Annotated in this window: 49 protein-coding genes, 1 tRNA gene and 1 pseudogene (2 of these 51 cut by a window edge); 22 read left to right on the top strand and 29 right to left on the bottom strand. The window is 60.0% G+C overall.

Annotation, left to right across the window (positions count from 1 at the left end):
• From ACZ9IU_RS16730 to ACZ9IU_RS16770, 9 genes are all read left to right on the top strand, one after another.
• Positions 1 to 1684, top strand: the 3' portion of a protein-coding gene (locus ACZ9IU_RS16730; protein ID WP_038544756.1) for a type I secretion system permease/ATPase. 77 nt of this gene lie to the left of the window's left edge; only the last 1684 of its 1761 coding nucleotides appear in the window; its start codon lies off the left edge, out of view; it ends in the stop codon at positions 1682 to 1684.
• A 17-nt stretch (positions 1685 to 1701) separates the two neighbouring features.
• On the top strand, positions 1702 to 3102 hold the full coding sequence (locus ACZ9IU_RS16735; RefSeq protein WP_038549559.1) for an HlyD family type I secretion periplasmic adaptor subunit: 1401 nt from the start codon (positions 1702 to 1704) through the stop codon (positions 3100 to 3102).
• Between the two features lie 271 nt (positions 3103 to 3373).
• Positions 3374 to 4033 (top strand): calcium-binding protein, encoded by a 660-nt coding sequence (locus ACZ9IU_RS16740; protein WP_038544758.1) that lies wholly within the window; start codon positions 3374 to 3376, stop codon positions 4031 to 4033.
• Positions 4034 to 4098: 65 nt separating this feature from the next.
• Entirely contained in the window at positions 4099 to 6357 is a 2259-nt protein-coding gene (locus ACZ9IU_RS16745) for a glycosyltransferase family 2 protein (RefSeq protein WP_038549561.1), read from the top strand.
• The gene (locus tag ACZ9IU_RS16750; protein ID WP_038544761.1) at positions 6354 to 7193 is read left to right on the top strand and encodes a class I SAM-dependent methyltransferase; all 840 of its coding nucleotides are present in this window, start codon (positions 6354 to 6356) and stop codon (positions 7191 to 7193) included. Before ACZ9IU_RS16745 ends, ACZ9IU_RS16750 begins: the two co-directional genes overlap by 4 nt.
• The gene (locus ACZ9IU_RS16755) at positions 7190 to 8452 is read left to right on the top strand and encodes a glycosyltransferase family 4 protein (RefSeq protein WP_038544763.1); all 1263 of its coding nucleotides are present in this window, start codon (positions 7190 to 7192) and stop codon (positions 8450 to 8452) included. The genes ACZ9IU_RS16750 and ACZ9IU_RS16755 overlap by 4 nt, the downstream gene beginning before the upstream one ends.
• A complete protein-coding gene (locus tag ACZ9IU_RS16760; protein WP_038544765.1) occupies positions 8449 to 9180 on the top strand; it encodes a hypothetical protein in 732 nt (243 codons plus the stop codon). The genes ACZ9IU_RS16755 and ACZ9IU_RS16760 overlap by 4 nt, the downstream gene beginning before the upstream one ends.
• A gap of 17 nt (positions 9181 to 9197) precedes the next feature.
• A complete protein-coding gene (locus tag ACZ9IU_RS16765; protein ID WP_080719196.1) occupies positions 9198 to 11474 on the top strand; it encodes a hypothetical protein in 2277 nt (758 codons plus the stop codon).
• Positions 11471 to 12790 carry a glycosyltransferase family 4 protein gene (locus tag ACZ9IU_RS16770; protein WP_038544767.1) on the top strand — a complete coding sequence of 440 codons (1320 nt, stop codon included), beginning with the start codon at positions 11471 to 11473 and terminating at the stop codon, positions 12788 to 12790. The genes ACZ9IU_RS16765 and ACZ9IU_RS16770 overlap by 4 nt, the downstream gene beginning before the upstream one ends.
• 81 nt (positions 12791 to 12871) lie before the next feature.
• Here the strand turns inward: ACZ9IU_RS16770 and ACZ9IU_RS16775 are convergent, their stop codons facing one another.
• The gene (locus ACZ9IU_RS16775) at positions 12872 to 13825 is read right to left on the bottom strand and encodes a hypothetical protein (protein ID WP_038544769.1); all 954 of its coding nucleotides are present in this window, start codon (positions 13823 to 13825) and stop codon (positions 12872 to 12874) included.
• A 373-nt stretch (positions 13826 to 14198) separates the two neighbouring features.
• On the opposite strand from ACZ9IU_RS16775, the gene rfbC reads away from it, so the two are divergent.
• The 4 genes from rfbC to rfbA are packed head-to-tail and all read left to right on the top strand — an operon-like array spanning position 14199 to position 17647.
• The gene (gene rfbC / locus ACZ9IU_RS16780) at positions 14199 to 14771 is read left to right on the top strand and encodes a dTDP-4-dehydrorhamnose 3,5-epimerase (RefSeq protein ID WP_038544771.1); all 573 of its coding nucleotides are present in this window, start codon (positions 14199 to 14201) and stop codon (positions 14769 to 14771) included.
• Between the two features lie 10 nt (positions 14772 to 14781).
• Positions 14782 to 15843, top strand: a complete 1062-nt coding sequence (gene rfbB, locus ACZ9IU_RS16785) for a dTDP-glucose 4,6-dehydratase (protein WP_038544773.1) — start codon at positions 14782 to 14784, stop codon at positions 15841 to 15843.
• Positions 15843 to 16787, top strand: a complete 945-nt coding sequence (rfbD, locus tag ACZ9IU_RS16790) for a dTDP-4-dehydrorhamnose reductase (RefSeq protein ID WP_437179058.1) — start codon at positions 15843 to 15845, stop codon at positions 16785 to 16787. Before rfbB ends, rfbD begins: the two co-directional genes overlap by 1 nt.
• Positions 16784 to 17647, top strand: a complete 864-nt coding sequence (rfbA, locus tag ACZ9IU_RS16795) for a glucose-1-phosphate thymidylyltransferase RfbA (protein ID WP_038544776.1) — start codon at positions 16784 to 16786, stop codon at positions 17645 to 17647. The genes rfbD and rfbA overlap by 4 nt, the downstream gene beginning before the upstream one ends.
• Before the next feature lie 55 nt (positions 17648 to 17702).
• Here the strand turns inward: rfbA and ACZ9IU_RS16800 are convergent, their stop codons facing one another.
• The 17 genes and pseudogenes from ACZ9IU_RS16800 to ACZ9IU_RS16880 form a co-directional block, all read right to left on the bottom strand.
• Complete coding sequence (locus tag ACZ9IU_RS16800) at positions 17703 to 18704, bottom strand: GlxA family transcriptional regulator (RefSeq protein WP_038544778.1); 1002 nt, start codon at positions 18702 to 18704, stop codon at positions 17703 to 17705.
• Entirely contained in the window at positions 18701 to 19264 is a 564-nt protein-coding gene (locus ACZ9IU_RS16805; protein ID WP_038544779.1) for an isochorismatase family protein, read from the bottom strand. Before ACZ9IU_RS16805 ends, ACZ9IU_RS16800 begins: the two co-directional genes overlap by 4 nt.
• A 130-nt stretch (positions 19265 to 19394) precedes the next feature.
• A pseudogene (locus ACZ9IU_RS16810) lies at positions 19395 to 19499 on the bottom strand (LysR family transcriptional regulator); the annotation flags it as partial.
• A 132-nt stretch (positions 19500 to 19631) separates the two neighbouring features.
• A complete protein-coding gene (locus tag ACZ9IU_RS16815) occupies positions 19632 to 21734 on the bottom strand; it encodes an SUMF1/EgtB/PvdO family nonheme iron enzyme (protein WP_038544780.1) in 2103 nt (700 codons plus the stop codon).
• A gap of 13 nt (positions 21735 to 21747) precedes the next feature.
• Positions 21748 to 22128, bottom strand: coding sequence for a VOC family protein (locus ACZ9IU_RS16820; RefSeq protein WP_038544783.1), 381 nt, complete (start codon positions 22126 to 22128; stop codon positions 21748 to 21750).
• A gap of 32 nt (positions 22129 to 22160) precedes the next feature.
• The gene (locus tag ACZ9IU_RS16825; RefSeq protein WP_051899794.1) at positions 22161 to 23546 is read right to left on the bottom strand and encodes an ABC transporter substrate-binding protein; all 1386 of its coding nucleotides are present in this window, start codon (positions 23544 to 23546) and stop codon (positions 22161 to 22163) included.
• An 8-nt stretch (positions 23547 to 23554) separates the two neighbouring features.
• Positions 23555 to 24394, bottom strand: a complete 840-nt coding sequence (locus ACZ9IU_RS16830; protein WP_038544785.1) for an ABC transporter permease — start codon at positions 24392 to 24394, stop codon at positions 23555 to 23557.
• A gap of 2 nt (positions 24395 to 24396) precedes the next feature.
• On the bottom strand, positions 24397 to 25407 hold the full coding sequence (locus tag ACZ9IU_RS16835; RefSeq protein ID WP_038544787.1) for an ABC transporter permease: 1011 nt from the start codon (positions 25405 to 25407) through the stop codon (positions 24397 to 24399).
• 124 nt (positions 25408 to 25531) lie between these two features.
• Positions 25532 to 27094, bottom strand: a complete 1563-nt coding sequence (locus tag ACZ9IU_RS16840; protein WP_038544789.1) for an ABC transporter substrate-binding protein — start codon at positions 27092 to 27094, stop codon at positions 25532 to 25534.
• A gap of 251 nt (positions 27095 to 27345) precedes the next feature.
• Positions 27346 to 28203, bottom strand: a complete 858-nt coding sequence (locus ACZ9IU_RS16845; RefSeq protein WP_038544791.1) for a sulfurtransferase — start codon at positions 28201 to 28203, stop codon at positions 27346 to 27348.
• Positions 28204 to 28505: 302 nt separating this feature from the next.
• The gene (locus tag ACZ9IU_RS16850; RefSeq protein ID WP_051899795.1) at positions 28506 to 29219 is read right to left on the bottom strand and encodes a GntR family transcriptional regulator; all 714 of its coding nucleotides are present in this window, start codon (positions 29217 to 29219) and stop codon (positions 28506 to 28508) included.
• Positions 29220 to 29432: 213 nt separating this feature from the next.
• Positions 29433 to 30551, bottom strand: a complete 1119-nt coding sequence (locus tag ACZ9IU_RS16855; protein ID WP_038544794.1) for a Gfo/Idh/MocA family protein — start codon at positions 30549 to 30551, stop codon at positions 29433 to 29435.
• Between the two features lie 13 nt (positions 30552 to 30564).
• A complete protein-coding gene (iolG, locus tag ACZ9IU_RS16860) occupies positions 30565 to 31563 on the bottom strand; it encodes an inositol 2-dehydrogenase (protein ID WP_038544796.1) in 999 nt (332 codons plus the stop codon).
• A 64-nt stretch (positions 31564 to 31627) separates the two neighbouring features.
• Entirely contained in the window at positions 31628 to 32431 is an 804-nt protein-coding gene (locus ACZ9IU_RS16865) for a TIM barrel protein (RefSeq protein WP_173426755.1), read from the bottom strand.
• 19 nt (positions 32432 to 32450) lie between these two features.
• Positions 32451 to 33251, bottom strand: a complete 801-nt coding sequence (locus tag ACZ9IU_RS16870) for an ATP-binding cassette domain-containing protein (protein ID WP_038544798.1) — start codon at positions 33249 to 33251, stop codon at positions 32451 to 32453.
• 2 nt (positions 33252 to 33253) lie between these two features.
• Positions 33254 to 34375 (bottom strand): ABC transporter permease, encoded by a 1122-nt coding sequence (locus tag ACZ9IU_RS16875; RefSeq protein WP_038544799.1) that lies wholly within the window; start codon positions 34373 to 34375, stop codon positions 33254 to 33256.
• A gap of 111 nt (positions 34376 to 34486) precedes the next feature.
• The gene (locus ACZ9IU_RS16880; RefSeq protein ID WP_038544801.1) at positions 34487 to 35434 is read right to left on the bottom strand and encodes a sugar ABC transporter substrate-binding protein; all 948 of its coding nucleotides are present in this window, start codon (positions 35432 to 35434) and stop codon (positions 34487 to 34489) included.
• Positions 35435 to 35647: 213 nt separating this feature from the next.
• Here ACZ9IU_RS16880 and ACZ9IU_RS16885 point away from each other — a divergent pair, with 213 nt between their 5' ends.
• The gene (locus ACZ9IU_RS16885) at positions 35648 to 36640 is read left to right on the top strand and encodes a LacI family DNA-binding transcriptional regulator (RefSeq protein WP_038544804.1); all 993 of its coding nucleotides are present in this window, start codon (positions 35648 to 35650) and stop codon (positions 36638 to 36640) included.
• 113 nt (positions 36641 to 36753) lie between these two features.
• Here ACZ9IU_RS16885 and ACZ9IU_RS16890 read toward each other — a convergent pair whose 3' ends face one another.
• From ACZ9IU_RS16890 to ACZ9IU_RS16905, 4 genes are all read right to left on the bottom strand, one after another.
• The gene (locus ACZ9IU_RS16890) at positions 36754 to 37953 is read right to left on the bottom strand and encodes a mandelate racemase/muconate lactonizing enzyme family protein (protein ID WP_038544806.1); all 1200 of its coding nucleotides are present in this window, start codon (positions 37951 to 37953) and stop codon (positions 36754 to 36756) included.
• Positions 37954 to 37970: 17 nt separating this feature from the next.
• Positions 37971 to 39332 (bottom strand): mandelate racemase/muconate lactonizing enzyme family protein, encoded by a 1362-nt coding sequence (locus ACZ9IU_RS16895; protein WP_038544808.1) that lies wholly within the window; start codon positions 39330 to 39332, stop codon positions 37971 to 37973.
• A gap of 68 nt (positions 39333 to 39400) precedes the next feature.
• A complete protein-coding gene (locus tag ACZ9IU_RS16900; protein WP_038544810.1) occupies positions 39401 to 40567 on the bottom strand; it encodes a mandelate racemase/muconate lactonizing enzyme family protein in 1167 nt (388 codons plus the stop codon).
• Positions 40568 to 40621: 54 nt separating this feature from the next.
• A complete protein-coding gene (locus ACZ9IU_RS16905) occupies positions 40622 to 41332 on the bottom strand; it encodes a GntR family transcriptional regulator (RefSeq protein ID WP_038549570.1) in 711 nt (236 codons plus the stop codon).
• Positions 41333 to 41539: 207 nt separating this feature from the next.
• On the opposite strand from ACZ9IU_RS16905, the gene ACZ9IU_RS16910 reads away from it, so the two are divergent.
• From ACZ9IU_RS16910 to ACZ9IU_RS16940, 7 genes are all read left to right on the top strand, one after another.
• Entirely contained in the window at positions 41540 to 43018 is a 1479-nt protein-coding gene (locus ACZ9IU_RS16910) for an ABC transporter substrate-binding protein (protein WP_038544812.1), read from the top strand.
• Positions 43019 to 43091: 73 nt separating this feature from the next.
• Positions 43092 to 44051, top strand: coding sequence for a carbohydrate ABC transporter permease (locus tag ACZ9IU_RS16915; RefSeq protein ID WP_038544813.1), 960 nt, complete (start codon positions 43092 to 43094; stop codon positions 44049 to 44051).
• Positions 44048 to 44938, top strand: coding sequence for a carbohydrate ABC transporter permease (locus ACZ9IU_RS16920; RefSeq protein WP_038544815.1), 891 nt, complete (start codon positions 44048 to 44050; stop codon positions 44936 to 44938). Before ACZ9IU_RS16915 ends, ACZ9IU_RS16920 begins: the two co-directional genes overlap by 4 nt.
• A gap of 10 nt (positions 44939 to 44948) precedes the next feature.
• Positions 44949 to 46046, top strand: coding sequence for an ABC transporter ATP-binding protein (locus ACZ9IU_RS16925; protein WP_038549571.1), 1098 nt, complete (start codon positions 44949 to 44951; stop codon positions 46044 to 46046).
• Positions 46047 to 46078: 32 nt separating this feature from the next.
• A complete protein-coding gene (locus tag ACZ9IU_RS16930) occupies positions 46079 to 47242 on the top strand; it encodes a mandelate racemase/muconate lactonizing enzyme family protein (RefSeq protein ID WP_038544818.1) in 1164 nt (387 codons plus the stop codon).
• Between the two features lie 22 nt (positions 47243 to 47264).
• On the top strand, positions 47265 to 48011 hold the full coding sequence (locus ACZ9IU_RS16935) for a ribonuclease activity regulator RraA (RefSeq protein ID WP_038544820.1): 747 nt from the start codon (positions 47265 to 47267) through the stop codon (positions 48009 to 48011).
• A gap of 293 nt (positions 48012 to 48304) precedes the next feature.
• Positions 48305 to 48517 carry a hypothetical protein gene (locus ACZ9IU_RS16940; protein ID WP_038544821.1) on the top strand — a complete coding sequence of 71 codons (213 nt, stop codon included), beginning with the start codon at positions 48305 to 48307 and terminating at the stop codon, positions 48515 to 48517.
• Positions 48518 to 48700: 183 nt separating this feature from the next.
• On the opposite strand, the gene ACZ9IU_RS16945 is transcribed toward ACZ9IU_RS16940, so the two are convergent.
• The 6 genes from ACZ9IU_RS16945 to ACZ9IU_RS16970 form a co-directional block, all read right to left on the bottom strand.
• Complete coding sequence (locus ACZ9IU_RS16945) at positions 48701 to 49336, bottom strand: 4'-phosphopantetheinyl transferase superfamily protein (protein WP_038544823.1); 636 nt, start codon at positions 49334 to 49336, stop codon at positions 48701 to 48703.
• On the bottom strand, positions 49333 to 53373 hold the full coding sequence (locus tag ACZ9IU_RS16950; RefSeq protein WP_080719200.1) for a Pls/PosA family non-ribosomal peptide synthetase: 4041 nt from the start codon (positions 53371 to 53373) through the stop codon (positions 49333 to 49335). Before ACZ9IU_RS16950 ends, ACZ9IU_RS16945 begins: the two co-directional genes overlap by 4 nt.
• Positions 53374 to 53884: 511 nt before the next feature.
• Positions 53885 to 53961, bottom strand: a tRNA-Met gene (locus tag ACZ9IU_RS16955).
• A 135-nt stretch (positions 53962 to 54096) separates the two neighbouring features.
• Complete coding sequence (mnmA, locus tag ACZ9IU_RS16960) at positions 54097 to 55293, bottom strand: tRNA 2-thiouridine(34) synthase MnmA (RefSeq protein WP_038544825.1); 1197 nt, start codon at positions 55291 to 55293, stop codon at positions 54097 to 54099.
• 144 nt (positions 55294 to 55437) lie between these two features.
• Positions 55438 to 55716, bottom strand: a complete 279-nt coding sequence (locus ACZ9IU_RS16965; RefSeq protein WP_038544828.1) for a hypothetical protein — start codon at positions 55714 to 55716, stop codon at positions 55438 to 55440.
• Between the two features lie 68 nt (positions 55717 to 55784).
• Positions 55785 to 56906, bottom strand: a complete 1122-nt coding sequence (locus ACZ9IU_RS16970; RefSeq protein WP_051899796.1) for a mechanosensitive ion channel family protein — start codon at positions 56904 to 56906, stop codon at positions 55785 to 55787.
• A 119-nt stretch (positions 56907 to 57025) separates the two neighbouring features.
• Here ACZ9IU_RS16970 and ACZ9IU_RS16975 point away from each other — a divergent pair, with 119 nt between their 5' ends.
• Entirely contained in the window at positions 57026 to 57445 is a 420-nt protein-coding gene (locus tag ACZ9IU_RS16975; RefSeq protein ID WP_038544830.1) for a DUF1810 domain-containing protein, read from the top strand.
• On the opposite strand, the gene ACZ9IU_RS16980 is transcribed toward ACZ9IU_RS16975, so the two are convergent.
• Positions 57442 to 57671: the 3' portion of a Tim44 domain-containing protein gene (locus ACZ9IU_RS16980; protein WP_038544832.1), read on the bottom strand. It continues 808 nt past the right edge of the window; 230 of the gene's 1038 nt are visible here — the last part of the coding sequence; the start codon falls outside the window, past its right edge; its stop codon occupies positions 57442 to 57444. The genes ACZ9IU_RS16975 and ACZ9IU_RS16980 overlap by 4 nt on opposite strands.

The raw sequence follows: 57671 nt of genomic DNA on the forward strand, positions 1-57671 counted from the left end.
GCTGGTATCGCAAGCAAAACGTGTATTTCTGTCGGGATTGTTTTATGCCGCGGCACTCAGCGTGTGCCTGAATTTATTACAACTGACGATGCCTCTGTTCATGCTGCAGGTCCATGACCGGGTGCTCAACAGTCAGAGCATGGACACGCTTGGAATGCTCATCATTCTGGCCGTCGGCGCCCTTGTCGTGCTCGGTGTTCTGGAATTCATCCGCGCCCTCTCGTTCCAGGCCATGGGAGGTGCGCTTGTGCGCCGACTGAACATGCCCGTCCTGGCCGCCGCCGTTCAGGCCTCGGTCGACCAGGGCCTGTCGCGCGCCACCCAGTCGCTTCGGGACATCTCGGAATTGCGAAGTTTCCTGACCTCGTCAGCAGTCACTGCGCCCCTCGATGCGGCGTGGTCGCCGATTTTCCTTGGCGCCCTTTTCCTTTTGCATCCGCTTTTTGGTCTTATCGGAGCCGTTTCCGCCGCTCTGCTCCTCTGCGGCGGGCTGATTACGGACATTTTGACCCGCCAACTCACCAAGGAGGCGAATCAAACAAATATCGAGGCGGTGTCCAAGATCGGTGCTTCGCTGCGACATGCCGAGGCAATCGAGGCAATGGGCATGCTGCCGGCCCTGGCGGCCCGTTGGCGCGCCCTGCAACTGGAAGCCCTCAGCGCCTTTGAAACAAGCGGGCGCAGGAGCAAGGCGATGTCGTCCATTACCCGCAGCCTGCGCTATTCCATCCAGATCATTACCCTGTCGGCCGGTGCATTTCTGGTGCTGCAGCAGGAAATCACGCCCGGCGCGATGATGGCATCGAGCATCCTGGTTGGGCGCCTCCTGATTCCCTTCGATTCGCTCATCGACAATTGGCGGCAGTGGGTGCTGGCGGCCGGGGCCTGGCATCGTCTGGAGGCCATCCTCACGGCGGACGTTGCGATCCGCCAGACGATGCCGACGCCGCATTCGTCGGGCGACATCGTGGTCGACAAGCTCATTTACGCAGCCCCCGGCCTGGATGTGCCGATCATCAAGGGCATTTCTTTCTCCCTCTCTCCGGGCGAGGTTCTGGGCGTGATCGGCCCTTCCGCCGCGGGCAAATCGACACTTGCGCGCCTGCTGGTCGGCGTTCTGCGCCCCACATCCGGCGGTGTCTTCCTCGACGGCAACAATACCTATCTCTGGGAGCGCAGCTCGTTCGGCCAGATAGTCGGATACCTGCCGCAATCCGTCTCGCTTCTGGAAGGCACTATTCGGGAAAACATCGGGCGAATGGCGGATAGCGATCCATACAAGGTACTGGAGGCGGCGCGGCTGGCCGACATTCATGAAATGGTCGGGCGCCTGCCGCTCGGCTACGATACGCCGGTCGGCGACGGACATCTGACCCTTTCCGGAGGGCAGCGGCAGCGTATCGCGTTGGCGCGCTGCCTCTACAACCAACCTCGCCTCATCGTGCTCGACGAACCGAACGCGAATCTGGATGCGATCGGCGAGCGAGCCCTTATCCGCGCGATCCAGCGCGCCCGCGAGAGTGGCGCCATCGTCATCATTATCGCTCACAGGCCGGCCATCATGCAGGTCGCCGACAAGCTGCTCGTGCTTGAAAACGGCCGCATCACCCAGTTCGGACCGCGTACGTCCGTGGTTCCGGCCACGATGCCGGGCGAAACAGCCCGGGAGGTAGCCGCAATATGACCGGGCACAAACCCCTCATGATTGAGAAAAAGCCACTCGCGATCCGCGCCGATCTCTCCGAGCGCCAAATCCAGCGATATCAACCGGCCTTGCCGGATGCCGGCCCATCGAACCTGGAGTTCGACCAGTTTGACAGCCGTTCACCGCTACGCGGTCTCGTCATTGCGGGGCTCGCCACGATCCTCGTGTCCTTCGGCGGATTTTTTGCCTGGGGGTTTTCGGTCGAGCTCAGCAGCGCGACGGTCGCCAACGGCACGGTCATCGTCGATTCGAAACGGAAAACCATCAGCCATTTCGAAGGCGGCGTGATGAATCGATTGCTGGTCCAGGAGGGCGACAAGGTTACCGTCGGTCAGCCCCTGATCGAACTGGAGGATACGCGCGCCCGTTCCAGCCTCCGGTCGCTTCAGGCCCGGCGCATTGGCCTGATCGCCAAACTGGCTCGACTGAAAGCTGAACAGAATGACGCGCCGCAAGTCAGTTTTCCAAGCGATTTCGGCGACGCCTGGGGTGTTACGATCGACGACTCCGTCAGGGCGGAGACGATATTTTTTGAAAAGCGGCGCGAGACCAAGCTCGGACGCGTCGAGGTCCAGAGAAAGACGATCGAGGAACACCTCGAACTGACAGCGTCATACGACATCCAGATCGAGGCGACCGACCGGCAAATCGGCTTCATCAAGGAGCACCGCGCGGCGATGGACTCATTGGTGAAGATAGGCGCCGCACCGCGTACCCAGATCATCGAGATCGACTCCAGGCTCAGTGAGCTTGCGAGGCAACGGGGCGAACTCGTCGGCAACAAGGCCCAGTCCGAAAAGGCCGCAGCCGGCGCGCAGCTTGCGCTGACTGGGATCGAAAGCGACTTTCAGTCGACGATTGCCGGCGAAATCGCCACCGCACGGGTCGATCTCGCCGACGTCGAACAACAGATCACCGCTTCGAAGGACGTGCTGCGGCGCCTCGAGATTCGCTCTCCGCAGGATGGCATCATCAGCAACATCTTGGTGCGCACCCCCGGCAGCGCGGTCACGCCCGGCCAACCGTTGCTTGAGATCGTTCCGGAGAATGAGCCGCTGCTGGTCGAGATGCGCGTCAATCCTCGCGACATCGACAGCATCGCCGTCGGCTCGCATACCCAGGTCCGGCTGACGGCCTATAATCAACGGTCCCGCCTGCCGATGGAAGGTACGGTCATTTATGTCGCCGCGGACCAGTCGGTCGACGAGAAATCAAACAGTGCGTTTTTCGTCGCGCGCGCCAAACTCGACCCGGCATCGCTCAAGGCGAACCCTGATGTGCGCCTCTATCCCGGCATGCCGGCAGAAGTGCTGATCATCCACCAGCCACGCCGCGCGATCGACTACATCACCTCCCCCGTCCTCGAAAGTTTCAATCGCGCTTTCAGGGAAGATTAGTATCTGAATGGAAAGAAATGCTGCAAAGCAGAAATTGTTTCAAATATTGAATTTGTTTCAAAGTAAAATACGGAAATTTTAATTTATATAACTGGAGATTATCGGGGTAATGTGCCAGTAATATTCAATTCAGGAAATATATTTCCCAACATATGGCATTTTTGTCTCAAGACATGCTTGCGCTTCGGTTTTTTGCAGTGCACATTTCAAGCGCGAAATCGTCGCACCCGCGCCGACAACGCACTCGTACAAACCTGAAGAGGAGAGGCAGATGGCCACATTGGAAGGCGGAGCATACGACGATGCCCTGTTCGGTTCCCGCTTCAACGACTTCATCCGCGCCCATGGGGGCGATGATTTCGTAAACGGCGGTAACGGGCACGACATCGTGTTCGGCGGTGAAGGTGACGACATCCTGTTCGGCGGAAAGGGACATGACACCCTGTTCGGCGACGAGGGCGACGACTTGCTGAACGGTGGAGATGGCAACGACAATCTTGTCGGCGGCTGGGGTGATGATCTTCTTTACGGCGACAAGGGCAACGACACCCTGCTCGGCGGACATGGCAATGATCTTCTGTCCGGCGGCAAGGGTGCTGACATCCTCTACGGCGGCGACGGCAACGACATCATCGATGGCGGCGCTGGCAACGATATCCTGGTCGGCGGTGCTGGCCATGACGTCTTCGTCTTCGGCGGCGGCGGCGGCAATGACGTCATTCTCGACTTCACCGCTGGCGAGGATATCCTGCAGATCTCGAAGGGCATCAATGGCCTCGACGTGACCTCGCCGGACGATCTGGCCTCGCGCGTCACCCAGGTCGGCGGCAATGTCGTCGTCGATCTCGGCCATGGCGATACGCTGACATTGGTCAATGTCGACGCTGACGACATTCATGCCAATCCCGAGAACTACTTCACCGTTCACTGAGCATGATTTCTGCGCGCCCTGCCTCCTCCCGCGGGGCGCGCAACTCCGATTCAGAGGGGCCGCGTGTGACGTTCGACGAAGCGATAGACGACGCCACGGGCGTTTTTAGAAACGCAAAAATCTTTCGGCTCGGCGCGGATTTGGCAATCCTTGTCTGGGATCTCCCCTCGCCCCTTCCCGCAACCACCAAGTGCCTGTTGTCGATGGATCGGTCACCGGTACCGCTGGTCAGCATGATGCTTCCACTCGGCCACGGAAGACAGCGCATGTTCTGGGCGATGCGACCGGAACAACAGCCGGTAAACGCGGACATCTGCACGGAACACGGCGACATCGTCGAAACCGTCGTGATGCAGCCGGCACACATGCTCACACCCCTCGATGTGGAAGCGCTGTTTACGGATCTTGCACCGGGTTCCCGCATCAAGTTCGTCAACAACCTGCTGACCGTCTGGCGAAGCGCCTTCCGCATCGCCGGCGACCATCTTTTCCATATGATCGTTGAAGACGCCCTTCATGCGCTCGTGCCCGAACCGCAGGCCGCCAGCATCGTCTGCCAGGTTGCTCAGGGACGCCATCTGATCGAGACGGCGATCAATCCGGACCTCGGCGACATTATAGCGATCTATGCGATCGGCGCGACTTCGATCGCACGCATGGCCGTAAAGCCTGTCCTCGGACGCCGAGCGAAAAGCGGTCTTCAACCGTGCCATTTCATCGCGGAGGCGCCTTTTCCCTCTCCTCCGTTTCTCATCGTCCTCCTGAGCAAGAATGGTGCCGCAATTCGCCAGCTTGCTGACGACAAGCCTCGCCATCCCAGCCTTCAGAACTGGTGGAGCAAAAACCGTGAGGCGGTGGAGCTGCGCGAATTGATCGTCCGTTGCCTCGCCGCCTTGCCGGAAGGCAGCGCCGCGACGGCGATCGACCTTCAGGTCAACGCCCCGCTGCCTGCAACCCGGGTTGCCAAGTCGTCGATGCACCCGTCCGGGGAGGTCGATCTCGCCCTGGCGCTCGACGACGGCCTTCTGGCAGGCGGCTGGTTCCATGCGCCGTCATCCGCCTTCGCCGGCATCGACTACGTGAGGGAGGACGGCACGGCCGTACCGCTTGACGCAAACAGCTACAAATTCCCGGCATGGGCGGAAGGCAAGGACGAGAAGAGCAAGACCGATGTGACCGGCTTCGTTGCCTGGATCCCGCTGCCGGAATCCACCGGTCCGCTCCTGCAGCCGCGATTTCAGTTGCGCCTTGCTTCGGGAGCGGTCAGGCCGCTAATACCGAAGCCGCAGCCTTTCGAGCCCGCAACGCAGCGAAACCACGTCCTGCGCGCTGTGCCGCCGCAGCATGCGGTCGACAGTGCCTTCCGCACGATCCTCGCGCCCGCCCTGCAGGACATAGAACGGCGATTGGGAAAGACCATAGAGGTCGACACCACGAAGGACTACAGCCTGTCCGAAACCACACCCCTCGTTTCGATTGTCATACCTCTCTACAAGGTCCTCGATTTCCTGCGCTTCCAACTGTCGGGCATGGCCACCGATCCGTGGCTCGTCGCTAATGCCGAGATCATCTTCGTCCTCGATTCACCGGAAATCCAGGATGAGACGGAGCACATGTTGGGCGGCCTGCACCTCCTGCACGGGCTGCCGATGAAGCTGGTCGTCATGAACCGCAACAGCGGCTATGCGCGGGCCTGCAATGCCGGCGCACGTTTTGCCCGCGGCGCCATTCTGGTCATGCTCAATTCGGATGTCGTGCCAAAGGGACCAGGTTGGCTTCAGGTGCTGTCGCGGCCGCTGCTGGAAAACAGCAGGGTGGGCGCCATCGGCCCCAAACTACTCTTCGAAGACGGATCGCTGCAGCATGCCGGCCTGTATTTTGGCCGCGACCAGCGCGGGATCTGGTTGAACCACCATTTCAACAAGGGCATGCCCGGCGACTATGCTCCCGCCCAACAAGCCCGCGAGGTTCCCGGCGTCACCGGCGCCTGCCTCGTGACCCGCAGGGCCACCTACGAGCGTGTCGGCGGCTTCACCGAGGACTACGTGATCGGCGACTACGAGGACAGTGACCTCTGCCTCAAGATCCGCCGTCTCGGGCTCCAGATCGCCTATGAGCCGGCCGCCTGCCTGTATCATTTCGAGCGCCGCTCGATCCGTCGTAGCGAGGACTATATGCGCGGCGTTGCCAGCCAATACAATTCATGGCTGCACACGCAACGCTGGGAAGACGACATCACCGACTTGATGGCCAACCCGTTCGGCAGAGATCAAGATCACCCCGCCACCACGAATGGGAGAGACCGGGAAAGGAACGCAGCGTGACACAGATAGCACTCGTGCGCCCTCCCAAGCCGGCTCGGCTGGTCGATGAGGACCGCGTTCGCTGGCTGCTTGAAGCCGTTCGGGGCAACCGTTTTCTGCCGCAGCCGGAACCCACCAACGTCTTCGTGGGCGACGGTGATTTTCGTGCGATAGGCGCGGAATTTCTCGGGCACTTCATCCGTATCGGCGGCCTGCGCGAAGAGGCCCGCGTGCTCGACATCGGCTGCGGTATCGGCCGGATGGCCGTGCCGCTTACCCAGTATCTCGATCCGCAAACGAGCCGCTACGACGGCATCGATCCGGTCGAGGGCGGCATCGACTGGTGCCAGCGAGCGATCACGCCCGCATACTCCAATTTCGCCTTCCAGCGACTGGATATCGCGCACGAACTCTACAATCCGAACGGCAAGGTCAGCGGTAGGGCCCTGAGACTACCCTTTCCGGATCAACATTTCGACTTCGTCATCATGACGTCGGTGGTCACTCACCTGCCTCCTGCGGAAGTCCTCGTTTACCTCGCTGAGGTTCGCAGGGTCCTGTCAGTCGGCGGCCGATTGTTCATGACAGCCTTCGTGGTCGACCGGATCGCGGCGGCAAACGAGCACGGGCGGCGCGATCCGCGCCTTGCGTTCCGCCGCTATGGCGAAAGCCCGTGCTGGTTCGTACCCAACCAGGCGCCGCTTGCGGCGGTCGGCTTCGAAGACGGCTTTCTGGACAAGGCGCTCGAACGGGCCGGCCTCTCCGTCGCCTTGAAATCGCTTGGCCATTGGCGCGGCACCAAAGCGGCTCACCATCAGGATTTCATTGTGGCGAAGCGCCGGGGAAATGGCCGATGAGCAAGCGCATTCTGGTCGCTGCCCACAACCATCCGTCCCTTCACCCGGGCGGAACCGAGATATTCGCTCATGACCTGTTTCGCGCCTATCAGCGCGAGGGCCACGAAGCTCTGTTTCTCGGTGCCACGAACCACATTCATCGCGAAGCAAGACCTGGCACGAGCTTCCAGAGCATCGGCTCGGCGGGAGACGAAATCCTGTTGTGGTCCGGGCATTTCGACCGCTTCTTCATGAGCCAGATCGACCTTTATGGTGTCGTGCCTGACATCGCGGAGCTGCTGCGCGATTTCCGGCCGGATGTGGTTCATCTCCATCACATGCTGCTGCTTGGCGCCGAGTTCCCCCACATCGTCCGCCGCACCCTGCCCGACTGCCAGATCGTCATGACACTTCACGACTACTACCCCATCTGCCACCATGACGGCCTGATGGTGCGCACTGGCAGCAAGGAGCTTTGTCACCAGTCCAGCCCGGACCGCTGCCATGCCTGCTTCAAGGATATTCCGCTCGATCGCTTTGCCTTGCGCGAACGCCACCTGAAGGCCCTGTTGAGCACGGTCGACCACTTCGTCTCGCCAAGCGCCTTTTTGCGGGATCGCTATGTGCAATGGGGACTGGACGAAGATACGATCAGCGTCATCCCCAATGGCATTCCCGCCCGCAAAGCCGGCCTGCGAAGAGATCTGCTTCAGGGTGGGAAGCCGGTCTTCGGATATTTCGGCAATCTCAACCCCTGGAAAGGGGTGACCGTATTGCTCGAGGCGGCGCGTCAGCTTCTGGCCGACGGCATGGATTTCGAACTTCGCGTCCATGGCGGCGCGCCTTTCCAGAGCGAGACGTTCGTCGAGGAAATCAATCGGCGCTTTGCCGAAACATCAGGATCCGTGCAGGCCCGCGGACCCTATCGACGCGAAGATATCGGCGATCTGGTGGCTGCGGTCGATTGCACCATCGTTCCGTCCGTCTGGTGGGAGAACGCACCGTTGGTCATTCAGGAAGCCCAGGCGCAAGGCCGTCCGGTCATCGCCAGCAATATCGGCGGAATGGCTGAAATGGTCGAGCATGGCGTCAACGGCCTGACCGTCCCACCCAATGATGCCCGGGCGCTCGCCGCGGCGATGCGCGACATCCTGGAAGACCCGAAACTGCTGCACCTGTTTGCGCAAAACGCCCGCAAGCCCGACGACATCGACACGACTGCCCGCCGCTATCTCAAGTGGATGGAGACGGCACAGGTTCAGGCATTGGAGAGCGCATGACCAGTCCCGCCGAACGACCGGATGCCGCATCCGAACAGGACAACGTCAAGCCGATGAACGGCCGCGTGGACGCCGTCGACATGGGTACGATCTTCGGTTGGGCATTCGACCCGATGGCGCCGGACCAGCGTCTGACCATCCGTGTCCTACTCGATGGCAAGGTGATCGCAGAGACTGTTGCCGATCGCAACCGTCCAGACCTGCGACGCAACGGTATCGGCGACGGCAAGCACGCATTCGAAATCGCGCTGCCCGATCCCCTCCATTCGCGGGCCAACGATATCGTCGTCATGGCGCGCAATGGAAGCGGTTCCGAACAGGCGCTTCGCGTTCCGCAGCCGAACGAACAGGCAGCCGAAGCCCTGATCGCCGCGCCGCTCGCAAAAGTGCTCGACAAGCTTGATGTGCTGATGGCGTCGCAGCGGCAGTTGCAGGTCTCGCAGCGCTCCCTGCAGCGCACACCGGAAATCGATGCGGACAAGCCCGAAACCACCGACCTGACTGAAATCGGCAACGCCGTCGAAAACCTCAAGGTGGAGGTCAGCCAACGGCTGAATGACCTCGATGTCCACCTGATGCGGCTGGACGGGGTCGTGGCTGGGATGGAGAAGAACCTGAACGCATTGAAGAAGCGGGCGAACGCCGAATTCAAACCCATGCTGTTGCTGCTGTTCGTTCTCGTCGGATTTGCCGCGGGCGCCGGCCTTGCGCTGATTTTCAGGATTTGACCGAGGGAGGGCAAGGCATGCTGGTTACGGAACAGTCCCCCACGGTTACCAACCCTCCGGTCACCGGCCCCCTGGTCACCAAACCAACGCCCGCTAAGCAGGGGGCGAGCAGGGCGATGCGCTCCGGAAGGGTTATCGGCTGCCGCGTCGACGAGGCAACCCTGCTCATTATAGGCCTCGGCCAAGTCCCGGCCGGCGACGTGACGGTTGGCGTCGGCGAAAATCAGGCCGATACGCGAAATGCATTTGTCTCGGAATGGCGACTGACCGCATCCTCACCGCGGGCCAAGCACGGCTTTGCGGCGCTCCTTCCGGCAGGGGACACGGACCTTGCCATGACCACGATACGCTTCGGAGAGACGGAGAAGGAGACGGGCACGCCCTACATCTTTGCGCCCCGTCTTGCCTCAACGGAGGAAGCGGCCGCGCTCATGCTCGAGTCCGCCGGATCTCAGTCGGCCGCCGTCATAAACCGGCTCGTAGACGCTCTGATGACCGGCAATCTCAGCCGCCGCAGGCTTCTCACCATAACCACGCTTTTACAGGCGACCCACGCCACTGATGGCTTCGTCGAGGTGATCGGCGAGAGCCATGATGGCGTGACATTCCTGCAGGGCTGGAGCCGCGGCATGGCACCGGGGCCTTGCCGGATGTCCCTGATCGGAAGGGCAACGCCGGTGGTCGCGGAATGCGGTATTGCCACGTTTACACGTCCCGACGCTCCCGATGGCGCCGCTGGTTTTGTCGGCCTTCTCGTTACGGACGAGGCCGCCCGCGTTGCCGACATTGAAGGTCTGATCTTTCGAGGGCGCGCCGGTTGGAGGCATGTTGCGGTCCACCCTCGAAAGCGCATCGCCGATCGGCAGGAAACCCCCGAACATATCCGGTCGGTCCTGATGCGCACCCACAGCACGCCGGACGTGCTCCTGTCCCTGCGGGCCGCCGCCAACAGTTTCGAGGGCAAGGAAACCGTCTCCGGCCTGTCCTATCCCGTCCGGATGGGGATAGACAGCATATTCGAGGCCGATGCGGGAAATCTCCTCATCTCCGGCTGGCTGTATGACCCCGATGGCCACGTCGCGACAGTTAAGCTGCGCCGACGCGATGCTGCAACCCGCCTCGACGAACACTGGACGCGCTTCGATCGCCCTGACGTCGCGGACAGTTTCAACGACCAGACGCACCTTGTGCCGGGTCTGCGGGGAGATCAGCGCGCCCACGGCTTCGTTGCCCACGCCCAGTTACCGGGCGAAGATCCAGGCGCGTCCCTTTATTTCGAGCTGACGCTGCAGGATTCGCGCCGTGCGTTTCTGCCGGTCAAACCGACGCGCCTTTCGGCACGTTCGGCGGCATTGCGCCAGATCGGCTCGATCGATCCCGTCAACAGCGCGCTGCCGGCGATCGTCGATACACACGTTGTTCCGTTCCTGACACGATCATCAGGAAGATCAGCGCCGGCCATCGAAACGATCATCGACGCTGGATTCTTCGATGAGAAAAACGGTCTGCCGATCATCATCGGCGTAGGCGAGAGCGAGGAGGACATCTCCCCGCTGCTTGCCCTGCTCGCACTCGATCCGGAAACCCGGGGCGCGCCAATCGTGATTGCCATGCCTGCCGAGCGGTTTCGCAGGCAGGCCGCCCGCCTCAAGGAACTCGCGCGTTTCTATCGCCTTTCGGTCAGGTTGGTATCGACGAAGGGAACGGGCGACGTCTACGACATGCTGGAAGCGGGCACGCAGGCGCTTTCCTGTGAAACGGTCGTGTCGCTCTCCGCCTCACTGATCCCGCATGGGAGAGGCTGGTATGGCAAGCTCGTCGCCGCTGCTTCCACGATGAAAGGAAGCATCATCTCGCCCGTCCTGGCTTACGAAGACCATTCGGTTCGCTGGGCGGGAAGCTGGATCGACGATGGCAACGACGACCAACCGGTCGTGGGCCGCTACGCCGGATATCCGCTCAAAGCGGTTACCGACATGAACGTGACCCACATCGCAGCGGCCTCGCTCGAATGCTGCATCATGCCCCGCGACGCTCTCTCGGGCGCGGGCAGCTTCTGCGGTGGCTATCTCGGTGCGCAGGAGAAGGGTGTGGATCTAGGCCTCCGCCTCAGCCGGTCCGGGTTCGACTCCTATTTGCTGCCGTCCGTGCAGATGTGGGGCTGCGACGACGCACGCGCCGGCGATAGTCCTGCGATGGCGGCTTTAGTGGAAGAGATCGACCGGAAGATCTTCAAGAGCCAATGGCTGCCTATCCTCACCGTTGAAAAGCACCTGGAAAAGAGGCCCGCATGAACGAGCAGCTTCGCGTCCTTGTCGTCTCGCATGCGCATCCGTCGGTCTCGCTCGGCGGGGCGGAAATCGCGTCCCACAACCTGCATCTCGGCCTGAAAGCATTGCCGAACGTGGAATCGGTTTATCTGGCCCGGATCGGTCACCCGGTGCCGCGACACGCCGCATCCGCGCTGATGAGCCTGCGCCTTGTCGAGGACGAATTGCTGTTCCACACGGACGATTACGACCATTTCTTCCTGTCCAACGGCGATACCCGGGCGATCAGCCAGGACCTCTTGCGTTTTGCGCGCGATCTGAGGCCCCATGTCATCCATTTCCATCATGTTCTCGGTATCGGCCTCGAAGCGCTCTATGCTTTGCGAGAAGCGTTTCCGCACGCCGCCATCATCGTCACATTCCACGAATATCTGTCGATCTGCCACAATCACGGGCAGATGGTGAAACGGCCTTCCGGCCAGCTCTGCGAAACCGCATCCCCCGTCGCCTGCCACGGCTGCTTTCCCGAGATCCCCGTCTCGCGTTTCCTGAAGCGCGAACTGTTCGCCCGCGGCATGCTCGACCTTGCCGACGCTTTCATCTCCCCCAGCCGGTTCCTGGCGGATCGCTACGCCGCATGGGGCATCGAAAGAGACAAGATCAGCGTGATCGAAAACGGCATCGCCATGGAAACAGCAGCGCCCGCGCGCGAGGTTCAAGGTCTCAAGCCGCGCCGCAATCGCTTTGCCTATTTCGGACAAATGACTCCATTCAAGGGCGCCGATATCCTGATCGACGCCGTCTCGCGTATCCCGAAGGAGATATGGGGCGAAGACTCCTGCCTGATGATCTTCGGCGGCAATCTTGAGCGACAGCCGGTCGAATTCCAGGAACGGATCAAGAAGCTCATCGCCGACGCCGGCAACCGCGTTCGCTTCTACGGCGCCTACCAGAACGCGGACGTGCCACGTCTCATGCGTTCCGTCGACTGGGTGGTTCTGCCGTCCGTCTGGTGGGAAAACTCGCCCGTTGTCATCCAGGAAGCTCTGCTCCACCGCAGGCCGATGATCTGCTCCGATATCGGCGGAATGGCCGAAAAGGTGCGTGACGGAAAGGATGGCCTGCACTTTCGCGCCGGCAGCAGCCAGGATCTCGCGGATCGCATCGTCGAGGTGCTGGGCGATGGCAAAATCTGGGAGCGGCTGCGCGTTTCCATGCGCCAACCCGCCGACCGCGCCGCCTGCGCGCGGGAACACGTCAAGCTCTATCGCACATTGCTGCGGCGGAAACTCGATGCCGCGATCGCCGAGAGCCCCAAGCTTCTGTCGCCCGCGCTTTAAGACGCTCGCCTCGATAAACGCCAAGAGGACCGTCCTTCTTCAGGAAGGTCGCCTTGTCGGGCGGGCCCGGCAACATTGGGATCACGAATGCAAGGCACCGGCCGCTCTGAGCCGGGCGATACGGCCGTCCAGTTCCTCCAGCCGACGGCCGAAGCCGAGATTGTCCGGCTGATACGCCATGGCGTCCGCAAGCATGGCCCGCGCCGTCACAAGCTCACCGTCGCGAATATGGCGATTGGCCCGGTGGTAGAGGAAGTTTGCCTGCTCGACAGGAGAGAAATTTGGGCCGAAGCGCGCGTGAAACCGGTCGGCCCAGGCCCGATGCCGAGCAATCGCCGTCATGGCGATCTGATAGGGCCGCATTGGCGCGGTCACGCGCGCTGCACGGGCGAGACCGCGCAGACCCGGCAGATCGTCTCCGCGGCAGGCCTCGATCACCGAGAGCGCGCGCGCCGTCCCGGTAAAGGCGCGAACGGTGCCATGGCCGGTCATATGGACAGGCACCAGATGGGTCCTCTCCTGCAGCGTCGCGATCCGAACCGCGTGCTGGTGATCGACGGCGTGAAACGGATCGAAGAACAGATAGGCCCGGCCGGCCGCGTGATCAGGCGCGATCCCCATATTGGCGTGGAGATCGGGCGAGAAATGGCGCGTAAACCTACCGTCGAAAGGAACGGCTTTCGGATCGATCGAGACTTGCGGGCAAAAGGCGACAGCCACTGTGGCGTTGAAGCGCCTCCGATAGCGCAATGCCGCATAGCCGCCCTGCGAATGCCCGTAGAGGATCCGCTCCGATGCCGCGTGAAGGATAGGCGCGGCTGCCTCGACAGCCTTGACGACGCTCGCCGCCGGAAACCAGTTCGGTCGCCTGCTGATGAAGCCAAGCGCCGAAATGTCGGCCTTCTCGCACAATCGCTGCCCCCAGAAACGACTGCCGTTCGCCCTCATTTCCATTTCGTTAAATGTGACGAGAAGATAGGGAGACGACCCGGAACGATGTATCACCTCCAAATTTTCATCTGAAAATATGATCATACGGCCACCATTAAGCGGTTTTGCAATAAAAGTAATTCAAGTTTTGAACTATAATTGCTCCATACGCAATCATGCGCAAAATGTTGTTTAACATCAATAACAGATTTACACGAATGACTGGAATATATATTCATTGATCTCCATATTTCTGGCTATAGGGTTTATCGGGGCTTGGATAAACCAAATCACGCCCCAACGCTCGCACAAGATGTTCTCGCCTGCATTCGTTACCCTGGAGACAACGAGACCGGCTTCGTTGCAACGGCACAAAACGAAAAAGCCCTTTGGAGATGTCACGAATGATCCAGTGAACGCGGCCGGATATGTCCATCACGTGGTTGAGATGACCTAGCGGTCTGAGTGCGAGGAAGACATGCAATTTGAACGAACGAAAATCCCCGACGTCGTGCTGGTGACGCCCAAAAAAAATGGAGACCATCGCGGATACTTTTCAGAGACTTTTCGGTCTGACCTCTTTGGTCAAAACATCGGTGCCTTCAACTTCGTCCAGGATAACCAGTCGCTTTCGGTAGACGCTGGAACGGTGAGAGGACTGCACTTTCAGGCTGAACCTCACGCCCAAGGAAAGCTGGTCCGATGCATCGCCGGATCCATCCTCGACATCGCAGTCGATATCCGGAAAGGCTCACCAACTTTTGGGCAATATGTCCAGGCGGAACTGACCGCCGAGAACGGTTGCCAGGTCTGGCTTCCCGCCGGGTTTGCGCATGGGTTCTGCACTCTCCAGCCCAACAGCATCATCTCCTACAAGGTAACGGACTACTACAGCCGCGACCATGACCGTGGAATATTGTGGAACGATCCCGAGCTCAACATCAGGTGGCCGGTGACAACCGAAGGCGCCGTGCTTTCGCAGAGAGATCGGATGCAACCGCGTCTCGCGGAGCTTGAGACGACGTCATTCACAATAGCTGATGGCAGCTAGGGGACATACAATGCGCGTCCTTGTTACCGGCGGAGCCGGGTTCATCGGATCGGCTGTCGTGCGTCATCTGGTTCTCGTCAGAAACTACGACGTCTTGACCGTAGACAAGCTGACTTATGCCGGCAACGTGGCGTCGCTCGCCACCGTCGAGAACAATCCGCGGCATCGTTTCCTTCAGGCAGACATTTGCAATCGAGCGGCGATGCAGGAGGCGTTCGACAGTTTCAAACCCGACCGAGTCATGCATCTGGCGGCGGAGAGCCATGTGGACCGCTCTATAACTGGCGCCCGCGACTTCGTCGAAACCAACGTCGTCGGCTCATTTACCTTGCTGGAGGCAGCCCGGCACTACTGGCAGGATCTCTTCGGCAAAGCGAAAACAGACTTTCGCTTTCTCCACGTCTCAACCGACGAGGTTTATGGCTCTCTCGGCGAAGACGGATTGTTCACCGAAGAAACCCCCTACGATCCCTCTTCTCCCTATTCAGCGTCCAAAGCAGCCTCTGATCACCTGGCCAAAGCGTGGGGCCGCACCTATGGCATGCCGGTTATTGTCTCCAACTGCTCGAACAATTACGGCCCTTATCACTTCCCTGAAAAACTGATCCCGCTGATTGTGCTGAATGCTCTAGAGAGCAAATCGCTGCCAGTTTACGGCAACGGCGCCAATATCCGCGACTGGCTATTTGTCGAGGACCACGCAAGGGCGCTGGACCTCATCGCCGAACGCGGCAGGATTGGCGAAACATACAATATCGGCGGCCGCAATGAGCGGAGCAACATAGAGGTGGTCAAGCGCATCTGCTCGATCATGGATACCCTCCGGCCGCAGAAAGCCCCACACGAGCGACTGATCACATATGTCAGGGACCGGCCAGGGCATGACGCACGTTACGCAATCGACGCCACGAAGCTCGAGGTGGAACTGGGTTGGGAGGCGGAAGAAAACTTCGATACCGGGATCGAAAAGACGGTCAAGTGGTACCTGGAAAACGAATGGTGGTGGGCGCCGCTTCGTCAGGGATACGGCGGTGGCCGGCTCGGCCTCCTTAACGGATCCGGAGGCAAATGATGGCACGGCGGTATGTGGTCACCGGGCGTTTCGGGCAGGTCGCGCAGTCTCTGATCGAGCGAGCCGAGCGCCACGGCGAGATAGAGATTATTCCGCTCGCAAGACCCAATCTCGACCTTGCCGATATCGGAACGATCGAAAAAGCTCTTGTGGACGCGAGACCTGAACTGATCATCTCCGCTGCCGCCTATACTGCCGTCGACCAAGCAGAAAGCGACGCCGCCAAAGCTTTTCTCGTCAATAGTGCGGCCATAGATGAGATCGGTCGCGTCGCGACCAAGCTCAACGTGCCGATTATCCACTTGTCGACGGACTATGTCTTCGACGGCAGCAAGACTTCGCCTTATCATGAGAGTGACCCCGTCGCGCCCCTCAATGTTTATGGTCAATCGAAGCTTGAGGGCGAACGTCGTCTGGTCGCGTCGGGAGCAGATTACGTCATCCTCAGGACCGCGTGGGTCTACAGCCCCTTTAACAAGAACTTTTTGCGCACGATGTTGCAGCTTGCTGGAAGTCGCGACGAACTCGATGTCGTCGCCGATCAATACGGCAATCCAACATCTGCACTCGATATCGCCGATGCCATCTTAGCGGTTGCCGACAATTTGCTGTCGTCACGGGACCAGCGCCTGCGCGGTATATTCCACATGGCGGGAAGCGGTGAGGCCAGCTGGGCAGACTTTGCGTCCGAGATCTTCCGCATATCTGTCGAGATGGGTGACCCGTCAGCGATCGTCCATCCGATCCCGACTGCGCAATATCCGACACCGGCTCGCAGGCCAAACAATTCGAGGCTGGATTGCAGCAAACTCGAAAGGGTTCACGGTGTCCGTCTGCCCAACTGGAAAATCGCGACTGCGACTACATTGCAAAGGCTCTTGGCCTGCGATGCGCCGGAAAAACAGGCCGGCATGGAAAAGGCATCCGAGGAGAACTGTCGATGAAGGGTATCATTCTGGCTGGCGGCAACGGGACGCGTCTGCATCCGATGACGCTTGTCACGTCGAAACAGCTGATGCCCGTCTACGACAAGCCGATGATCTATTATCCGCTCTCAACGTTGATGCTGGCCGGAATACGCGACATCCTCATCATATCCACACCGCATGATCTGCCCGATTTTCGCAACCTGTTAGGTGACGGTTCGGCTTGGGGAATCTCGCTCTCCTATGCAGAACAGCCTTCGCCTGCAGGTCTTGCTCAAGCTTATATCATCGGTGCCGATTTTGTCGGATCGGATCAGTCCTGCCTCATCCTCGGTGACAACATTTTCTACGGCCATGGCATCACCGAGCTTTTTGAAAGTGCGGCGGCGCGCAACGATGGTGCGACGGTGTTCGCCTATCATGTCCACGATCCGGAACGTTATGGCGTCGTGGAGTTCGACAAGGCAATGAAAGCGATCTCGATCGTCGAAAAGCCGACGGTACCGAAATCCAACTGGGCGGTGACCGGGCTCTATTTTTACGACAAGGACGTGGTCGACATTGCCGCAAACCTCAAGCCGTCGCTGCGGGGTGAACTGGAGATCACCGATGTCAACCGGGTCTATCTCGAACGTGGCAAGTTGAACGTCGAACAGATGGGCCGCGGTTTTGCTTGGCTCGATACCGGGACGCCCGAGAGTTTGTTGGAAGCAGGCAACTTTGTCGGCACTCTGCAGAAGCGGCAGGGCATCAAGATCAACAGCCCTGAAGAGGTCGCCTGGCGCAGGGGCTTTATAGATGACAACCAGCTGGAAGCCGTTGGCAAGAAGCTGGGCAAAAGCGAATATGGCAGATATCTACAAACGCTTTGTAGGTAAGTTTGGTATTCGTAACATCAATTTACCAGATGCATCGAGATCACGCTGGATCCAGTCAGACCTTGCCGACCCGCACACGCGCAGGCGAGGCATCATGCAGCCTGCGCCAAGCGCGGCGAAATTGCCTTGCCGATGAAAATCCGGCCCGTTCGGCAACGCTTTCCATATCCAGCCTCGAGCCGACAACGAGCTCCCTGGCGAGGGCTATGCGCATGCGGTTGACATAGTCGATCACGCTCATGCCGGCATGCTCGTTGAAAAGCCTCGACAGGTTGCGGGGACTGGTCGCTGCGACCTGCGCCAGCGTTTCCAACGACCAGTCGCGCGACGGGTCCGAACCGACCGCATCCTGGGCGCGATGAATGGCAGGATGAATATGATTGCGCCCTTCGAGCCAAGGCGAGAGCTGCGGGTCGGCGCCTGCCCGGCGCAGATAGATGACGAGGTTGCGTGCAACGGCCAATGCTGTCGCATGACTTACGTCGCGCGCAATAACGGCCAGCATCAGGTCGATGCCCGCTGTGACGCCGGCACTCGTCAGCCGTTCTCCGTCTTCAACATAAAGCCGGTTCTCCCGGACACGCGCCGTTGGCGCAAAACGGGTCAGGTCGGCGAGCAGGCTATAATGCGTGGTGCATTCATGGCCTTCTAGCAAACCGGCGCGCGCGGCAAGCAGCGCACCGGAGCAGATCGTTGCGAGACGAATGCCAGGCCGTACGGTTCGCCTCAACCATTCGACGATTTCGGTTTCCAGCGGGGCATCAGTGTTTCTTGTGTCAATGATCGCACCCAGCGGCTCGTCAACCGCGCCCGACACGACGACGAGAGTTCCATCTGGAAGATCCGCAGGCAAAGGATTGATTCCGGTCAGGCCGAGTCCGGTCGAACTGAGAATGTCGGCGGACGGTCCGATATAGGTGATGGAGAATCGAACCGCTGCCTGCTCCAGGTTGGCTCTTCGCAACACCTCCATTGGTCCGGCGATGTCCAGCAACAGAGTGCGCGGCGGCACAACTACATAGACAGGGACGATCCGCCGCCGCTCTTCTTCTGTCATGCTGCGGCGCGCTTCGGAGCTTGAGCCAGCGCCTCCTCGACGGTCGCAATCCGGGCGAAGCGATCGGCCAGCACCAATTCGGTGCGGGCACGGATTTCCGCGGCGCTCCATTCGCGGCCCGTAACATCCGTCATCGGAAAGGTTAGCGTCGCCTCGCCGACATAGTCGACCGCATAGCCGAGATCGGAAGCATGCCGGGTCGTGGTTTCGCAGCATTGCTCGGTGCGGATACCGGAAACAATGAGGCTACGGATGCCATGCCCCGTGAGCCAGACATCAAGTCCGCTGCCGACAAGCGCGCTATGCCGGCGCTTGCGGAAGACGGCGTCCGCGTCGATGCGGAGCGGCGCAAACGGGCGAACGAGGCCGGAGGCTTCGGAAAATGCTCCGGAATCCTCGACGTGAAAAATCTGGATGACGGGAAAGCCGGACGCTTTTGCACCATCGATCAGGGCCTGTTGGCGTTCGACATAAAGCGCGACGCCCTCCTCACGGAAGTAGGGGCGATGACGGAAGGATTCCTGAGCGTCGATGACAAGAAGTGCGGTGCTGGCGGACATTTTTGTTATCTCCAATGATGAGTATGAAGATAGTTCTAGCGCCTCATTCATAAATGATAATGTCCGTTGTGGACAGATAGCGGACATATCACGCCAACGCGTTGTTTGGCCTGTGAGCTTTCTCCGGCGACTATGGGTTTCCACTCGGTGCACCCTCGGCCCAGGTTCCAATTAACATCGTCATGAACCGCTCGGCCGCCGGAGAGAGGGTGCCTCCACGACGGCGAACGATCCCTCCTGATCATCGACAGGATTCTCGACGTGATCGAGAGCAAGCTCATCAAATGGCGGCCAAACGCGGCGGAAGAGCGGCCGGCGTGATGCTTTGGAGGCCGGCTCATGCCGGCCTATCTCCAATATGCAACTGCTACCCCAAGAGGCGTTCGGAAAAGCCAGGATCGACCGTTGCATCATGACGCGTCACCTTGGCGACCACGATCCGGAAACCGTTCCCGCGCCAGAAACCGTCGGGCTCAAGGCTACCGCGATAGGTGCAGCAGGCCTTTAGCTTGCCGCTGGAGAAACAGCCGCCGCGCAACACTCTGCGGACGGACGGTGCAGCGTCCGTCGTCTCGCGACCGTCGTCCGCATAGGGATATTTGAAACTCGGCGTCCCCATATCCTCACCCCAGAGCGTTGTGCCCCATTCCCAGACCTGACCGGCCATTTCGTAGCACCCGTAGGGGGAACGCCCCTTGGGAAAGAGGCCGACCGTGCAGGTATTGTTGAAACCCGCTTCCTCGGAATTTGCGGCATCGTCGACCCAGGTATTGCCCCAGGGATAAACGATGATTTCGTCGCCCACATCCGGCTGATCGCCCCGCGCAGCGCGCTCCCATTCCGGTTCCGTCGGCAGACGAATGGTCTCGTCTGCCCCGATCCGGCCTCCGGCACGCCAGCGCGCCGTCAGCCAGTCGCAGTAGGCTCGCGCATCCCGCCAGGTCAGGTCAGCGGCCGGCGCATTGCGGCGATCCTCGGCAAAGCCGTCCGGGCTGCGCCATAACCGTCCGGTTTCCACGACAAAAGCGCTGTAGGCGGCGTTCGTGACAGGATAGAGACCTATACGGAAGGCATCGACAGACACCTGATGCGGCGGCGCAGAGTTGGGATGAGTGTTGGAGCCGAAGGTGAAGGTGCCGCCCGGCACATCCGCCAGCGCATCGAGATCGCGCGGATCACCCCAGACCGACAGTTTGCGGCCCGCCTTTTCGCGCTCCGGCGCGGACAATGCGCCATCCCGGACAATTGCCAGAAGGTGATTTGCGACGAGATCCCGCAGCGAGCCAGGTTCCGTCAGCAGATCGGCCGCAAGGAGCGCACCGTGCCGCACCTCGTCGCCGTTACCCTCGATGAGAGCTTCGATCAATGCGCTTGCCTTTTCCGAGCCGGATAGTCGCAGAGCAAGACTCCTGAGCACCGGTGTCCAGAGATCGGGGCGTTGACGGAAAGGCTGGACGGCTTCTTCTGCAGACCGCGAGGCGAGATGGCGTGCGGCAAGCAGCTGGCGCACACGCGTGACCGGCAGAACCGTGGGATCGTCAAGCTTCCCAGTCAGCGCGTCGAACGCCAGCCCGGAGAGGAACGCCGCCGTCCCGGCATCGCCGCATACTTTTATAAGCCAATCATCAGTAATCGCTTCGGCAGTCTCGCCGACATTTTCCCCATTGATCGCCATGGCGAACAGTGCCGGATTGGCGGCGGCATCTCCCAGCGCTATGCCCGTTACATCGAGATCGAGCCCGGCGAGCCGCCTGGCCGCATCACGGCGCTGGACCTTCAGCAGCGGCAGGAGGTCGTAACGTACGAAGCCCGATGGAAGCGCCCACCCCTTGACGACGGAAATCTCGCCGAGCGCCAGCAGGCGAATGCGTGGATGGAGCGCCTGAAAGAGCAGAGCTTCGCTCAGAAGTGCAAGACCGTCGGCACCCGCGGCGTCGATATCGTCGAGCATAACCAGCAAGGTCGCGTCCGAATTCGTCCATGCCTCGGCAGACAGGAGAGCCTCATTCCCCGGCAACGCCACTTCCAACAATTCGGCGAACGTCTTGCCGGCTGTCACCGACACATAAAGCGGCAGGACGTCTTCCAGCCCCCAGATTTCATCATGCACGGCACCGAGATCGTTACGCGACAGAGGTGCCGCCACAGGCCCCTCGCCCGCGAGCCTGAAGGCGAGATGGCGCGCGAAGCTCGTCTTGCCGCTGCCCGTTTCGCCCGCCAGCAGCAGCGCGGGATGGTCGCGGGCCATTTCCAATGCCGAAAAATAAACGACCGGTTCCGGCTCCGCCTGCTCCTTCAGCTTGCGCAGGCCCTTGGCGGCCTTGTCCTCGAAGCTGAAATTGACGAGCAGCGGGATATAGCCGGCCTGCAGATCGGCCACCGAACCGTCCGGCAGCGACAGCAACGGTGCCTGTCCGAATTCATGAGCCTTCGAGAACAGCGTGTCACGCATCACCGTCGGTACGGTCATTGATCGGCCCCCATCAGAACAATTTTGCGACATCCGGGTTATGGAAACGCTGGATTTCGATTGCGTAGCCGGCCGGGTCCTCGAAGAAGAAGTGTTCGCAATAGGTGCCGCGCAGCATATCCGACAAGCCTTTCACCCCGGCCTCCTTCATGCGCTTGTGCCAGCCTTCGACATCCTGCGCGACGATGGTCAAGAGGACCGCGCTCTTTTCCTGATGTTTCAGGTGGCCGCGGTTGCCGTCGACAATGCCGAAATAGCACTTGCCGGCGATGCGATAGATGCGCGCCAGGCCCTGGTCCAGCACCAGTTCGAAGCCGAGCACCTTCTCGTAGAAGGAAGCGATGGCGTGGATGTCTTCGTAGTAGAAGAAGGTGATCGAATAGTCTTTTTCCATCGTCTTATCCTTGGATCGGCGAATGTTGGGGCTCAGCGAATGTTGAGCGTGCCCTTGTGATCGATCGATAGTCCGCCGATGCCTTTACGCGCCGCAAAGACATCGATGGGATGAACGAGATAAAGCCAGGGCGGGTTCTGATGAAGTCGGGTCAGGCAGCGCGCATAGGCCAGTTCCCGGTCGGCGTCATCGACTGCGTGGTTGGCCGCTGCGATCAGCGCCTCGGTCTCCGGGTCGTCGTAACCCTGCCACCACACGGCTTTCGTCCTGGCTGAAATCTTGTCGTTCAGGATACGGTAGGTGCTGTGCGGCGAGGAATCGAAGATCGCCATGTCGCCCATTTCCTTGCGGCCGATCTGGCGCGCATATTCCGGCCGGTCGAGCTCCGTCTCGACGTTAACCTCGAGCCCCACCGCCTCCAGCGAAGCCGCCACGAAGCGGCTCACTTCCGGCGAACGTTCGGGCATGAAGGTCGGCGTGCGCAGCCGGATCGGTCCGCCCGCATCGACGCCGTCGAGCAGCCGTTTCGCCTTTTCCGGGTCATGGCCGATGGGAGCAAGGTTCGCCTTGCCGGCTCCGAGATGGAAGGGGCTGACGATGGTCGAGGACGGCACGGCAAGACCGTGGAAAATCTCTTCGGCAATCGCTGCGGTATTCACTGCATGGTTGACAGCAAGTCGCGCTTGAGCCGAGCGGAAGACGCCCTGGCTGCAATTCAGATAATACATGACCGACAGCGTATTGATCGCCCTGCCCCAGTCAAAGGCAGTGTCGAACACGAGGCGGCCTTCCACCCGTTCCAGATTGAGTGCTGCATCGATGCTGCCGTCCCTGAGCTGAGCATAACGCGCTTCCGCATGTTTTTCCGCCAGCGCCACGATGCGCTGCGGTCCAGCTTCGCCGTTCACCCGCTCCAGCATGACGCGCTTCGACTGTTCGAATTCCACCACCCGATAACGCCCCGTACCGAGGATAGGCCGACCGTCGGCATCGAAACGGCAGATGTAGAATTCGGAAAAGATGTCGAGGATATCGGCGATAGGATCGGGATTTTCGACACGTACGACATCCGGGCCTTCCGCCGTGATGCGCGCATCCTTGAGGTAGCGCGCATAGGACCATTTCATGCCGAACGTATCGACGGCTTCCAGGATGCCATCGAGGAAGCCGATGATGTCTTCCGCCACGCAGGGCTTGCCGTCATGGAAGATCGCGCCTTCGCGGATATGGAAACGCCATTCGCGGCCGTCAGCCGAGTGGGTCCAGCGGTCGAACAGCGCCGGCCGCACGAAACCGTCGTCCCATTTCAGCAGCGGTTCGAAAACGAGGTTCTTCAGCGTCAGCACGCTGGTATCGTCGGTGACCCGCGTCGGCGGCAGGAAATCCACTTTTTCCAGACTGATGGTAAGCGTGCTCACGGGCAACCTCAATCGAGTTCGTTGCGGCGACGCGGATTGAACCAATCCGCCAGGCTATCGCCGATCAGGTTGAACGACAGAACGGCCAACAGGATCGCCATGCCGGGAGCGAGCGCCACCCAAGCGGCGCTGCGGACAAATTGCAGGTTGGCGGAAACGTCAGCACCCCATTCGGCCAGCGGAGGCTGGGCACCGAGACCCAGAAAGCCGAGGCTGGCGGTTTGCAGGATGGCACTGCCGAGCGCCAGCGTCGATTGCACCAGCAAAGGCCCTAGCCCGTTGACGAAGATGTAGCGCAGCAGGATTCGATGGGTCGGCAGACCAAGTGAAACTGCGGCCTCCACATAGGGTTTGACGGAAATGCTCAGCGCCTGGCTGCGCGCGACCCGCGCGAACTGAGGCGCCAGCGTGATGGCAACAGCAAGCATGGCATTCTGGAGGCTCGGTCCGAAAGCCGCAGCAAGCGCAATCGCCAGGACCAGCGCCGGGAAGGCCAGAATGGCGTCGACGATACGCATGATGATGCTGTCGGGCCAACCTCCCACGAAGCCTGCCAGCATCCCGAAGAAAACGCCGATCACGAAGGCGATGGCGACCACGCCGACGCCGATGGCCAGCGTCGCTCGGCCACCATACATGATGCGGGTCATTACATCGCGGCCGAAAGCGTCGGTACCAAGCCAGTGAGCAAGTGTCGGCGCGTCCAGCTTGTGGAGGATATCGAGCTTGGTCGGCGTATAGGGCGAGACCAGTGGACCGATGGTGATCAGGCCTACGAGGGCGACTAAGATGACGAGGCCGACCACCGCCAGCTTATTGCGTCGCAAGAAGATCAGCAGTTCACGCATGATCACCCCATCTTCCGGCGGATGCGCGGATCGAGGACTCCATAGAGCAGGTCCACGATGATCGATGTGAGGACGAACATCAGGGCGAAGACCAGCGTCGTGCCTTGAATGACCGGATAGTCACGGTTCTTGATCGCTTCGAACATGTAGCGGCCGATGCCCGGCCAGGCGAAGATCGTCTCGGTCAGGATCGCACCGCCGAGCATTTCCGCGAATTTCAACCCGATAACGGTGATCGCCGGCAGCAGCGAATTGCGCAGGCCGTGGTTCAGCACGACACTCGAACGCCGCACCCCCTTGGCCCTGGCGGTGCGGATGAAGTCCTCACCCATCACGTCGAGCATGGTATTGCGCACGAAGCGGCCGAGCGTGGCGGCGAGAAACGAGGCGAGCACCGCAGTCGGCAGAATGAGATGTTGGACCGCACTCCATGCCGCCGCGAAATTACCGGTAATGATGCCGTCGAGAACGGCAAAACCGGTCACGGTTTCTACCGTCAAAAAAGAACTCATCCGTCCCGATACCGGCAGCCAGCCGAGATAGGTCGCAAAGATCAGCTGCAGGATAAGCGCCAGCAGGAAGGCAGGCATCGACACCCCGACCAGCGAGACGACCCGGGTAACGTGGTCGAAGATGGAGTTGGGCCGGACGGCCGACAGCACCCCGATCGGGATGCCAAGGATGATGGCGACGATGACGGCCAGAACCGAAAGCTCGATCGTCGCCGGCAGGCGCGTCAGAATTTCGCCTGTCACGGGCAGGCCTGACTTCAGGGAGAAACCGAGATCACCCTTCAACAGACCAAATACGTAGTTGGCAAATTGCAGGACCACAGGCTGATCGAGATCGAGTTGGGCACGCAGCGCGTCGATCTGCTCCTTCGTCGCACCCGGACCGAGCAGCGTCACGGCCGGATCGCCGGGTATCAACCGGACCAGTGAAAAGACAATCACCAGCACGATGCACATGACGGGTATCAGCGCGATCAGGCGGCGTATGATGAAACTCGCCATGCTCTCCAACTCATTGCAAAGCCGCCCGCACCGGCGGATAGACACCTTCCCGTCGTGCCAGAACAGGGAAAGCAAGGAGGCGGGCAGCCCGAAGACTGCCCGCCTTAGTCTTGGGAGAAGACTATCACTTCTTGGAGACGGACCAATATTCGTTGAGTGGGGGCGCGCTGTTGACCACAAGGCCCTCCACATTGGCACGCTGGAAAACGATCAGCTTGGGGCTGAACAGATAGGCGCCCGGGACTTTCTTGGCGATCTCTTCCTGCACCTGGAAGTAAAGCTGCTTGCGGGCTTCCAGGTCGGAGGTCTGCTGAGCCTTCAGGATGAGATCGTCGAGCACCTTATCCTCCGGCATGCGGAAGGTCATGGCCGTGATGGCGAGCGACGAGAGGTAACCGATGGTGATGTGGGCATCCGGGTCGTTGTACCACGGCTGGCGTCCGTCGAGCGCAACGTCGAACTGGCCGGAAGTCTGCAGCGCCCGCAGCGCCGGGAACTCGGTCTGCTGGATTGTGGCGTTAATGCCGATATCGGCAAGGTTCGCCTGCACGAAGGTGGCAACGGCACCCCAGAGCGGCCCCTGGAAGCTGTAGAGCTTCAGGTCAAGGCTCGACGGATCGACCTTGGCCTCCGCCAGCAGCTTCTTGGCGAGCGCCGGATCGTATTTCGGAGCCAGCTCCTTCATCTTCGGGTTAAAGGCCCAACTGTTCGTGGTCAGCGGACCATAGACGCGTTCGGCCGTGCCGCCGAAAACGCCCTTCAGCAGGCCGTCGTAGTCGATCGCATGCGTAATCGCCTGGCGTACCTTGACGTTGGCGAACGGGCCGTCCTTTTTGTTGTTGTTGAATTCGAGCTGACGAATGATCTGGCTCGACGTCTCGAGGATCTTGATATCCTTGTTCTTCTTCAGCGCCTCGATGTCCTCGGCGGCGATTGCAGACAGCTGACCCTGCTGCTGGACGATATCGACACCGCCGCTCTCAAGCTCCAGACGGCGGGTGGAGGCGTCCGGAATAACGCGATAGATGATCTTCGAAAGCTTTGGGGCACCACGGAAATAGCCCGGATTGGCTTCCAGAACGACATTCGTATCGGCCTGCGCCCCTTTGAAGACGAACGGACCGGTACCCACCGGATTGGCGGCGAACTTGTCGCCGAATTTCTGCACGGCCGCGGGGCTGACGATGGCCGATTGCGGCTGGGCGAGAATGGACAGGAAGGCCGGGTAAGCGGCGGAAAGCGTGATCTTCACCTCAGCCGGGGATACGACGGCGATATCCTTGATCAGGTCGAACGTCGCCTTGACGTAGGAATTGGTAGCCTTGGTGCGCTCCAGCGAAAACTTCACCGCCGCCGCATCGAAAGGTGTGCCGTCCTGGAACTTGACACCATCCCGCAACTTGAAGGTAAATTCCTTGCCGTCGGCGGAAATGGTCCAGTTCGTCGCCAGGCGACCTTCGAGCTGCTTGAATTCCGGCGACGTCCAGGCGACCAGCGTATCGAAGACGTTGAGGATGATTTCGCTGCCGACAGGCTCCGCCTTGTTGCCGCCGGGCTCGAGGCCGACCGGATCGGAAGGAACCGCAACAACAAGCGTCTTCGACCGATCTTGAGCCTGCGCGTATGTGCCTGCCGATATCAGCGGCACGGCGACCACCGCTGCCGCAAAACCCTTCCAGATATTCATGCTACGACCCTTCTCTGGCCATGGGCTCTTTGGAACCCGTTCCCGTATATCGCATCAATCAGCGCCTGCGCCCAACTGATATACTACGAGATATATCAATCGAATTTAAGCCTGTAAAGTCGAAGTGGCGCTGCTTTAGACAAAGAATATCTGCGCATATTTTTTGTGCCGAATGAGCGGTCCCCTCTCTACAACCGGCCACAATAGGAGAATTTCACGCCAAAAACGCTCGCCGTTTGAGCATCCTTCAATCAGAAAGGATCGGCACCCGTAATCACGGGACGCGTCGTATCTGAAACCCATGCGGACCACGATCCGGGATACATCGCCGCCGGTAATCCGATGGCGGCAAGCGCAAGCACGGTGTGTGCGGCCGACATGCCGGCACCGCAATAAACGCCGACGTCGCAAAAGCCGTCGACGCCGAGAGCGCGATACATCTCCCTCAGCGTAGCGCTGTCGGCGAAGTTGCCGTAGTCGGTAACGTTATCTGGGGCAGGCGCGCTGATCGCATGCGGAATATGGCCCCGCGCAGGCTGACCCTCCCCAACGGGACCACCGATGTAATTAGGCCGAATGCGCGCATCGAGAAGGATGCCCTCTTTCCCGAAGCGAAGAGCATCGCTGGCGTCAAACTCAGGCATGTGCCCCGGCGACAATACAATCGTGCTCGGCTGGACAGCGGTAACGGCGTCCGTCGTCGGAAGTCCGGCAGATACCCAGGCCGGAAACCCACCGTCTAATACGCGGACATCCGGCAGGCCCGCCCATTTCAGCACCCACCAGGCGCGGGCAGCCGTCATGCTGCGGTCCCCGTCATAGATGACGATCGTGCTTTCCGGCCGCAACCCCCATCGGCGCGCCTTTTCCTGCAGGATATCGATCTCGGGAAGCGGGCGCTGCCCACCCTCCGCGGAGGGTGGCGATTGAAAATCGGAATAGGCTTCCGTATCGACCGCGCCTTCGATCCGCTGTCCCTTGAAGGACGGTTGGCCGGTATAGGGGTTGATCGAATGGACTGCCAGAACTGTCAGATCCGCGCCGGATTTGCGCAACCCATTCAGGTCGAGCGGCGTAAGAAGAACTGATTTGCGAATGTCATCGGCCATGACACCATCTCCCGGAAATGGTCACTCCTTGAAATTATCCTCCTTCATTCGAACCTCCTTGGCAAGATGAAATATCTTACGTAATATCTTACAGCGTCGATATGCTCGGAGCCGCTCGCTTCTACTCCACGAAGCCCCCGGGAGTTGGTTACTTGACAGATATGGCCGTAGCGGAACGTGCCAGCCATCGCGTGGCGGTCGTGTATCTGGGAGAGATCGTCGAAGTAGGTTCGCGCGTGCAGATCTTCAGCAGCCCGCAGTCGTGAAGCAGAACTGACATCTCAAACGCCAGAAACAGCCCGTTAAAGCGAGATGCCTGGCTGCGGATTGGCGACCATCGCCGCAAACAGCCCCTTGCGGGTATTCTCGTTGTGCTCGATCATCGCAAGCCGGGCCTTCTCGCCGTCACGCTGCCTGAGAACCGCCACGATACGATGGTGGTCGTTAATCGTCTCCGGATTAATGTCGCGGATTCGTGTTCCCATGTAGAAAAGCCGGGCGCATTCCTCCAGGTGACTCATCACCAGCGAATGCAGACGCGGATTGCGCGACCCCTGAGCAATCGCGGAATGAAACATCTCGTTCGATGTCACGAACGTTTTGGTGCTGACATCTTCACCGACGACGTAACTGGCATCCGCCAACCGATCGAGCGCATCGAGTTCGTCTTCAGTCAGGCTTTGCGCGGCCAGAGCCGCTGCGGTCCCTTCGAGAACGCCCCGAACTGCAAAAAGGTCGTCCATATCCTTCAGTGTCACCGGAGTAACCCGATAGCCGCGACGGGGAAAAGCCTCCATCAACCCTTCGACGCAAAGCCGCGCGAGCGCTTCCCGCACCGGCGTCTTGCTCATCTGCAGTTGATCGGCCAGTTCCGGCTCGGAAACGTCCACACCAGGCGGAAGTACACCCGTTATTACGCGCTCACGCAATATCGCATAGGCCTGCTCCGTCAGCGATTTCCCACGCTTTTCAGATGAAACCGCCGACCTGCCAGTCCTGTTCACATCTCTCTCCATACCCCCGCGGGCCCCAACGCCTCTGCCTGGCCATGGATTTGTCTCCAGTGCCGAAAAGACGGGCGATGATTTCTAACATGGAATTCGATTGCGCCAATCCCGACCAGCATGTTTCGATACATGCCACGCCAGTAGTATACTACGTGGCATATCTATTTTGCGCAACACGCCCCTCTGGCGCCGAAATCGCTGCACGCTTTCGGGCGATCTGCATTAGCCGAATGTGCTGGTCCACTTACCGCTGGCATGTGATTGGGCCATGGCGTGGACCACTCTCTCGATCTGGATGCCGTCCGAGAAATCCACGAGCCTCGCGGGTTTGCCACTCAGCGCGTTCAGGATCTCGTAGGCCTCGATAACCTTGAGTTCGTTAAAGCCAAGGCCATGGCCGGGTGCGGGTACGAAATGATTGTACGGAGCGTGGATGGGCGCGATCAGGACGGTCCGGAAACCCTGTATTTCTGCTTCGTCCGAGCGTTGGTACAGTTGGAATTCGTTGGCCCGCTCCTGATCGAAAAGAATGGACCCCTCTGTTCCGAGAATCTGAAGTGCAATCCGTCCCTTGCGCCCCCAGGCAGACCGATTGACGATCAACGTTCCTGTTAGCCCGTCCCGAAAACGCATCAGCGCAGAAGCGATATCAAAGGTCTCCACCTTCTTATCAACGCCGTGAGCGTCCTTCAGCGTCTCGTAGGGACGCGCCGCATCGGCCATGACCTCCACAGGAAGACCGCACAGGCGCTGCAGCAGAGACAAGGGGTGCACGGCAAAATCGTCGAGTGCCCCATGACCGGACTCCGCCCGATGCTTGAGCGAATGCAGCATGTCCGGCGCCGCCATGAAGTCCTCGTCCATCTCGACGCGGATATTGGTGACACGCCCGATCCGCCCATTCTTCACCAGCGTTTCGATCTGCCTGAATGCCGGGCTCTGAATGTAGTTGTAACCAAGGACGCAAAGACGATCGGTGCGCTCTGCAGCCATCAGCATGGCCTCGGCGTCTTGCAGCCCAGTGGACATGGGCTTTTCGCACCAGACATGCTTTCCCGCATCGAGCGCCGCAGTCGCCATATCTTTGTGGAACTGGTTCGGCGAGGTGATTGAAACGATCTGAACGTCGGGATCATCGATCACGGCACGCCAGTCACCCGAGGATTTCTCAAAACCGAATTCGGCGGCGCGCTGTTTCGCAAGGGTCTCATTGACCTCGCCGAGATGAACGAGGCGCGGTCGGATGTCCGTGCCGAAAGTGGCCGCAACGGAGTTCCATGCCAATGCATGGCACTTCCCCATATACCCCGTGCCAATCAGTCCAATGCCAAGTGTGTTCACGTTAAATCCTCGCCTAGAGTATTTCGGCGAGGCTGACGGATTGCCCCGACGCGAGTGACCGTGTCGCTGCTTCCGCCACCGCAAGCGCATTGACGCCGTCATCCAGCGAAACCGGCAGTGCCGATCCGGACGTGATGGCATCGACAAACGCATTCCACTCAATGGAATAGGCGCGCATATAGCGCTCGAGGAAGAAGAATTCCGGCTTGGCGCCCGTCACGCCGTCCCGGGTGGACTTGGTGATGGTGTTCTCCAGGATGTTGCCGGCGGACAGCAGTCCGTCGGAGCCAAGCAGCTCGATGCGCTGATCGTAGCCGTATACCGCGCGACGGCTGTTCTTGATCACGGCGATCCGGCCATCGGCGAACTTGAGTGTGACGGCGGCGGTATCGACATCGCCCGCCGCACCGATCGCGGGATCGACGATCGAGCTTCCGATGGCCGTCACCGTCTCGGGCGCGCCGCCGAAGATCCAGCAGGCCATGTCGAAGTCGTGGATCATCATATCCCGGAACAGGCCGCCGGAAACCTTGATGTAGGACACCGGAGGCGGCGCCGGATCGAAGGAGGTGATCGACAGCAGTTCCGTCTTGCCGATATCGCCCCGGTCCGCGGCAGCCTTGAGCGCCGCGAAGTTCGGATCGAAGCGGCGGTTGAAACCGATCATGACCGGTCTGCCCGTAGCCGCCGCCGCGATCTGGCAAGCGCGGGCCCGTTCGAGGCTGAGATCGACGGGCTTCTCGCACAGCACCGCCTTGCCGGCCTTCGTCGCCGCCTCTATCAAGTCCGAATGGGTGTCCGTCGATGTGGCGATGAGCACAGCGTCGATGGCGGGATCGTTGATGATGTCGAGGCTGGAAGCGGCCTCGGCTCCATACTGGGAGGCGAGCTTTGTGGCGGCGTCCGTGTTGACATCCGAAACCGCGACCAGCGCGCTTCCGGGATTGGACGTGATCGCTTTGGCGTGGACGTTTCCAATCCGCCCTGCACCGAGAAGACCAACTTTGAGCATTTTCGTTCCTTCTGACATGTGATCGCACGTGCCTGACTCAAACGGCCGCGCAGAGAGGAGAGTGTTAAAGGGTAAAGGCTTGGCGGAAGCGGCTCAGCGCCAGCTCATCGTCCTCGGCCGGCCAGGCCTCAAGCCCGATGACGCCCGTATAGCCCATGGCGTTCAGCGCACGGGCGATGGCCGGGTAGTTGATCTCTCCGGTGCCGGGCTCCATGCGGCCGGGCACATCCGCCACCTGGATTTCGCCGATGAATGGCAGCGCCCGACGGCAGAGCTCGATGAGATTCCCTTCGCCGATCTGGGCGTGGTAAAGATCGAGATTGAGCTTCAGCGACGGACGATTGATCGCAGAGACCAGGGCGATCGTGTCGGCGGCCTTGGCGAACGGCGTTTTCGGGTGATCGACCGCTTCGTTGAGGTTCTCAAGAACGAACGTCACGCCTTCTTCCTCACCGAGATCCGCGATGCGATTGAGGGTGTCGCGTGCCTTCAGCCACATCGCGCCAGTGACGCCCTCCGACTTGAGCACCGGCAGCCCCTGCCCGTCGAGACCCGTCCCGTGCAAATTGAGCCGGGGGCAACCGAGTTCCTTGGCAACGGTGATAGACAGACGCGCCGTCCTGATGAGTTCATCGGCGCCCTCATCGTCCGCGAGCGTGCCGGTGATGTACCCCGTCATCGACGAGAACGTCGCGCCGGACCGGGCAAGAGCAGGAATATCATGCTTGGTCCAGTCCCAGATCTCGGCGACGAAGCCAAGCTCGGTGATCCGCTTCAGCCGCTCCGTGAACGGCAAAGAGCGGAAAACCATTTCTGCACAGACGGCCAGCGTGAAGGGCCCCGGATGTGCATGCTCTTCTGTCATCATTACAATCCCGTTTCGTGAATTAGATGGTGCCGCCGAGCTCGTTGGAGAGCGCCTGCAATTCTTTGCCGCCGGCCATCATGTTTTGAAGCTCATCGATGGAAATCTCGCTCTTGGCATAGGTGCCCAGCGTCTTGCCGCGATTGAGGATGGTGAAGCGGTTGCCGACCGCGAAAGCGTGGCGCACATTGTGCGTGATGAAGATGACTCCAAGGCCCTTCTGCTGCACATGGTTGATGTATTTGAGAACCATGGACGTCTGTGCCACGCCCAGCGCAGATGTCGGCTCGTCGAGGATGAGAACCTTCGCCCCGAAATAGACCGCACGCGCGATCGCCACGCATTGCCGTTCGCCGCCGGATAGGGTTCCGACCGCCTGGTTCGGATCCCGAACATCGATCCCGATCTTGTGCATCTCCTCCCGGGTCACGGCATCACAATGTTTGAAGTCGATGTAGCGGAAGGGCGGGATACCCTTGCGTGGCTCGCGCCCCATGAAGAAGTTGCGCGTTACGGACATGAGCGGAATCATGGCCAGATCCTGGTAGACGGTGGCGATGCCGGCATCGAGCGCATCACGCGGGCTGGAGAACGTGACAGGCTTTCCATCGACGAGCAGCTCGCCACCGGAAGGCTTGACCACGCCGGACAGCGTCTTGATCAGCGTCGACTTGCCGGCGCCATTGTCTCCGAGCAGGCAGAGAACTTCGCCTTCCAGCACCTTCATCGAGATCCCCGAGAGCGCAATGACGGAGCCATAGTGCTTCACGATGTCCCTGGCTTCGATGATCGGGGCCGGCGAATTGGATTGGATGTCGGCCATGCTCAGCGCTCCCCTGTAACTTTGCGGCGAATGAAGTTGTTGAAGAGGACGGCAAGCAGCAGCATGGTGCCGAGAAAGACCTGAAACCAGTCGGAGTCGAACTTCGTATAGGTGAGGCCGATGGAGACGAGGCCGAAGATGATTGCTCCGAAAAAGGCACCTATGGCCGAGCCGTAACCGCCTGTCAGAAGGCTTCCTCCGATGACGGCTGCGATGATGGCTTCGAACTCCTTCTGGAAACCGCGTCGCGCGTCCGTCGATCCGGCATCCAGCACCGTGATGATGGCGACGAGAGCAGCCGCGCATGCGGTCAAGGCAAAAAGCCCGGTCTTGACGCGATCGACGGGTACACCGGAGTTTCGAGCGGCATTGGCATCACCTCCGACGGCAAAGATCCAGTTTCCGACCCGGGTGCGCAGCAGGACCCACGTCGCAACGCCGGCAAGACCGACGAACCAGACCACGGAGACAGGAACGCCCGCGACCTTTGGCATGCCATTGTCGAATTTCTCGATCAGGTTGTTTTCGGCAAGCCAGGCAAAGAAACCCTGGAAGGCGAGGCCTGAAAACAGGCCGGCAATGGAGGTGTCTCCAACGGCTTCGCTGATACCGCGAAGCTGTGTAGATCCGCCGGTCGCCCATTTGAGGCCGACAAGTGTCAGTCCGCGCAGGATGAACAGGAAAGCCAGGGTGACAATGAACGAGGGAAGCCGGGTGCGGATGACGATCTGACCGTTCACGGCGCCCAGCAGAGCTGCGAAGAGCAAGGTAAATAGGATCGCGATCCAAAGTGGCTGACCAAAATTGACCAGCAGGCCACCGAAAATCAGGCCGGCGAAGGCCACCATCGAGCCGATGGAAAGATCGAACTCTCCGCCGATCATCAGCATGGACGCCGCAATGGCAAGAATCCCCAGCTGGGATGCCGGCGCCAGGATGGTCATCATTCCCGACAACGAGAACATCGAGGCATCGGCGGTAAAGAAGAAAAAGATCACCACCATGACGAGGCCCGCGACTGCGCCAAGTTCGGGGCGCCGCATCAGGCTTGTCAGGACACTGACCTTCTTGAGGCGCTCGTCAGATTTTATCGATGCGGCTGGAGTTTTGCTAATTTCAGTCATGGTTCCTCCCGTGGGCGTCGCACGCCACAGCCATGCAGACAACGCGTAGGGTTGGTCGGCAGCCCCTCCTGCTGAAGGAGCGGCCGACACGCTAACGCGACAGGGGGTGGATCAGCGGATGCCCTTCGCCGACAGTTCGACGACCTGAGCCGCCTTATCCTTGGTGATCAGATTCGGACCCGATGGAACGTTGCCGCCGGGGATGAGGCCATATTTCGCGTTATTGGCCAGGAAGACGGTCGACAAATAGCCCTGCAGGAACTGTTGCTGGTCGATCGCGAAGGCAGCTTCGCCGGCGGCAACCGCTTTCAGGAAATTGGCCGAAAGATCGAAGGTCGCCACATTGACCTTGCCGGTCTTGCCAGCGTCCTTGACGGCTGCGAGCGAAGGTTCGCCGGCGGTGCTTGCACCGAGAGCCATGATGGTATCGATAGCATTGTTGGCGCTCAGTGACGCTTTGACCTTGGCGCGAACTTCGGCCGGATCATTGGACACCGGCAACACGGTAACAGTACCGCCGAAGCCATCCGAGAAGCCCTTGCAACGCAGGTCGAGCGAGACGTTGCCGACCTCCTGGTTGACGCAGATGCCGGTCTTGCCACCCATCTGTTTCAGCTTTTCACCGGCAGCCTTACCTGCACCGTACTCGTCTTGACCGACATGCAGCAAGGCACCGAGTTTCTTGGAAACATCGGACCCGGAGTTGATGGAAATCACCGGAATACCGGAAGCCACCGCCTTTTCGATCGAGCGTCCGAGAGCCGAAGCATCCGGGATCGACACGATCAGCCCGTCCGGCTTCTGGTTCACCGCAGCGTCGATCAGCTGGCTCATAGCCACCATATCGAATGTCTCAGGCGCGCGATAATCGACCTGAACGCCGGCATCCTTGGCGCCGGCTGTCACGCCATTCTTGACCACCGACCAAAAGGGATCGTTTGCTTGGCCATGCGTGACGGCGATGATCTTGATATCTTTTGCGTATGCGAGACTGTCAGCACCCGCAACGGCTGCAACGATCGAAACGCCGAGCGCGAGTTTCTTGATAAGCGATTTCATGCTCTTTCCTCCCATTGACGCGGCTAAGCCTGCGTCGCTCCTCTATCCGACGTGGACCTCCCCCCGCCGTTTCCATTGCTAGGCCGCAATAGATTTTGCTACCGGTAGCAACCGTAAAATTCATATCAGTTGGCTTCAATATGTCAACTCAATAATTCCAATTTTCGGCACAACGGAATATCCATTCCACGCGATAGGTCAGGTGAGGTCAGTATGGCGAAGCGAGTTACAGCGGAAGATGTGGCGCGATCTGCAGGTGTCTCGAAGTGGACCGTCATTCGCGCGTTTACGCCGGGGGCTTCGATCGCCGAAAAAAGTCGATTGAGGGTTCTGGAGGCCGCGGAGAGCCTGAACTACCGGCCGAACTTGCTGGCACGCAGCTTGGCGACCAACCTGACACACCAGGTCGCGATCCTGGTCGATGATTTCAAGAACCCACACAAACTGCCAGTTCTCGAGATTTTGACTTGGCAACTTCAGTCAGAAGGCTTGTTGACGGTCCTTATCAACATCAATGAACATTTCGACCACGTGCAGGCGCTGTTGGATGCCGGCCAGCGTCAAGTCGATGCCATCATCTTGTTCGGCACGGCGTTCCGACCGGAGATGCTGGAGGACGATCGGATACAGGGCGGGGCCCCGCTTTACGTTTTGGCCCGCGATAGCCAGATACCGAATGTCCCCGCGATCACATGCGATACGCCGCTGGCGATGCGAGAACTATGCGAGTATTTTTATTCTAAAGGATATCGACGTCCCGCTTTTCTGTCCGGCGCCAAAACCCTTTCCACCGCGTTGGGCCGACGCCGCGCGTTCAACGCTTTCTGGGAAGCCCATGGCTCCAAGCCTGTGCTTGGTGCTTCGGCGGCGTCCTACAGTTCAGGACACGGATTTGAGGCCGCAAGGATATTGTTCCAGGAGACCCCACGCGAGCAATGGCCGGATCTTCTCATGTGTGAAAACGATGCTCTGGCCTTCGGCGCGATCGATTACGTCCGCAGCACCCTAAAACTCCGTATTCCGGATGATATTGCGATTGCCGGTTTCGACAATACTCCCCTCGCCGCCTCCCCTGCCTATGACCTGACGACATACGAGCAGCCCGCTATCGAAATGGTAGCGGCAATCCTGTCTATGATACTCGGAAGAGAGCCACGAGAAAACAGAGCCTTCAGGGGGAAACTTGTCTCAAGATCAACTGCTTAGCATTCGACAAATGCGACCTCGCGACAGGATCGGAATGGCAGCCTCGAACGCCGGCGATCCCTGGTCGGTCAGTTCACCGACGGTCTGTGCCATGCCGGCAAGTGGAGCGAGGCTCAGTCGAAAAAGCCCGCATCCTCTTCCCTGAGATATTTCCTGGCCCCTTCAGGGTCGATATCGAGGCCCAGACCCGGCGCTTCCAGTAAGTCCACCATGCTGTCCTTGACGATCTGCGGCGGCAAGCCGATTACCAGGTCTTCCCACCAGGGGTCGGAGGCGGTCGGATATTCGAACGCGACGTAATTTGCCGGCAACGTGGCGCAGACATTGATCAACGCGCCAAGCCCCAGCAGGCCGTTGGCGGTGCCGTGCGGTGCCATTAGGATCGAGTGCATGTAGGCGTGCTCGGCGACCCATTTGAGCTCGGCAATGCCGCCGATATCGGCTGGATCTGGGCCGATGACGCGCACCGCCTGCGTCTCGATCAGTTCCTTGAAATTGTGCCGCAGGTAGATCTGTTCCCCAGTGTGAATTGGTGTCGAGGTTGAGGTTGTCAGCTCCCGATAGGCCTGCGGATTGACCCACGGCACGTAGTCGCCGGTCAGCATGTCCTCGAGCCACATCAAATTGTACTTCTCGACCGCGCGAGCGAACTTGATCGCATCGGGCAACATCCAGCCCGGGCCGCAGTCGAGCGCCAGGCTGACCTTGTCGCCCAGCACTTCCTTCATCGCGATCACGCAGTCGAGCATGTGATTGAAACCACGCTCGCTGATCACGCCCTGATCCATGGCACCGTGATAGCCGGCCTTCTTCTGCGTCACGCCGTAGTGGAAGTCCTCGACAGTATCTTTCATGTTGGAGTGGAACGAGATTCCTTGCTTGACCATGAAGAAGTTCTGCGGCTGCTCCATCATCCATTTGACGTCAGCGGCGTAATCCTCCGGCCGGTCGCCCGTGCGTGTCCGGCGGACCGAGCCGTTGTAGACGCGCACCTTGTCCCGCACCTTGCCGCCGAGCAGTTTATAGACGGGCACGCCCGCGGCCTTGCCGGCAATATCCCAAAGCGCATGCTCGATAGCGCTCACCGCCGCGCCGTACGGCTTGAAAGATCCGCGTTGGCGGATCTTCAGCATGACTCTCTCGACGTCGGTCGGGTCCTCGCCGATCAGCGCCTCGCGGAGATGCAGCACCCAGGGCTTGAGGTAGGGCTTGGTAAATTCGACTTCACCCAAGCCATAGAGGCCTTCGTCCGTAACGATGCGGACGATCGGATGTCTGCCGATAACGGCGCAGCGGAGATCGGTGATCTTCATCTTCGTTCCTTTTAGCCTCAGCTCCAGGTGCGATCCCAGGAATACTCATCGTCCCAGTGGTCCGTAGGCTGCCAGATGCCGGCGACACCCGGCTGCAGATGCTGCGAGATCACCTCGTCGACAACGTCGTCAATCCCCAGGCCCGGCTTGTCCGAAACGGTGATGAAGCCGTCCTTCACCAGCGGCTTGGGAAGACCCGTGACGATATCGTCCCACCAGTCGACATCGGCGGAGTGGTATTCGAGTGCCATGAAATTTTCGGTCGCGGTCGCGACATGTGCCGCAGCCATTGCGGCGATTGGACTTTCTGCCATGTGGATGGCCATGGCGACACCACGGTCCTGCGCCATATCGCCGATCTTCTTGGTCTCGAGGATACCCCCACTGGTAAGCAGGTCCGGGTGGATAACGGAGACACCGCCGCTGTTAAGCAGAGGCTCGAAACCTTCCTTGAGGTATATGTCCTCACCAGTGCAGATTGGCACTGTGGTGGCGTCCTGCAGTTGTCGATATTGCTCGGTATACTGCCATGGGATCACATCCTCGAGCCAGGCCGGCACGTATTTTTCAATTCGCCTGGCAAGGCGAATGCCGTTCTGCATGGAGATATGGCCGATATGGTCGATCGCAAGCGGCACATCCATGCCGATGACCTCACGAACCTCGGCAATGTATTGCTCGAGGAAGTCGAGGCCCTTGTCGGAAAAGTGGAGGCCGGTGAACGGGTGCGGGATGTTATGCAAATCGTATACAGCGTTGCGGAGGCGCCGCTCCTCCATGGTCTTCAGCGGACCGCGGCCGGGGTGGTGGCGGTACCCTTCAAGTGAGCCGGCAGGAGACACGACCGCACCGGGCACATCCGCGATCTGCATCAATCCCAAATCCATCTTGAGGAAAGTGAATCCGAGCTCCATGCGCTGCTTGAGGCGCTTACCGGTCTCGGTACCGCTCGGCACGGTAGCGTCGGTATCGCAATAGACGCGCACTTTCTCCCGAAACCGGCCGCCGAGCATCTGGTGGACAGGGACGCCATAGGCCTTGCCGGCAAGATCCCACAAGGCGATTTCGACCGCCGACACGCCGCCGCCTTGCCGGCCGTGCCCGCCGAACTGCTTGATCCGTCGAAACAGGCGATCGATGTCGCAAGGGTTCTCGCCAAGCAACCGGCTCTTCAGCATCAGCGCGTAGGTGGCGCTGGCACCGTCGCGCACCTCGCCAAGCCCGACAATGCCCTGATTAGTGTAAATCTTAAGCAGCACCGAGGTGAACGGCGCGCCGACAATTTCGGCTACCCGCATGTCGGTGATGCGAAGGTCGGACGGCTTGGAACGCGTGTTCACCCGGTTGAGCGCCTCGTCGGCTCCATTTGCTTCTGGCATGATTTATCCTCGTTCTGGTCGGCGGTGCTCGTCGTCACGCACGCTGAGGCGGCGTAGAGCGTTGTTAGCTAGTGCAGCTCTATCTCGTGATTTTGAAGGTAGTCGCGGTTCATTTCGACGCCGAGACCAGGCCTAGGCGTAAGCTTGAGGCTGCCGTTCGAAACATCGAGTGGTCTGTCGATGAGGTGATCGTATTTGCCCAGGTTCCACTCTGACGTTTCAAGTTTGTAGAAATTGGGAACGGTCATCATCACCTGCGCTCCCGCAACCACGTTGATCGGCCCTGCGGCGTCATGCGGCGAGACCGGGATGTAGTAGGCTTCGCATAGGGCGGAAATCTTCTTGAGTTCGGTAATGCCGCCGGTCCAGGTGACGTCCGGCATGATGTAGTCGGCGAGCTTGTTTTCGAGCACCGGCACGAAATCCCACTTCGTGTGGCCGCGCTCGCCCCACGAGATGGCGGCGCTGACCTTCTCACGGACCTGTTTGAGAGCGCTGAGGCTCTCCGGTGGACAGGGCTCCTCGAACCAGTCGATCTGACCAGCTTCCTCGAGGCTCCGACAAAGGCGAATGGCGGTGGGAACGTCGAACCGGCCATGCGCATCGATGAGGATGTCGACATCAGAGCCCGCCGTTTCGCGGATCAGAGCAGTGAGTTCGGCGGCTTCGCGCTCATCCTTGCGGGTCATGCTGCCATCGAGGTAGCCGTCCCGCTGTTCGCGAGACTGTCCATCGGCAGTGCGGCCCTGGTGGGGGAAAGGATCGAACTTGAGCGCAGTGTGGCCGGACTCGACGATGTCCCGAATTTCCCGAACCACAGCCTCTTTGCTGGTAAACTTGGCCTGGTTGGGATGGGTGTAGAGCGCGATTTCATCGCGCACCGGCCCGCCCAACAACTCGTAAATCGGCTGACCCAGAACTTTGCCTCGGATGTCCCAAAGGGCTATGTCGATGGCACTTACGCATTCGACTGCGGCGCCGCGACTGCCCATGTAGGTGAAGTTGCGGAATATCTTGTGCCACAGATACTCGATACGTGCCGGGTCCTCGCCTGTCAAAGCGTCACCGATCTGCCGCAGGATCGTGCACAAAGCGCGATTGGCGAGCTTTGTCGTGGTGGTGATCTCTCCCCAGCCGCTCACCCCCTCGTCGGTCGTCACTTCGACGAACAGATACTCTCCCCAATAAGACGCATCGGATCTGATTAGCCACGGCCGAACGCTGGTGATTTTCATCTCAACTGCCTTTATCTGAAGTGGTCGTCATGACGTTGTTCAAGGCTATGAATTCTATCCTGCCCAAGCGGCGCTACGCGCACGCATGTGTTCGAGGATGTGCCGCCCGGAGCCTTCGACATGGCGTGCGATGAGTTCGGCCGCCTCGTTCGCATTTCCCGCTTTTACATGTGCGATGAGCTCGCGATGTTCGCTAAGGATCGCGGCACGCCGGGCAAGCGTGAAGTTGAAGCGCCGGCTCACGGCTCGAAGCACTTCGCGATGCTTCCACCAAAGCTCGGCGGCATGGTGGTTGTAGTGCTTCTGGTACATTACGGTGTGAAAGGCAGTGTCCAACTCGCTGTGCCTGAACGTATCGGCGAAGTCGTTCTCTTCAATCAGGCCTTGGATGCGTTCGAGTTCAGCAATGTCCTCGACGGTGGCCATATTCACGAACCATCGCGTCAGTGCCGGCTCGATCAGGACTCCTATCTCATAGATGTCCCGAACAAAATCCTGATCTATAGGCCGGACGCGCGCTCCACGGTTGGGAACGAAGGTTACGAAGCCCTCCCCGCGCAGCAGTTGCAGAGCCTCGCGCACGGGGTTGGTTGAGGTACCGTGGCGCCGGGCAAGATCGGTGACCACAAGCCGCTCGTTGGCAGCGAGCCGCCCTTCGACAATGTCGTCCCTGATCAGTTGATAAAGCGACGCGCCTTCGCTGGAGGCCCCGATGGCGTCGATCCCTTCGGGTGGCTGCGCTTTAAAATCACTCGTAACGGCCAAAGCTATCCCCAATCAATACACAGATTGCTCGGATATCACGCAAGGCTTCCATAAACAATGTACGATTTCTTTAGTTGACAGGTAATCTGTGATCTGAAAACGTATGATATGGTCGAAGGGATACATTAGGTGGAAAGTCCCACGGCCGGGGAGCAAAGACCGCTCGCTTCACACAGAGCGGCATGGGAGAAATCTGGGAGGATACCTATGACGAGTACTTCACTCGGCGGTGCTGTCGTGCGCGGCACTGTGTCCACTGCTTTGCTGGTATCGTTGATGTCTGCGTCTGCGCTGGGTGCGCCGGTCGACTTGAGCAAGTGGTCGCCGCAATATGTGCGCTCCATTGCCGGTACACAGGATTTTGACACGGCGGCCGACTGCGCCAAAGTCACCCCGCTCGACTACAAGGGGCGACTGACATTCTGGTATCAGGGTGTGTTCGAGGGCGACCCCGACCTGCTGCGCCAGTATTACAAGGACTTCTTTGCGACCTTCCGCAAAACCTATCCGAACATCCAGCTCGAGGATCAAGCCCTTACCTATAACGACCTGCTGGACAAGTTCCGGACCGCGCTCCTTGGCAATGCAGCGCCCATGGCGGTCCGCCTGCAAATCCTGGGCGGCACCGAATTCGCCTCGAAGGGCTATCTGCGGCCGCTCAAACCCGAGGATATCGGGTATGCGACCGATGATTTCTGGCCCGGTGCAATGAAGGCCGTAACCTGGGAGGGCGTGACCTACGGTATCCCGACCAATAATGAGACCATGGCGTTCATTTGGAACGCCGACATCTTCAAGCGCGCAGGCCTCGATCCGGACAAGGCTCCGGCAACATGGGACGATGTTGTTAAATATTCCAAGCAGATCCACGACAAGCTCGGCATTGCCGGTTACGGCCTGGTGGCGCGCAAGAATGCCGGCAATACACCGTACCGCTTCATGCCCCAGCTGTGGGCCTATGGCGGCGGAGTTTTTGACGAGGCCAACGCGAACCCGACTTACAAGCAGGTCGAGCTGAACAGCGCGCAGAGCAAGGCGGCGCTGCAAGCCTCCTATGATATGTATGTTCGCGACAAGTCGGTTCCGGTTTCGGCACTCACCAATCAGCAGGCGGATAATCAGCCTCTCTTCCTCGCTGGCCAGCTCGCCATGATGGTCTCGCACCCGTCCGACTATAACGTCATGCTCGACTTGCAGAAGAAGACGACGGGTACCGACAAGGACAAGGCGCAGACCGTCATCGACAACATGCGCTACGGTCTGATCCCGACTGGCCCGAACGGCAAACGTGCCGTCGTGTTTGGCGGCTCGAACATTCACATCCTCAAGCCCGAATATGTCGAAGGCGGCAAGGTAGACGAGCCGGCTGCAAAGGCTATCGGCTGCATGTGGGCGAGCCCCGAATGGTCGCTGAAGATGGCCTATGCCGGCTCAAACCCGGGAAATCTCAACGGCTTCAAGACCAAATGGATGAAGGAACGCTTGGACAGTATCAAGTTCCTTGATGTCACTACTTCCATGCTGCCTTACGGCATCCCGTTCCCGGCGCTGCCGCAGTCGCCGGAAATCATGAACATCATCGTCCCGGACATGCTGCAGAATGCGCTGACCGGCGCCATGACCGTTGACCAAGCAGCGGAAGACGCAGCCAAGAAGGTAAAAAACCTGACGGCCGGCGGACTTTAGTCCATGCCTGACGATCTGACCGGCCGCGCTGAGGCTGCGGCCGGTTTGTTCCGAAAAATGGGGGCATGGCACCGTGACGATCTTGACTGGTAAGGCCGAGACCCGCCGCAGACTGCGACCCGAAGGGTCCGGTCTGCTGCGAAAGATTTGGGCGCATCGCGCCGACTACGCCTATGTGCTCCCTGCAATCGCCGTGATGCTCATCGTCATAGCCTATCCGATCTACTACACGATCGAGCTTTCGTTCTTTAATACACCGCCTGGCCTGCAGCTCCGGGACAAGATTTTCGTCGGCCTTAACAACTACACCGCCATCCTCACAAGTCCGGTGTTCTGGACGGTCACCCGGAACACGCTTGTCTGGACAGTGGGATCTACTTTGATTTCATTTGTCCTCGGATTTGCCAGCGCACTGGCGCTCCATCGTGACTTTGTCGGCCGTGGCATCCTGCGCGCCATCCTGATCATTCCCTGGGTCATCAGCGCGGTCGCCGCGTCCTATATCTGGAAATGGATCTACCATTCGGACTTTGGGATTATCGGCGCGGTACTGGTCGGCCTAGGATTGGCCGACCGACCGCCGAATTTCATCGACAGCGTCAACACGGTGCTGCCCTCCCTGATCGTCGTCAATATCTGGCGGGAGTTTCCGTTTGCCATGATCATGATGATGGCCGGCCTGCAAACAGTTCCCGATCAGTTACTGCGAGCGGCAAAAGTTGACGGAGCCAGTGCATGGCAGCGGTTCTGGCACGTCACCTTCCCGCACTTGAGAAACGTCTCGACGGTGACGATCCTTCTGCTGGCAGTGGCCAACTTCAATTCTTTCATCATCCCCTGGATCATGACCGGCGGCGGGCCGTCGAACGCATCGCATATCTGGATCACCCACATTTATGAGCTCGCCTTCGGCCGCCAGCGCTGGGGAGTGGCATCGGCCTATTCAGTGCTGCTGTTCCTGATCCTGATGTCGCTCGGCTACTTCTACGTCCGTGCGCTAAGCGGCAACGAGCGGAAGGATGGGAGCGCATGAGCACGATTGCCGAGACTGCTCCTCGAAGCCAGGCCCGTCGCCGTGTGCGCATCGACGGATGGCGGTGGGGCGGACGCATCTTCCTCGCGTTCATGCTGCTTTACACTGCGCTGCCGATGATCTGGATGCTGATCACCTCGATCAAGTCCGGCTTCGCAGCCATGCAATTCCCGCCGCAATGGTGGCCTGACCAACCGACCCTTGCCAGCTACGAGAAGCTCCTCGACCCGCAAAATAGCGTAGGCCAGGACTTCCTCCGTTTCTTCTGGAACAGCCTTTTCGTCTCCACGACCACGACCATCCTCTCGGTGATCGTGGCAGTCCCTGCAGCCTATGCCTTTTCGCGCTTCACCTTCCCCGGCCGGAACTTTCTGTTCTTCGCCGTCTTGCTTCGCAACATGTTCCCGGCGGTGATCTTTCTCGTGCCGCTCTTCATCCTGATGCGCGCGATCGGCCTGGTGAATACGCATGGGTCGCTCATTCTCACCTACCTCACATTCGGCCTGCCGCTGGCGATCTGGCTCCTCAAGGGCTTCTACGACAATATTCCTGTGCAGCTCGAGCAGGCCGCACGCATCGACGGGGCAACGCGGTTCCAGGCCTTTGTCCTGATCGTCATGCCGCTCTCGACGCCGGGCATCATCGCCACGGCGATCTATTCCTTCATCGGTGCGTGGAACGAGTACATCTACGCCTACACATTTCTCTCCAAGAACGAACAGTTGACACTACCGGTCGGCATCCAGCGCTTCTTCTCGGAAAATACCACGGACTTTCCGGGCCTGATGGCGGCCAGCTTCATGATGAGCGTGCCCGTTGTGGTCCTGTTCCTCCTCCTCCAACGATATTTCGTACGCGCCCTCACGGAAGGCGCAGTCAAGCACTAGGGAGTTGCCGGTGGCCCACGTGGTCCTTAATGATCTCGTCAAGACCTATGGCAGCTTCAAAGCTGTCAACAATGTTTCGCTGACGGTCAACGACGGCGAATTCGTTGCGCTCGTCGGCCCTTCAGGCTGCGGCAAGACAACCACGCTCAATCTTGTGGCGGGGCTCATCCCCATCACATCTGGCGACATCGTCATCGGCGACAGGGTGGTCAACGACCTCGACCCCAAGGACCGGGACATCGCAATGGTGTTCCAGAACTACGCGCTCTATCCGCAGAAATCGGTCTACAAAAATCTGGCGTTCCCGCTGCAGATGCGCAAACTGCCAAGGGACGAGATCGACAAGAAGGTCAGGGAAGCAGCGCGAGTGCTCGACATGACCCAGCTGCTCGAGCGCAAGCCACGCGAACTTTCGGGCGGGCAACAGCAGCGCGTGGCGCTCGGCCGTGCCCTCGTTCGCGATCCGGCGGTATTCCTGATGGATGAACCACTCTCCAACCTCGACGCAAAGCTGCGCGTGCAGATGCGGTCGGAGATCAAGCGTTTCCACCAGGACCTCAAGGCAACGATCATCTATGTGACGCACGACCAGCTCGAAGCCGTGACCATGGCGGACAGAATGGCGGTGATGAACGGCGGTTACCTGCAGCAATACGCTTCACCGGCGCAGGTTTTTGCCCATCCGGTGAACATGTTCGTCGCCAGCTTCGTCGGCAGCCCAGCGATGAGCCTTGTTCCGCTGGAGGCATCAACGGCGAGCGGCGACACTGTGTTGACAAGCGCGGAAGGCTGGCGCCTCGAGCTCTCGCCACACAACGCCCGGAAGGTCGCGACGGCAACCACCAAGAAAGTCGTGCTCGGCGCACGTCACTCGACGATCAAGCTGCACAAGAGTGCGGTGCCGGGAAGCGTTCCTGCCAAGGCCTACACGGTGGAGCCGACCGGAGACGTCACTTTCGTACAGGCGTTCCTGTCTGGCGCCATCGTCAATGTCAGCGTGCCGCCGACCATTGCCGTCGCGCCCGACGAACCGATCTGGCTCGAGTTCGACCAGGAGCGGATGCATCTGTTCGACGGCGAAACAGAAATGGCCCTCATGGCCAGCTGAGACGGGCCAGATACGTGTGAAACAGGGTGTAGATGACTACGAAGCTTAAAATTACCGCTATCAAGCCCTATCCGGTATGGATCGGAATACGCAACCAGATGCTCGTCAAGGTCGAGACCGACAACGGCATCTTCGGATGGGGAGAGAGCGGCTTGAGCGGTCGCGAGAAGGCCGTGGCCGGTGCGATCGAGCACTATCGCGAGTTTCTCATCGGCCGCGACCCGATGCAGATTGGTCGGATCTGGCAAGAAGTTTATCGCAGCCAATATTTCGAAGGCGGGCGCGTTCTGCAGGCGGCGATTTCCGCCATCGACATTGCCCTTCACGACATCAAAGGCAAGGCGCTGGGGGTGCCGGTCTACGAACTGCTGGGCGGCAAGCAGCGCGACCGCATTCCTACCTTCGCTTCGACCGGTGACGAGGCCGAGGGCGACATTGCCATCGAACGAGCCCGCGAACTACGCGCGCAGGGGTGGCAGGCGATCCGTTTCTTCCCTATCGGGCAAAACAACAAGGACATTTTTGAGCCCCGCGAGTCGATTGGCGCTACCGCGAATATGCTAAACAAGGCGCGAGAAGCGCTTGGCGATAACGTCGTCCTCGGCATCGACTATCACCATCGGCTGTCGGTGGCAGAGGCGGCGAGCTTCTGCAACAAACTCGGCCGTGGCGTGCTTGATTTCCTCGAGGAGCCAATACGGGACGAGACACCGGAGGCCTACGAATCCCTGCGCACGATGACCGACATCCCGTTCGCGATCGGCGAGGAATTTTCCAGCAAGTGGCAGTTCCTGCCCTACATCGAGCGCGGCATCCATCAGTTCAACAGGCTCGATGTTTGCAATGTGGGCGGGCTCACCGAAGCGATGAAGGTCGCTGGTTGGAGCGAGGCGCACTATGTGGACCTGATGCCGCACAATCCCCTCGGCCCGGTCTGCACGGCCGCGACCATCCATCTCGCCGCCGCGGTACCGAATTTCGCTTGGCTCGAGACCAGGGCGCCCGAAGCAAAGCTGGGCTTCGATAATTCCGACTTCTTCCCCGTGCAACCGCGGCTCGTCGGCCCCGACTATCCGGTCAGCGATCTGCCGGGGCTCGGCGTCGAGGTCAACGAAGAGGCGATCAAGGCGGAGAGCTTTCGTTTCTGGGAAGCGCCTCACCTGAAGCGCCGCGACGGTTCTGTCACGAACTGGTAGTTTTCATCCATCGGAGCCTAAAATGACGCAGACACCCGATATCACGCGACCGTCCAAGGACCTGATCGACGCACTGAAGGAAATCGGCGCCGCGACGGTTGCCGGCACGCTTGGCCACATGGGCTTCCGCAATCCGCACATGGTTGGTCCCGTGCCGCAGAATCGCGGGAAGTCGATCGTCGGGCCAGCCCTGACGCTTCAATTCATGCCGCAGCGGCCGGATCTCTTCAACGAAGGAGAATATGCCGATCCGGAGACGCAGTTGCACCGGCACGTGCTCTATCACGCGCAGGAGGGCGATGTAGTCGTGGTCGATGCGCGTGGCGATATGAGTTCCGGGGTCTTCGGCGATATGATGTCGACCTATTTCAAAGGCAGAGGCGGCGCTGGCATCGTGATCGACGGGTGCATGCGCGATCGGCCCAATGTCGAGAAACTGGATCTCCCCCTTTGGCTGCGCGGCTGGACGCCCAACTACCATGTCCAGACCAGCATCTACCCCAATGCCGTCAACGTTCCGATTGCCTGCGGCGGCGTCACGGTCATTCCCGGCGACATTATCATCGCCGACGACGACGGGGTGGTGGTGCTTCCGGTTTCAATGGCCTCGAAGGTAATCGAAGAGGCACAAAAGCATCACGAATGGGAAGAATTCTCGCGCGAGAAGCTTATGGAGGGTGGGTCGTTGCAGCGCTACTATCCGCTGCATGACGATGCCCGCGGAGAGTACGAAGAGTGGCGCAAAACAAACCGCTTGGGACCAGCTTAGCCAATGGATTACCCCAGGCGGGCGGCGAATTTCCGGGGTGTCACCAGGCCCGGCCATGCGCATCGGCCATTCGGAAAGTAATCTCGTGTTGGCGCAGAGATCGAACGCGGAGCTGGATGATCTCCCCTAAGCTCGACAGGCTTTTATCGAAGCGGCCGCCGAGGCCGGTATCAAGGTTCGGGATCAGTAAAACACCATCTTCGTCCGCTTCCGTACAGATCCCGTGGGTTTGGCAATATCTGTGGAAAGGGCATCTCCCATCACCTATAGTTGCCCCTTCAAAGGAGGTGGATATGACATATCACAATCCTTTCCCAGCTCGCGCAATGACGATGGGAGACATTTCTCTCCTCAGACACGCAGTCATTGTCGCGGCCGAAAGCTCGGAACGTAGTGCGGAAGCGGTCGCGCCCATCGTGTACGATCTCTACTGCCGCGGGCTTAAAGATCCGGAGAAACTTGCCGAGGCCGCGGGCTTGCTCGCCGCGTCTCGTTCCTTAAACTGACCATTACCCAGGGCGGGCCGGCGGCCGGAACCTGTCATTGCACAGTTCCGGTCGCAACTCCCAGCGGAACCTTATAGCCCCATAAGGCGGCGGCCCTTTCGTGCCAACCGATACCCTTGGCTAACCGCCTAAACGAGCGAGCTTGGTGAGATAGACATTCAGGGACCCCGGCGTCGCCTGCCGCTAACCGTTTACCGCAGCGGCAAGGACGACAACACGAGGCAACGTGCAAAAGGACAGCCGCATCCTGCGGCCGCCTGCGGTCACGGCCTCGCGGCGAGCAAGATCGACATTTATATGCTCATAACCCAGAACCTCCCCATCCAGCGGATACGCGGCTTTGTAGGCCGCCTCCTTCGCGCTGTAGAGGACGCGCGTCGCGAAACGCGCTTCGACCCCCGAGAGGACATCCCCGGAAGTTAGTACGAGGGCTGCAATGTCGTCCGGCAGCGGTTCGGCCGGCTCGACATCAATGCCGAGCGAGGGCACGTGAACGCTTCTGGCAATGGCTGCGACCGCCATTTCCGCATCATGCGCGAGAGAGCCGACGAAGCCCCGGGGCCAGAGCGGTGCTCCGGCGGGGGAACGCCCTATGGGGGCTTCCGCATCTTCAAGCGCCAGTAGACATCGGACAAGCGAGCGGGCGGTACCGCTCGCTCGCCGGGCCGCAGGTTGCCTGGAGGTAATGGCGGCCACTTCGTCAGGCAGGAGCAAGGCTTCGTCATTTGGGCCGATCATGCGACAACCGAGCCGGACAGTCGGCGGGGCAAGCCGCTTCATCTCCGTCAATAGCGCAGCTTCTGCCGCTCCGCCGTTCATTTGCCCGCAACCGACTTGAGAAAACCGCCAGGCTTTGCGGGGTTGCCGCGCCAGATCGAGTTCGGCTGAAGGATTTCGCCTTTCATCACAAAGCAATCAACGTCGGCGAGTGCTCCATCTCCCATCGTTACGCCGTAATGAATGAAGGCCGCGGGGCCGAGGGTGCAGCCGTTGCCGATGCGGATGAAATCCGACTTGAACGCGCCTTCCTCCAGCGAGTGTGCCTGGATGACGCAGCCTTCGTTGAGCGTCGCGTCGTCGCCGATCTCCACCAGCGATCTTTCTGTCAGGTTCGCGCCGCCATCGTAGACGCGCCTGCCAATCTTGACCCCTAACGCTCGCAGTATCATTGGACGGAACGGCGTGCCGGCGAAGAGCTGCACAACCGGCGAATCCGACAGCTTCCAGTGACGCTCGTGACGCCAGAAGGCGACATCGTAGATGGTGTTCATCTGCGGCTGAAGCTTTCGGAAGCGCAGGCTCGCCCACTCCAAGAAGATATGGAACGGAATGGCAAACGCTGCCGTCAGTACGACCGCGACGAACAGAGCCATCTGCGCCCACTCCGTGTAATAGTTCAGCGCCCGGTCCCAAATCGCCAATGTAATGAACAACACTGTCCATTGCGTGGCGATAAACATCAGGGCGGTCGTGAGATTGTGCCTGTTCTTGTGCGGGAGACAGCCGCGGCGTTCGGCGTCGCTGACACCTTGAATGAGTTCTTTATCGCGCTTGACAATTCGCGGGATCTCGAAAGGCGGCGAACCCAGCAGGCCCACGTTTTCGCGTAATGGTCCATCGATTGGTACCATCACTTTTGTGCCAAGCAGCACGTTATCCCCGGTCCGGCTATCCGGCGGATAGAAGATGTTGTTACCGAAGTAATTGCGCTCGCCGACCTTGGTGTGCTCCAGTCTGAAAGCAGAGGCCGACTTGTGGACGTTGATCATGTAGAGCCCGTCCGAAACCATCGTTCCGGAACCGATCTCGCAGAACAGCGGATTGTCCTGCTGCTGATTGCTGCCGAAGTTCGAGCCGGTTTGCACCACCTTGTTAAGGTTCCAGCCAAGTGCCCGCATGTAGTGGACGATGGCGGAGCTGTCGCCGAATATCAGGTTGAGAAAGCGAGCATTGGTGGAAGCCTCGACGATAGACTGCAACCAGAAATGAAAGCCATAGAGCCGGTAGGTGCGCCCGGGCTTCAGCATTAAGCTGAACAGGCGCGGCAGCACGAGCGCGACGAAAAGCAGCGCGCTGGTGAGAGCAAAGAGCGTCACGGTCGTGCCGACGGCGACGATACCGATAGACTCCTGATAGTCGTCGCTGACATTTTGCCAATAGCTGTGGAACCACAGGGGGAACGGGGTGACGACAGCGAAAAGTGTGATGAGCTGTACAGCCTCGTAACTAAAGCGTCGCGTCTTCGAAAGGCTAAGGGTCGGGGCTTTGCAGTAATCCGCCGTGGTCGGTATCGCCGGGGATCCGTGCCAGTGGGCATCGTCTGGAATGTGCTCTCCTCGCTGCAGCGAGGACGCATGGCCGAGCTGTGCTCGCTCCCCAACGGATGTATCAATATCAATCACCGAACCTACGCCGACGAAGGCGTCGCGGCCGATGGAAATCGATCCCGTGTGAATATAGCCGGCCTGAGCGCGATAGCCGAGAATCATGGATTCCTTGCGCAGTATGGCGTTGTCCCCGACGGAGATCAGGTCGGTGCAGACCGGGATCGTGCGGGACTCGATGGTAGCGTTGCGACCGAGACGGGCACCGAGCAAGCGAAGATAGAGGTTGTAAAGCGGACTGCCGCGAAAGAGGACGACCGGCGCTGTACGTATGAGCGTCTTGACCACCCAGAAACGGTAGTAGCGAAGACCCCAAATCGGAAAGCTCTCTGCTTTCCAGCGGCCGATGAGCAGCCACTTCATCGCAACGGCAAAGCCTGACATGCCGAAAAAAACCGCTGCCGACAATATTGCACAGCGCAGGTAGAGCTGAACCGGGTCGTCAAGCGTGTCATAGACCCAGTTGAGCCCATAGTTCAGCATCCAAAGATCGAAATAGCCGAAGAGGCAATAAAAGGCGATCTGGGCGGCGCCGCTGGTCCAGTAGGCGAGGTTCGAGGCGCGGTGATTGAGGACAGGCTCCTCCACGGGTATCGCCTTGTCCTCAGGGCCGCGCAGGTGTCGCGCCAGAGCGGCGACGGTCGGATTGAGATAGATGTCCCGCATCGAAGTGCCTGACCACTCCTGGCGAGCACGCAGACGGGCACAGAAGCGCGCCATCAGCAATGAGTTCGCGCCGAGATCATCAAAAAAATGATCCTCAACGGAGATGTCGTCCATCATCAGCACTTCGCCCAGCGCCACTACCAGATAGCTCTCGTCATCGGTGGAGGGGAGGACTTCCTTGCGCCCTGTGCTGACCCGGAGGCCCATCGGCTTTGGCAGCCTCCCCGTATCCACCTTATCGGAGACTGTCATTGGCAATGCCACAAGCTCCTCAAGGAATGAGGGTACCATGTACTCCGGTAGGCGCCGGCGCAGTTCTTTAGCAAGATGGGCGCGAGAAATAGTTCCGGTACCGGATTTTAGCGCATAATATCCGACCAGCTCCAGGCGGCCGGGCTCGACCTCCCAAGTGGTGACGGCCGCCTGCGCTATATCGGGCTGGTCGAGCAAGGCCGTCTCGATTTCGCCCAGCTCGATGCGGTAGCCGCGAATCTTCACCTGTGTATCAATTCGACCGTGATATTCGATTTCGCCGTCCGTATTTATGCAGCCGAGATCGCCGGTACGGTAGATGCGTTTTGAGGGATTATTAGGCAGATCGAGAAAGTCAGGAATGAATTTCTGTGTCGTCAGATCCGGCCGATTGAGGTAGCCGACCGCAAGGCCGATGCCGGCAATGCCGATTTCTCCAAGTTCCCCGGCCGCCGCCAATCGCGGCGCTTCGGCATCAAGGATCACGATAGAATAAGAGGGCAGCGGCGACCCGATGGTCACGCGGCGCTCGGGCGTCAGGTAGCCCATGGTCGCGGTCACCGTCGCTTCAGTCGGGCCGTATGTATTAAGGATGCGGCGGCCCGGTTTCGACCAGCGGGTCACGAGATTCTGCGGACAGGCTTCGCCGCCTACGAGTATGGTGTGCAGGCTCGGTACATCGCTTTCCAAGGACGACAGCAGCGTCGGCGAGCAGGCCATGCAGGTAATGGCGTTCGCGCGAAGGAAGTCGCCGAGTTCTTCGCCTACCAGCGTCATGCGGCCGGGCGCGGGGACGATCGTGGCACCGGCGACAAATGGCACCCAGATCTCTTCGGTGGAGAAGTCGAAGGCGATGGTCATGCCCTGATAAACACGGTCGCCCGGTCGATAGCCATATGCTGCGGCGGCAACGTCAACGAAATTGCAGATGCTTTGGTGGCGCACCGCCACGCCCTTGGGTCGGCCGGTCGTCCCGGATGTATAGAGGATATAGCAGATATCGTCGTCGGATCCGACGATATTGAGCGGGCTGTCCGATTGACGGGCGGTCTCCGGACAGTTGGCCGCAATCACGATATGTGGAACGGAAAGCGCCGCCGCGCGCGCCACATGCTCGGCCATTGTGACGACGAAACGAACATCAGCGTCCTCGATAATCAAAGACATGCGCTCTTCGGGGAAGGCAGCTGCAAGCGGTACGAAGGCCGCCCCTAACTTCATGACAGCGAGGATCGCTATATACGTCTCGGCCGACCGCTCGAGCAGCAGGGCTACCCGGTCTCCGGGCTTGACGCCGCGCAGGGCGAGTAAGCGCGCAAGGCGGTTCGCCTCAGCGTCAATTTCAATGTAGGTCCACACGCGCCCGCCGTCTATAACGGCTGGCATCGCGCCGTAGCGCTCGGCACAGCGCTCGAACAGGCTGGAGAGCCGTTCGCCCGGCAGGGAAACGTTCCGTGGATCAGGGCCACATAGGATCTGCGGCACCGCACCGCGCTCCGTCACCTCCGAATGGCTCGAATTGAGACCGCGCACATGGATCCCCGCGTCGTTCATGTCCAATATCCTGCTTGTACTGCATCCAGCGACGTGACGTTGGCGATCTCGCTTCCTTGCCGATGCAGGGATCGCCTGTGGCGCCGGCGTGCAGTTTGCGGCCGTCGTCATTGTTAGCTTCGCGCGCCATACGCGAGATTTCGTGAAAAGAAAAGCAGCTTTGTTGGGCGCGTCAAAGCAGGTCCCACTGCTATGAAACGAACTGCGTCAAGAGCGCTCCCTGGACTGAGACTGCCGCCCAGCAGACAGATGTTGCGCAAGTGAAGATCGGGGCCTTGCCCGCCAGCGCCCGCCGGTTGAGACGTTCGCTGTATTGCACGAGCCGGGACCGGAAGATCTCCCTGAGTTTCGCCACTTCTCCCGCGCCGAAGACATGGCTGGTCGCAAGCAGAGACTGAGACGAGGAAATCGCGGAACCCCAGACGCCGCAGGCCTGAGATATCCGCCAACCCGCGGAAATGTCGACGCCATTCCGAGAATGCGCCGCTGAGACTGGCTTCGCTGGACTGAATGGTAGCGGGAGGCAGAATTGAACTGCCGACCTCAGGGTTATGAATCCTGCGCTCTCACCAACTGAGCTACCCCGCCACAGGGACAGCGGAGGTTCCGGCATGGCCGGTTCCGCTTTGGTCGTGCGGCTTATAAGTCCCCCGTCACCAAAGTGTCAAGCAGGGTCTGGGCAAAAACCGACGGCAATCTCGTGCGCCCCGGTTAGTGCATGTTTCAGGCAGCGACGGGTGTCGAAAGCAGAGCCTTCAGGGCGATTTCGGCCTCGGCTGCACGTTCCGAACGCTCGATGAAACCGCCGCCATAGACGCGCGCATCCGCACCTTCGGCCGAATAGAGCACACAGGCCTGGCCTGGCGCCACACCGGCCTCGCCGATCGCCAGATCCACATAGACGCCGTGCTCGTCGGCATGGAGGACCGCCGGCGTCGGCGGGCGGGTCGAGCGCACCTTGGCAAAACAGGCAAATCCGCCCTTGGTATCCTCGCCAAGCGCACCGTCGCCGATCCAGTTGACGTCGCGCAGATAGACGCGATGGGTATCCAGCGCTTCCTTCGGCCCGACGATCACCCGGCGCGAGCGGGCATCGAGATAAACGACGTAGAGCGGCTCGCCGGTGGCGATGCCGATGCCGCGGCGCTGGCCGATCGTATAATGCACGATGCCTTCGTGGCGGCCGAGCACGCGTCCGTCCATATGCACGATATCGCCGGCGAGTGCCGCGTTCGGCTTCACCTTGCTGATGATATCGGCATATTTGCCCTGCGGCACGAAACAGATGTCCTGGCTGTCCGCCTTCTTGGCGACGACAAGGCCCATCTCCTCGGCCAACTCGCGCACCTGCGCCTTCGACATGCCGCCCAGCGGGAAGCGCAGGTAGTCGATCTGCTCCTGGGTCGTTGCGAACAGGAACCAGCTCTGGTCGCGATCGCTGTCGATCGGGCGAAACAGCGCGCGGCGGTTCGGATTGTCCGGCGACGGATTGGCAGAGGAACGGATATAATGGCCGGTCGCCAGCGCATCGGCCCCCAACTCCTTGGCCGTCGCCAAGAGATCGGCGAACTTGACCGTCTGGTTGCAGGCAACGCAGGGGATTGGCGTTTCGCCCATCGCATAGGCTTCCGCGAACGGGTTGATCACCGTTTCACGAAACCGCTTTTCGTAGTCGAGCACGTAATGCGGGATTCCGAGCGTTTCGGAAACACGGCGCGCATCGTCGATGTCCTGGCCGGCGCAGCACGAGCCGGCGCGGTGCACGGCTGCGCCATGGTCATAGAGCTGGAGCGTGATGCCGAGCACGTCATAACCCTGGCGTTTGAGCAGACCGGCAACGACGGAGGAATCCACTCCCCCCGACATGGCAACGACAACACGTGTGTCTTCCGGCCTCTTGTCAAAATCCAGCGTGTTCACGGAACTCTCTCGGTATCTCGAAGCCACCCGTCCAGATGATTGAAGCGGCGTGTTGAAGACCTGCGGCGGGATCGGCCGTCGAAGGCAATTGTTGCCGGATATAGAAAGGATTTGTGGCCTGCGCAAGGAGGAGCGCGAATCGGCTCATCGGCCAGGCAGTTTTTCAAGCCAGGCCCAGAGGCTCCTGGTCATCCGCCCGAACTCCGTCTCGGGCACCAGGCTGCCGACGACGAAGATCCCGGCAAACAGCGTGCAGATGGCGATGAGGCCGAAATAGAGCCTGACAAGAGTGCTGTGCTCCGCATAACGCAGGAACAGGCCACCATCGCCGAACAGGAAAATGTCCTGCCCGGCCATTGCCGAGGCCACCGCATAGGTCAGGTATCCGATGCCGCCAAGGAAGATCGCCCAGTTCAGTACCATCGCCCCATCTCCGCGCCCAGACCGGCTATTCTGGGCCGCCGGCATGAACAAACGGTCAAGGCCGCAATTCAAGACTGCAGCACGCCATGCCGGACCGCCTTCCCGGCAGCCGACCTGACGCTGCTGGCCGCACCTTCCGCCCGCACCCGCGGCAGGCTGGCGGGATATTCGCGCTGGATGAAGTCGATGATCTTCTCGCGGACCTCGCATCTGAGATCGAAGGTTCTCGGCGCATTGGAGGCCGAGACGAGAATGCGGATCTCCATGACATTTTCCCGAAAATCCGTCACCTGCACGGCAACCACCCGCTTGTCCCAGAGTTTTGACGCTGCGGCAATTTCCTCGACCTTGCGGCGCACCGCACTCACCGGAACCGAATAGTCGAGATAGATCATCACCGTGCCGATCAGCGCCGTACTGTCGCGCGTCCAGTTCTGGAACGGCTTTTCCATGAAATAGCTGAGCGGCAGGATCATCCGCCGCCAGTCCCACAGTTTTACCACCACATAGGTGGAGGTGATCTCCTCGACATTGCCCCATTCGCCCTCGACGATCAGTGCGTCGTCGATGCGGATCGGCTGGGTGATGGCGAGCTGGATGCCGGCAAAGATGTTCTTCAGCACCGGCTGCAGAGCAAGGCCCAGCACGACGCCGGCGACCCCGGCCGATGCGAGCAGGCTGACGCCGTATTGCTGCACGGCCGGGAAGGTCATCAGCATCGCGGCGATGGTGATCGCCACGATCATGAAGCTCGCAATCCGCTCGGCGATCCGCGACTGGGTGACATGGGTGCGGGCAAGCAGATTGTCTTCCGCATCGAGCTTGAAGCGGCGCAGATAGACGATCATCCATACATGCAGGGCGATCTTCACCATCCAGCCGACGACGATGATGAAGCCGAGCAGCAGCAGGTGACGTATCACCTCCGCCTGCCCGGCACTCAGCGGGGCAATGGTCGCGCCGAGCGACAGCGTCCAGGTGAGGATCGCCAGCCGCATCGGCCGCCGCGTACGCGATACCAGCGACCGCCAGAACAGGTCCTTGTTCTCGACCAGCCGCGTCAGAAAGCGAAATCCAAAACGCTGGATCGCAAGCCCGATCAGCAAAGCAACGGCCATGACACCGCAGCTGACAAGCCAGTCCGGCAACCAGGCCGTATCATTCCGGAATTCCTGAATGAAGCGTTCCATACCTCCTCAGCTAGGGTGCGATGCAGCATCGGAAAGAGCGGCCGCAAAAATTTCATGATTTGAGAGTCTTCTTGGCCTGGGGTGATTTGTGGCAACAGGGCGATCAGGACGGAGAGACAATGCAATTCGACCTCATGCGCTTTGTCGACGCGCAAGCGCCGGTCTATGGGCGCGTCATCGGCGAGCTGCGCGATGGCAAAAAGCGCTCCCACTGTATGTGGTACATCTTCCCGCAGGTGGAGGGGCTTGGCTTCTCGATCATGTCCCAGCGCTTCGCGATCGGCTCGAGAGCCGAGGCGACAGCCTATCTCGAACATCCCCTGCTGGGACCCCGGCTCACCGAATGCACCGAAGCGATGCTGTCCCATCCGAACCTTTCGGCGCACGTGATCCTCGGCTCGCCTGACGATATCAAATTCAAGAGTTCGATGACGCTGTTCGAGGCCGTCAGCAAAAAGGGCTCGCCTTTCGGCAAAGCCCTTTCGCAGTTCTTTGATGGCGAGCGCGACGAAAAGACCGTCGCGCTGCTTCGAAGTTAGGCGGCGGCCTGGATCGCCGAGAGCTGCCAGTCGTTGGCGGGCTTGCGCACGAAGGTCCAGACTTCGACGGTTTCGGTCACCGCGTTCGGATCACCTTCGGCGACTGCGCCGGTCTTGCGGTCCTTCATGTAGTCGACGCTCGAATAGCGCATCGCGACGGTCGCATAGTCCTGGCCGTTTTCGCGCCAGGCTTCGGCGAGGTCGCCCTGCAGCAGCTTCACGTCCT

It is taken from the genome of Mesorhizobium sp. USDA 4132 (genome assembly GCF_056279545.1).

Coding starts and splice junctions, on each gene's coding strand:
- ACZ9IU_RS16900 (WP_038544810.1), bottom strand. CDS start 40,567: ATGAAAATCACCAGCGTTCGGCCGTGGCTAATCAGATCCGATGCGTCT.
- rfbD (WP_437179058.1), top strand. CDS start 15,843: ATGGCACGGCGGTATGTGGTCACCGGGCGTTTCGGGCAGGTCGCGCAG.
- ACZ9IU_RS16875 (WP_038544799.1), bottom strand. CDS start 34,375: ATGACTGAAATTAGCAAAACTCCAGCCGCATCGATAAAATCTGACGAG.
- ACZ9IU_RS16910 (WP_038544812.1), top strand. CDS start 41,540: ATGACGAGTACTTCACTCGGCGGTGCTGTCGTGCGCGGCACTGTGTCC.
- ACZ9IU_RS16755 (WP_038544763.1), top strand. CDS start 7,190: ATGAGCAAGCGCATTCTGGTCGCTGCCCACAACCATCCGTCCCTTCAC.
- ACZ9IU_RS16800 (WP_038544778.1), bottom strand. CDS start 18,704: ATGACAGAAGAAGAGCGGCGGCGGATCGTCCCTGTCTATGTAGTTGTG.
- ACZ9IU_RS16930 (WP_038544818.1), top strand. CDS start 46,079: ATGACTACGAAGCTTAAAATTACCGCTATCAAGCCCTATCCGGTATGG.
- rfbB (WP_038544773.1), top strand. CDS start 14,782: ATGCGCGTCCTTGTTACCGGCGGAGCCGGGTTCATCGGATCGGCTGTC.
- ACZ9IU_RS16880 (WP_038544801.1), bottom strand. CDS start 35,434: ATGAAATCGCTTATCAAGAAACTCGCGCTCGGCGTTTCGATCGTTGCA.
- ACZ9IU_RS16760 (WP_038544765.1), top strand. CDS start 8,449: ATGACCAGTCCCGCCGAACGACCGGATGCCGCATCCGAACAGGACAAC.
- ACZ9IU_RS16895 (WP_038544808.1), bottom strand. CDS start 39,332: ATGCCAGAAGCAAATGGAGCCGACGAGGCGCTCAACCGGGTGAACACG.
- ACZ9IU_RS16830 (WP_038544785.1), bottom strand. CDS start 24,394: ATGCGTGAACTGCTGATCTTCTTGCGACGCAATAAGCTGGCGGTGGTC.
- ACZ9IU_RS16975 (WP_038544830.1), top strand. CDS start 57,026: ATGCAATTCGACCTCATGCGCTTTGTCGACGCGCAAGCGCCGGTCTAT.
- ACZ9IU_RS16945 (WP_038544823.1), bottom strand. CDS start 49,336: ATGAACGGCGGAGCGGCAGAAGCTGCGCTATTGACGGAGATGAAGCGG.
- ACZ9IU_RS16920 (WP_038544815.1), top strand. CDS start 44,048: ATGAGCACGATTGCCGAGACTGCTCCTCGAAGCCAGGCCCGTCGCCGT.
- ACZ9IU_RS16820 (WP_038544783.1), bottom strand. CDS start 22,128: ATGGAAAAAGACTATTCGATCACCTTCTTCTACTACGAAGACATCCAC.
- ACZ9IU_RS16740 (WP_038544758.1), top strand. CDS start 3,374: ATGGCCACATTGGAAGGCGGAGCATACGACGATGCCCTGTTCGGTTCC.
- ACZ9IU_RS16805 (WP_038544779.1), bottom strand. CDS start 19,264: ATGTCCGCCAGCACCGCACTTCTTGTCATCGACGCTCAGGAATCCTTC.
- ACZ9IU_RS16865 (WP_173426755.1), bottom strand. CDS start 32,431: ATGATGACAGAAGAGCATGCACATCCGGGGCCCTTCACGCTGGCCGTC.
- ACZ9IU_RS16950 (WP_080719200.1), bottom strand. CDS start 53,373: ATGAACGACGCGGGGATCCATGTGCGCGGTCTCAATTCGAGCCATTCG.
- ACZ9IU_RS16775 (WP_038544769.1), bottom strand. CDS start 13,825: ATGATCATATTTTCAGATGAAAATTTGGAGGTGATACATCGTTCCGGG.
- ACZ9IU_RS16835 (WP_038544787.1), bottom strand. CDS start 25,407: ATGGCGAGTTTCATCATACGCCGCCTGATCGCGCTGATACCCGTCATG.
- ACZ9IU_RS16765 (WP_080719196.1), top strand. CDS start 9,198: ATGCTGGTTACGGAACAGTCCCCCACGGTTACCAACCCTCCGGTCACC.
- ACZ9IU_RS16940 (WP_038544821.1), top strand. CDS start 48,305: ATGACATATCACAATCCTTTCCCAGCTCGCGCAATGACGATGGGAGAC.
- ACZ9IU_RS16935 (WP_038544820.1), top strand. CDS start 47,265: ATGACGCAGACACCCGATATCACGCGACCGTCCAAGGACCTGATCGAC.
- ACZ9IU_RS16840 (WP_038544789.1), bottom strand. CDS start 27,094: ATGAATATCTGGAAGGGTTTTGCGGCAGCGGTGGTCGCCGTGCCGCTG.
- ACZ9IU_RS16890 (WP_038544806.1), bottom strand. CDS start 37,953: ATGAAGATCACCGATCTCCGCTGCGCCGTTATCGGCAGACATCCGATC.
- ACZ9IU_RS16735 (WP_038549559.1), top strand. CDS start 1,702: ATGATTGAGAAAAAGCCACTCGCGATCCGCGCCGATCTCTCCGAGCGC.
- rfbC (WP_038544771.1), top strand. CDS start 14,199: ATGCAATTTGAACGAACGAAAATCCCCGACGTCGTGCTGGTGACGCCC.
- rfbA (WP_038544776.1), top strand. CDS start 16,784: ATGAAGGGTATCATTCTGGCTGGCGGCAACGGGACGCGTCTGCATCCG.
- ACZ9IU_RS16850 (WP_051899795.1), bottom strand. CDS start 29,219: ATGGAGAGAGATGTGAACAGGACTGGCAGGTCGGCGGTTTCATCTGAA.
- ACZ9IU_RS16770 (WP_038544767.1), top strand. CDS start 11,471: ATGAACGAGCAGCTTCGCGTCCTTGTCGTCTCGCATGCGCATCCGTCG.
- ACZ9IU_RS16885 (WP_038544804.1), top strand. CDS start 35,648: ATGGCGAAGCGAGTTACAGCGGAAGATGTGGCGCGATCTGCAGGTGTC.
- ACZ9IU_RS16845 (WP_038544791.1), bottom strand. CDS start 28,203: ATGGCCGATGACATTCGCAAATCAGTTCTTCTTACGCCGCTCGACCTG.
- ACZ9IU_RS16965 (WP_038544828.1), bottom strand. CDS start 55,716: ATGGTACTGAACTGGGCGATCTTCCTTGGCGGCATCGGATACCTGACC.
- iolG (WP_038544796.1), bottom strand. CDS start 31,563: ATGCTCAAAGTTGGTCTTCTCGGTGCAGGGCGGATTGGAAACGTCCAC.
- ACZ9IU_RS16815 (WP_038544780.1), bottom strand. CDS start 21,734: ATGACCGTACCGACGGTGATGCGTGACACGCTGTTCTCGAAGGCTCAT.
- ACZ9IU_RS16970 (WP_051899796.1), bottom strand. CDS start 56,906: ATGGAACGCTTCATTCAGGAATTCCGGAATGATACGGCCTGGTTGCCG.
- ACZ9IU_RS16870 (WP_038544798.1), bottom strand. CDS start 33,251: ATGGCCGACATCCAATCCAATTCGCCGGCCCCGATCATCGAAGCCAGG.